This is a genomic window from Pseudoalteromonas sp. M58 (assembly GCF_042604605.1).
Taxonomy (GTDB): domain Bacteria; phylum Pseudomonadota; class Gammaproteobacteria; order Enterobacterales; family Alteromonadaceae; genus Pseudoalteromonas; species Pseudoalteromonas tetraodonis.
In genome coordinates this window covers 57,672-115,342 of record NZ_CP152390.1, presented here as the reverse complement: position 1 = coordinate 115,342, position 57,671 = coordinate 57,672, and the positions used below count along the sequence as shown (strand labels likewise).

Here is a 57,671-nt window from a genome sequence, read left to right as displayed (position 1 = left end):
CGGCGTACTTTACCATCCAAATGCATCAGCAACCGTATACGCAAGTTACTCGGAAGGATTTGAGCCGCAAAACGAAACATTAGAAAATGAAAATGATGTTAATAATGGCATGAAACTCGATGCCATTACCTCTGAGCAACGAGAAGTTGGGGTTAAATGGCAACTGTTTGATGATCGATTAATGCTTAGCGGCGCCCTATTTGATATTAGTAAAACAGGCACCTTAGTGAGCGAAAATCTGATTAACCCTATTGGTGATATAACCAGTATAACCACGCAAGCAGGTGAACAACGCCATAAAGGCTTTGAACTTTCTGCACAAGGTGCTGCTACCGATCGTTTATTTGTTATGGCATCAACCATGTATTTAGATGCTAACTATGAACGAGATGAAGAATTAGAAGGTAAGCGCCCAACCGATGCGCCAAAGTGGTCAGCCTCACTTTGGACCCGTTATGAACTCAACGACGCCATTGCTTTTAATGCCGGCGCTTTTTATGAAGGTGAACGTTTTGCCGATAATGCCAATACAGTAACAAAACAGGGATATACCCGTGTTGATGTTGGCGCAACATACGCACTTAAGGTAAGTAATACAGATATTAACCTGCGTTTAAACATTGAAAACTTATTCGATAAAAACTACCTAGCCGGTGGTGGATTAAATAACGTGACGGTAGGTGAAGGCACAAACGTGCGTTTAGCAGCGCAATTTAGCTTTTAAATACAAACTTTAAAAACCCATAGCCCACCTCAATTTGAGGTGGGCTTTTTTTTGAACTGACTTTTGAACCCACTGAATAGCCTACTCATCTCATCTATTTTTTATCCTGTTTGTTACATGCTTTAATGGTGTTAATCATTACAAAGGCTCTCTGAATATGAAACAATTGCTCACAGCACTCCTATTTACCACCAGCATGACGGTAAGCGCCAACAACAGTGAATTCACTACAAAACAGCTACAACAAGTAGATGAGGTGCGCACCACCGCCCTTAAAAGTGATTTAAGCTATCAATTACTAGAATCACTCACCACTGAAATAGGCCCGCGCCTACCAGGCACCGAAAACGATAAGAAAGCCGTTGCTTGGGCAAAAGCAAAGTTTGATGAATTGGGCTTTGATAAAGTCTGGTTAGAAGAAGCAACCTTCTCTGAATGGCGTCGCTATAGCGAAAGCGGAAAAATACTCACTCCAAGCGAGCAACCTCTGCATTTAACAGCACTGGGTAACAGCATTAGTACACCCAAAGAGGGGATCAGTGCACCTGTCGTCTTATTCGAAACCCTTGACGAATTAAAAGCTGCACCGGCGAATAGCTTAAAAGGTAAAATTGCTTATATTAATTACCGTATGAACCGTGATATTGACGGCAATGGTTATGGCCCCGCGGTAAAAGCCCGTGCTACCGGAGCAATTGAAGCAGCTAAAAAAGGCGCCGTTGCCTATATGATGCGCTCAGTTAGCACTGGCCACCATCGCTTTGCACATACCGGCGGTAGCTATTATAAAGAAGGGGTAATTAAAATACCTAACGTGACTATTGCCAATCCTGATGCTGACCAAATAGCACGATTAGTCGAATTAAACAAAGACGTGTCGGTTAATATTAATGTACAAACCGAAAACCTAGGCGAGGGCACTGGTTATAACGTCATTGGCCAATTTAATGGTACTGAAAACCCTGAGCAATATGTACTTATTGGTGGACACTTAGATTCGTGGGATTTAGGTACTGGCGCTCTGGATGATGGCGCTGGCGTTGCCTTAACCATGGCAGCAGCAAAGCATATTAGTGATGTAAAACGTCCTAAGCGCAGTATTCGCGTTGTGCTTTTTGCAGCTGAAGAACTCGGCCTTTGGGGCGCAAAAGCGTATTTTGCAAAGCATAAAAATGAGCTTAATAACATTGTGGCTGCTGCAGAGTCTGACTTTGGTGCTGATGTAGTTTATGGCTTTGAATCAAATGTAAACGCAGCTTCACTGCCAGTAGTGCGCGCGATTGCCAAAGAGCTTGCGCCATTAAATATTGAATACATTGGCCAAAATGAAGCTAAAGGCGGCCCCGATCTCATCCCATTTAAAAATGCAGTTTCTGCACCTATTTTTGAACTGGCACAAGATGGTACTGACTACTTTGATTACCACCATACAGCGGATGACACCCTTGATAAAGTGACACCCGCTAAACTTCGTCAAAACACCGCTGCTTATGCTGTATTTGCGTTAATGGCCGCCGACGCTAAAACGACCATTAAACCAAAAGCACGCACTAAAGAGTAACTGACATAATTACTTACAGTTTGCTGCTTTAACTAATACGCTCATTGTTTTAACTTAAAGAGAATTAAAACAGGGAGCGTATTTTCATGCTGCTTTTCAATACCAGTCAGTCTTTTCCTCATTTTACACAAGTACAGTGCTGCCCTAATTGCAAAAGCAACAGCTATCACTTAGTTAACCAAAGCCGCTTTTTGCGCTTTACTATTCTTCCTATAGTTCCGATAAAGTTGAGCTATAAACGCGAGTGCTATCAATGTGGACATTGTGAGCCTACAAGCATTAAAAAGTTACCCCTGTTCGAAAAGCTAAGCCTACCCAAATACTGTATTGGGTTAGTTTTATTGCTGTGGGTATTGTTATTTTTTTACCAAAAACACCTTAATGCTGAGGCGCTAAAACAAAGTTATTTAACCAACCCCAAAGCCTACGACACCTATTTAGTAAAGGCCGATAAATTCACTCATGAACCGTGGACACTGACTAATTTAAAAGTAGCGCAAGTGCTGAGCTTTGATCAGCAATTTATAACGTTTCAGGTGAGTAATTACAGCTATAAGCGCAGCAGCGCTATAACCACAGCAATGCGTGCCAGTTTATTAGTGCAAAGAGATTACTTTTCGTCTAAAACCATCACCCTACCTCGTAATGAAATAAAACGCTTATACAAGGATGACATCATATTCGACGTGCTGCGCCCCTATGCAAATAGTTTATATGGGGGGTTTGTGATGTTTCCGCCACAGCCAAAACCTTTATATAAAGGAGTAAAGCTCGATAAAAATAATCAACAAGGAATTATGTACCACAAAGATGGGCAATACGATGAAGCGCTAGAAAGCTTTACTCTTGCAGCGCAAACAGGTTCTCAATGGGGGCAACTAAATCTGGCGCAAATGTATCGCGACGGGCAAGGCACAGAGAAAAACGCCCCACAAGCTATTTATTGGTACAAAAAAGCCATTGCTCAAGGTAATAGCAAAGCTAAACACGAGCTTGAGCAATTATGTAAAAGTGCACAATGTGAATAATGTAAAGTAGCGCGATTACGCCGCGCTATTATGGGTTTTAAAGAGCTTAGTATAGGTTACATGCATAATAACAATAACCAAACCCGCAACCACACCAAGTAAGCCATCAAATACTAAAGGGGCTAGCATCTCACCTACCCCACCTAAAGTTGACTGGGCGTAATGTGTGATATCAATCTGAGTATGATGCAGTAACTCAACACCATGCACTAAAATTCCACCCCCCACTAAAAACATGGCGATTGTACCTGCAAAGGCTAAAAACTGCATAAGTCGGGGAGCTGCTGCAAGTAGGCCTTTACCCAGTAATTCTTTAAATTTATTCGCAGAGAGTTTTGATTGGTTAAGTAAATACAATCCTGCATCATCAAGTTTTACAATTCCAGCTACCAGCCCATAAACACCAATTGTCATGATGATGGCAATAACACTTAGCACCAGTGCTTGATTCATTAACGTAGCCCCAGCCACAGTCCCTAAGGTAATTACAATAATTTCAGCAGACAGAATAAAGTCAGTACGAATAGCACCTTTTACTTTTTGCCTTTCATATTCAACTAAATCTAACTTTTCATCATCATCTATCGTTTCCTCATGGTGAGGTAAAAAGCGAGCAAATACTTTTTCAGCGCCTTCAAAACATAAAAATAAACCACCCATCATCAAAAGTGGCGTAATTAGCCAAGGCAACCACACACTAATTAATAACGCAGCAGGGACTAATATCGCTTTATTTAAAAACGACCCTTTTGCCACCGCCCATACTACCGGCAGCTCTCTATCGGCAGTGACCCCTGTAACTTGCTGCGCATTGAGCGCCAAGTCATCTCCTAGTACGCCTGCCGTTTTTTTAGTCGCAACTTTACTCATGGTCGCAATATCATCAAGTAAGGTCGTTATATCATCAAGTAATGTTAAGAGGTTAGTGCCAGCCATGATATTCCCTAGCTAAAAATAAGAGCTTAAACATAACGTAAAGCCTTATTTTCACCAACGGTTAATTTAGCTTTGCTAAGCTCTTAATTAACCAAGCGACTAAATAAGTAAAACACAGCCTAATGAAACACTACGCCATTACTATTGCTTTAATAGCCCTGGTTGCATGCAATGAGCAACCCATTACAACAAACTACATGTGCGATAACACCGCTGCACAGCTAGATATTATTAGCAACAAACAGGCGACGCTCCGCTTTAATAAGCATGATTATTTATTAACTCATGAGGTGAGTGCCTCTGGTAGCAAATATATTAATACCAAGGTACTGTTTTGGAGTAAGGGCGAGCAAGCTATGCTAATAATTAACGGTAAAAAATATCAATGCACAAGCAATTAACCACTAACTAACAACATATTAAAAAACTTGCTACACTAACAAAAGTCTTAATACTGTTGATAAAGTTATGCATTCTATCGCTATAAAACATAAAATAATTTTAGCCTTTTCAGCTATTGGCCTGTTAATGCTCACCAGCTGCATATTTTTTTACTGGTCACTCCATCAAATCAGTACCACTAACTCGCGCATAGAAACGTTAGCGGTTCCGGTACAGCAAGCGAGTAAAGACCTGCGTTTATCGCTACTTTCAATTACTAAATTTAACGCCATTGCTTACAGCCAAACTAAACTTGATTTACTACTGCAAAATAAAAAGCAAGCACACGCAGAGCAAACACAGTTTTTTAATAAATTAGAGACGCTAAAAGCACAAGTTGCAAAGCAACAAAGTATGCAAACATTACTTGTTACTATTCATAATGACTTCACTAAACTAAACACTATAAGCAACGACATGCTTGCAGCAAAAGAGCAACGCTTTAAGGCGCAAAGTACCGCCGCAGCACTGACAGTTACCTTTAATGAACAGCTTCGCGATCTGAGTAACCAATTACTTGATATAGAGCTTATAAACGTAGCGGGCAACCAGCAATCGCTTTTAAATGCAGTTTTTGGCACAGCGACTCGAATTGATGATTTATTATTTACTCTAAACAATAATGTCAAAGGCATTGGGCAAGTAACCACCTCTGAAGATATCAATGCCCACCAACAGGACACTTCTTTTTTACTCGATAATATTCAATCTAATCTTAGTTATTTAGAGCAACAAGCCTCTCCTATTGCAAATAAGCTCAACGCCAATGAGTTAATAGCGGCGTTTAACGATTTAAGCAGCCTATTAAATAATCCTGATGGGCTGTATGCATTGCAGAACACTGTACTCAATAGCAAAGACAAGGTTGATCAGCGGTTTGAAAGTTTTCAACATGCCTTTATCATTATAGAAAATCAGCTAATTGAGCTTAATAAACTTGCAGACACGCGCTTTGACTCCCTGCAAGAGAGCGCTAAGTCAGCAATCAATACCGGCTCTAGCTTAGCTATTATTATTGCTTTTGTTTTAATTGTTTTGCTGGTTATTATTTCAGTGTTTACTACTAACGCCATGCTAAAACCACTTAAAAAGGTGAATAAAGAACTCGCACGTATAGCCTCAGGTGACTTTTCACAGCGTAGTAATCCTCTAAGTAAAGACGAATTTGGTACCCTACTGCATAATACCAATAAGCTTTGTGATGATTTAACTCACCTAATAAAAGGGATCAGTAACGACGCCTACGAACTCGATAATTCAGCCATTCAAACCAGTGAAAAAGGGCAACAAATGACCATCGTTGCTAAGCAACAGCTGGAACGCAGCGCACAAGCAACCTCATTAGCGCAACGTATGCTACAAAGCTCACAAGCCGTTTACGAACAAGCGCAGAGTACCTCAAATGAAATAACGAATGCCTCGCAGTTTGCAAATGATGTCAATGACATTGCAAACAACAATAGCCAAAGTATTGAATCTCTTTTAAGCCGCCTAGATAAAGCAGTTAGCAGCACCGAAGAGCTTGCACAATACACCAAACTGATTGGCGCTATTGTTGATACGATTAGCAGTATTGCAGAGCAAACCAATTTGCTAGCGCTTAATGCGGCCATTGAAGCAGCAAGAGCCGGTGAACATGGTCGAGGATTTGCCGTAGTGGCCGATGAAGTGCGTTCGCTCGCAGCACGAACACAAAGCTCCACTAGCGAAATAACCACCATGATCAACACACTACAACAACATACTCAGTCTACCCAAGCTGAAATAAATGATGGTCAACAACAAGCCAAACATTGTGTTGAAAACAGTACTGAACTAAATGCAGCCGTTGAGCGTATCAAAAGCACGTTAGTATCGGTCAATGCAATGAGCAAAGACATTGCCCATGCATCGCATGAACAACTTGCAAACAGCACTGATATCCAACAAATAATGGCTAAGGTAACCGATCATGCCACCTTAAATGCCGACAATGCGACGACCCTAGCAAGCGAAAGTGAAGATGTTAACCAACTTGCACACTCTTTAAAAGGTGCGGTAGAGCGCTTTAAGTTTTAAGTGCAAGTAATGACTTGGCTTGCATGAACTGGGTATAATACTTTTAACTTTTTGCTAAGTAACGGCCCACAATGAAATACAAAGATCTACGCGATTTTATCGATTTACTTGAAAAACGAGGCGAATTAAAACGCATCAGCCAAGAAATCGACCCGTATCTTGAGATGACCGAAATTGCCGATCGCACACTGCGTGCTAAAGGCCCCGCTTTATTATTTGAAAACCCGAAAGGGTATGACATGCCTGTTCTAGCTAACTTATTTGGTACACCTAAGCGTGTAGCAATGGGCATGGGCCAAGAAGATGTCAGTGAATTACGTGAAGTTGGTAAGTTATTGGCATTTTTAAAAGAGCCAGAGCCACCAAAAGGCATTAAAGAAGCCCTTGGACAAATTCCGGTATTTAAGCAAGTCCTTAATATGCCAGCCAAAGAAGTAAAAAAAGCGCCTTGCCAACAAGTTATTTTACAAGGTGACGATGTTGATTTAACCAAGCTTCCTATTCAGCATTGCTGGCCTGGTGATGCTGCGCCTTTAATTACTTGGGGTTTAACCGTTACCAAAGGGCCTTATAAAAAGCGTCAAAATTTAGGGATTTATCGTCAGCAGTTACTTGGCAAAAATAAAATTATTATGCGTTGGTTATCTCATCGTGGTGGCGCGCTTGATTTTCAAGAGTGGTGCAAAGAACACCCTGGTGAGCCGTATCCGGTATCAGTGGCATTAGGGGCTGATCCTGCCACAATTTTAGGGGCGGTTACTCCGGTCCCCGATACATTAAGCGAATATGCTTTTGCCGGTTTATTGCGTGGCAGTAAAACGGAAGTGGTTAAGTCTATTTCGAATGATTTACAAGTACCGGCCAGCGCAGAAATCGTGCTTGAAGGGCATATTATGCCAGGTGAAATGGCACCTGAAGGCCCTTATGGCGACCATACGGGTTACTATAATGAAGTCGATGACTTTCCCGTTATGACAGTCACTCATATTACTCATCGTAAAGACCCTATTTATCACAGTACCTTTACGGGTCGTCCGCCTGATGAGCCAGCTATTTTAGGGGTGGCTTTAAACGAAGTATTTGTGCCAATTTTACAAAAACAGTTTCCAGAAATCGTTGATTTTTATTTACCGCCAGAGGGCTGCTCGTACCGTATGGCCGTGGTTACGATGAAAAAACAATACCCCGGGCACGCCAAGCGCGTAATGATGGGGGTTTGGTCATTCCTAAGACAGTTTATGTACACTAAATTTGTTATTGTCTGCGATGATGACATTAACGCCCGAGATTGGAACGATGTAATATGGGCTATTACCACCCGTATGGATCCTGCACGCGACACCACGTTAATTGAAAACACGCCAATAGACTATTTAGACTTTGCATCGCCTGTCTCTGGCCTTGGTTCAAAAATGGGCATGGATGCAACCAACAAATGGCCTGGCGAAACAACCCGTGAGTGGGGCGAACCTATTGTTATGGATCAAGCCACTAAAGATCGCGTTGATGAACTTTGGGATAGCCTAGGTATTCTTTAACGACTTTGGTCTAGGCTATAAACTCACCCTGCGGATATGCTACTATTGCTCAAATAAAGTGCGTATCCGCTAATTTAAGGTAAAACATGCAAACATTACACGCTGACGTTGTTTCTATCAGTCCACTAACAGAATTTGTTCATAAAGTTATTTTAAAGCCGCAGCAACCCGTCACATTTGAAGCTGGCCAATATTTACAATTGGTTTTAGGTGAAAAAGATAAACGTGCGTTTTCAATTGCAAGCCGTCCTTCACAAACGGATGCTTTAGAATTACATATTGGTGCTTCAGTTGCTGACTCATATGCTATGCAATCGCTAGAGCACCTTCGTAGTGCCCACAATAATAATCAAACAGTGACTATTGAAGCGGGCTTAGGTGTTTCTCAACTACGTTTGCAGTGCGAGCGCCCCATTATTTTACTTGCTGGCGGCACAGGCTTCTCTTACGCAAAATCAATGGCCGATCACCTTGCTGAAATAAATTGTCAGCGCCCAGTGCTATTTTATTGGGGTGTTAAAGAAGAGTCTGCGCTGTATGCACACAGCGAAATGAAAGCTTGGGCAGATAGTCATAAGCACTTCGAATTTATTCCTGTGGTAGAAAATCCTACTGACAGCTGGACTGGCCATACTGGTTATGTGCATAAAGCGGTAATGGACGATATCATCTCGCTTGAACCTTACGATATTTACATGGCAGGTCGTTTTGACATGATAGGCATAGTGCGCGATGACTTTATTAGCCACGGTGCCATTCGCGAAAACATGTACGCGGATGCATTTGCTTTTATAAAATAACAGAAAATGCATCATTTTTAAGGCACCTTAGGGTGCCTTAATTGTTTTTATTGCCCGCCATTACCGCTGCGATGATTGTTATTACCTATTAAACTCATCAACATAAACAATTTCCTAAAATCCAATCTATAAACCATACTTTGTATAGAACATTCAGCGGGAGAAACCTAAATGCTAAATACAAAAGTAAAAGATTTTATGCAACACAAGTTGCCTCATATCACCCCTAATACAGAAATGACGACCGCCATTGCAGAACTACAAAAATTTAAATTGCTTGGTGCCCCAGTATTTGACGATAACAAGTTGCTAGTAGGTTTTATTTCTGAGCAAGAGCTTCTTAAACCCCTAATGCAAAGCAGTTATTTTTGTGACGGTATGGTAAAAGTATCGCAGTTGATGCAAACAGAAGTTGTGACGGTCAGCGGTGATACCAATATCATGGAATTAGCAGAACAAATGCAACCCGGTAAGCCAAAGAATTACCCTGTGGTTGATGGTGACGTTGTAGTTGGCATGATCAGCCGTGCCGATATTTTAAAAGCACTTTATGATAATTACGTTAGCTGTCAAACTCACATATAAACAAAAATGCCACTGTAAACAGTGGCATTTTTTTATAGTACAGGTGATTAACGCTGTGCGACTTTGGTTTTGAGTGCCTGTTTAGCTGCATCACTTAAATACGCAATCTCAAGTGCATTGGCTTGCGCTTTTTCCATATCAGCTTGCGATAAACCAGCTTGTGGCGCTGCAGTTGTGTATTCGTACTCAATTTCAATCCCTTCAACAGCCGGATCATCGGTATTAATGCTGGCCAAAATGCCATGATCTAAAAACTGTTTAAGCGGATGCTTAGTTAAATCATTCACTGTGCTGGTTTGAATATTACTGGTTAAGCACGATTCAATACCAATACGGTTATCACGTAAATAATCCATTAGCGTTGAGTCTTCAATCGCTTTAACGCCATGCCCTATTCTGCTTGCGCCAAGCTCGTTTAATGCTTGCCAAATACTGGCAGCACCCAATGCTTCGCCAGCATGCACGGTAACCGCTAAATATGCATCGCGTACTTGTTTAAAGTGATCAACAAACAGCTCGCCAGGGTAACCAATTTCGTCACCCGCTAAATCAACCGCGACCAAATCATTTTTAAAAGCAAGTAAAGCATCCAGCTCGTGTTGACAGGTTTTAACACCGTAAGTACGAGATAAAATACCAATTAAGTTTGCTTTAATATCAGCATCTTTTGTTGCACTTTTAATACCATCAATCACGGCTTCAACAACGCCCTGAGGATGTAAACCTTGGCTTTGTGCCATGTAGTAAGGGCTAAAACGTAGCTCTACGTAATCAAGGCCTTGCGCTTGTGCATCTTCAATGTTTTCTATCGCAATTCGTCTACAAGCATCATAATCACCCAGTACCGTGACCCCCCAATCAAGCTTTTGTAAAAATGCCATTAGGTTTGGCTCAGGATCAATAACTTGAACATGAGGAATAAGTGCCTCAACATTATCTGCTGGTAAAGCTATATTAAACTGACGACCAAGTTCTAGTATGGTTTGCGCGCGTACATTCCCATCTAAGTGACGGTGAATATCTAGCAAAGGTATTTTTCTATTAATCATAGTAGCTACTCGGTTGAATTAAAATTGCGCGAATGATACGCAGGTACAGTAATATTTCAAGTGTAGAATATTTAAAATGGCGCTTGGAGGTCTTATGTCTGCCTTTTGTACAAAAATACGTGTTACTTATCTAAGCGAGATAAATAATACCAAAGCGTTTTAAATAGCTCATCAGCTTCAATAGGCTTGGTCATGTAGCTATCCATTCCAGAGGCAATCGCTTTTTGAGCGTCTTGTTCGTGAGCGTTGGCGGATAAACCAATAATAGGTAAATCAAAAAAACCTAACTCATTACGAATCACTTTTGTTGCTTGTAAGCCATCCATATTCGGCATTTGAATATCCATTAATACTAGATCGTAGTTTTTTTCGCTAAGCATCGCAATCGCTTCTAAGCCATCATTTGCGATATCAGCAATACCGTGTTTAGTTTCTAAAATAGCACTTACAACATGTTGGTTTAATGGGTTGTCTTCCACTATAAGTAATTGATATTTTTCTAAAGAAATATTACTCACATCAATTTTTGATAAAGCATCAGCACTGTATTTGGCTTTTGGCAGCGATGAATGAACTGGTAAGCTAAAAGTAAACGTAGATCCATGCCCCTCACTGCTTTTTAAATCAATAGCCCCTCCCATCAATTCGACCAATTTTTTACAAATACTCAAACCTAAACCAGTACCACCGTACTGACGTGACGTTGAGCTATCTGCTTGAGAAAAGGGTTTAAAAAGCTGTTTTTGAGCTGCAGAGCTAATGCCAATCCCGGTATCGTTAACACTAAAATATGTCATTTTTGATGATTGCCAAATCTTTAACGTAATACAGCCCTTTGCGGTAAATTTTACTGCATTATTTAATAAATTAAGCAGAATTTGCTTTAAACGAATAGGATCGGTATTGAGAATTAAATGCGCATCGCTGTCATACTCTAATTTTAAAGAAAGCGATTTACTCTCCACCTCAAATTGCATTAAACCGACGATGTCCTCGGCTAATTGCTTGAGGTTCACAGGCTCTTGCATTAACTCAAGTTTACCGGCTTCCATTTTAGAAAAGTCGAGTACATCGTTTAACACTCTTAATAATACACTTAGAGCACCATCAGCTTGCTCTATATAGCCTTTTGCTTGCTGCCAATCCTGTTGTTGTAGCGCTAGATAGTGCATACCCTTTATGCCATTTATTGGCGTGCGTATTTCATGACTCATGTTGGCTAAAAACTGACTTTTTATAGCACTGGCTTCATCGGCCTTTTGTTTTTCTTGGCGTAGCGTGAGTGTTTGCTTTGCCACTTGTTCGCGAATCCGAATATTGGTAGCCGTCACAGAGATCAAAAATATAATCAACAACCACACAAATAACATACCCACTATTTGCGCTAGCCAGTATATGAACCACGATGATTTTAAAACGGGTTGATGCAGCTCAACGCGCCACATTCGCTGACCAATTAACAACTGATATTTTTTTAGTAACACCATAGAATGATGCTCTGCAATATAAAGTGCCTGCTGTTTTTCAGCATTATTAATATCAAAAAAACTAATCGCAATACGCTCATTAGAGTCAAACGACAGCGACTTAGAAAGTTTAGCTAAGCTAACTACGGCAACAACAAATCCTTTAAAATCGCCTTCTGTTACCACATTTCCAAAAACGGGATACATAAAAAATACACTTAATTCTTCGTTATTCGGTATCAGTGCTGTCGGTTCACTGATCACCAATTCATTAAGTACTTTAGATTTAGTGAGTGCTGTGCGTACTTGCTCGTTTGAACCTAAATCAAACCCAACAATATCTTTCATTCCCCTAAGTGGGTTTATATATTTTACGGGGTAATAGAGCTCTCGATAGGGGGCTTTTTGCCATTGCCCATTCGCTGATTTTTGTTTGATAAACGGGTTTTCGCTATCAACTTGCTCAATCCATGATTGATACTCGGCACGAGAATCATCAGTAACCGCAGGAACCCATTTAAAAGCAAGTATTTCTTCACTGTAGCTTAATTGTTTAGCTGTAAACTGCGTAAACTCACTAAAACTAACGTCTTCACTATTTGCTAAAAAACCACTTAATAAAGATAGATGCGCAATGATCTCATCTAACTTTTGATTTATAGCGCTTTGAGTCGCAAGCACTTTCGTTTCTTGCTTTTGAGTGTCTTTTTGTTTTTTTACACTCGCTGCACCATAAAAACTAATACTAATAATCGCATAAATAAGTAATGCAGGAACAATAACTTGTAGTCGATGGCGCATTTCAGAATAGTGAAATACAGCTAATAGCAATGGGGTAAAAATTAATACGCCAATGCTGTCACCTATCCACCAAGTAATAAAATTATCCAGCGCATTCGCAGCAGGAATGATCTGGTTAAATACTAATAAACTCGTGCCAGCAATAGCGCCTATAACACAGCAGACAGGACCTGCAATTACTAAGCTTTGAATACTTAATTTTAACGATGAAAGGTCTAGAGGGGCTTTTATTACTTTTTTAATTATTTGCGCGCCGAGCCATGCTTGCAAAAAAGCAGCGCCGCTGAGGCCCACTGCATGTAACAAAATTTGCCAGTTTAAAATATCTGTAACATGGTCTAAATGAATTAAATTAATCAGTAAAGAACCAGCAATAATGCCTAAGTAAGCGCGATGGCGCCATAATAAAAAACTGGCTAGTGCAATGCCTGCAGGTGGCCAAGAAGCCACGGCATAACCGTCTACTGCGAGTAATAAATTACTAAGATAACCGGTAAAAAAATAAGCGCATGCAAGACTAAAAGAGAGTGTAAACACATTTTTCATAGCCTTCGCTCCTGCGCTTTTAATTATTGATTTATAAAATATAATCCATTATTGATAGAGCACAAGCGCCTTATCTAATTGTGCGCTGTGTTTATAGCTTAGTATAGCTTGTTGTCGATACTGTGATTTGTTATCACTATTAAGCGCTTTGTCGAATACTCGTGCAGCTAAATCATAATCACCTTGGGCATTCGCTAAACACGCCAATGCTAATAATAACGCGTTATTGTGCTCATCTTTTTTCAACCGTTCTTGAATGCTTGATTGCAGCTTGTAAGCATTACTTGGCGCAGCTTCACGTAAAATGTCGGCAAGTTCAGAGTGGTGCTTAGCGTGTTTGAGCATTTTAATTAACTCGTTTTCAATACTCGCCAACTGCCCTGTTTTTGCCATTTGAGTTAAGTACGCAGTGTGCGCATGTGCTTGCAATTTCTTACCTAATTGCTGGTACTTACTGGTTAGCTCATCACTCGCTTGAGCAGCAAAATAAGCTAAAAACACCTGCTGCCACTGCTTATCGCTCAATGCATCTTTACGTAATAAGCGCGGTAAAAAGTCTTCTAATATTTTAAAGTGCTGCTGTTGCACCAACACTTCAGTGTACAGTTTAAGCTCAAGTACCGTGGCTTTTTTAGATTCAGCCGCCATCCGTATTTGCGGTTCAATAACACTGCTGTCGCCACTGGCTAACCATAGTTTAGCCACTTTTAGTTGCTGCTCAGGGCTTATTTCAAACAAGTATTCCAGCGCTTTATCGGGTTGATTATTTGCCAGTGCAGCTTTTGCTAGTAACGCCAAACGTATGTCTAAAAATTTAGCTGGCACACTGTTACTTGATAACGCGCTTTCCACTTGCGCGTAATCGTCATTAATCAAGCTCCACAGTGCTTGCTCTATAGCTGCATGCTTGCGCTCTTGGCTGCGAGCAAAAAATCCATGTTTGGTATTTCTGTAAATAGATAAACAGTAGCGTACGAGTTTGTAAGTTAAATACAAAGCTGCTGCGCTCAGTGCCGCCATAATACAAAACGAAACAATCGTACCTTCTATGGTGGTGTTATTAAATGAAATCAGTACATAGCCTTTTTCATCTAACACGAAAGGAGTGATCGCTAATACCAATACAATAGCGACAATAAAAATGATCAACCCTATCATTGTGTCCACTCCTTAACTTGCTGAGTACTTTGCAATGTCACCTCAGGGTTAAAGTTAAGCGGCTCTTTTTCAAGGTTTACTAAAGTTTTTAGTACCACTTTTGTGGCATTATCATCTTGCTTAAAGTATTCAGTAACTAAACGTTTTGTGTCGTTTAAGGCGCTAAAATAGATGCTGGCTTGCTTGCTCATTAGTGCATCTTGCGCCTGAGTAATATTGAGCTTTATGCGCTGATTAATCAGGTGGCGCTCTCTATCAGTTAATAGCGGCTCTATTAATACCCCTTCGTGATGGCGAATTGTAATAAAGCTATCAACTATTTTATTCCAGCTATTTCGGATGTTTTGTTGCCAATCACTCATATTTTCAGAGAGCGCGTTTTCATCAGTTACTGACGCTTCTTCTGGCAAATTAACCGCATTAAATACCAAGTTATCGATACGATCTCTTACACTATTTAACTGTAAGTAAATCGCCTCTGTCGCAACGGGTTTAATGCTATCGAGCGCTTGTATGTCTTGTATAATTGCTTGGCGCAACTCAAGCGTGCCTGGGTGGTCGCTTAAAAGTGAATCTAAACGTTTAAGCACTGCACTTGTGCCTTGGTAATCTTGTTCAGCCCACAATTTAAATTCAGCCATGCGTTGTAAGCTAGTCACTTCTTGTGGGTTTAATGTGTTACCACTTTGCTGCACTTTTTGCAGTGCTGCTTTTAATGCTTGCTGATTTTTTACAGAGTTTTCATTGAGCGCCATAGCAATTTGCTCTTCGCTCTTTTGTAACGCTTGCTGTAGACTGAGTTGCTCAGACTTAAGCGCTTGCAGCTCTTGCTGCAATATCTTATTTTGCTCTGTTAATGCATTAACCGCTAAATTTTGCACTTTACCGGCATTGAGCTTTTGATAAAACTCATAACCCACGCCACTGGCAACAAGTAACGAAATCACCAACGCTAAACTGCCCACCTTACTCACTTTATGGGTATTATTTTGCGTTTGATTATTGGCTTTTGCAGTGTCGTTTTTAGCGGTATTAGACGTGTTATTGGCTATTGGTTGCGCTGCTGCTTTTTCTACTTTTGACGTCGCTGACTGTTCACTCATTTTGCTACCTTGCTGATTAATGCAGGCAAACATAGCGTGGTCGCTAGCCCCTGCCGCAGTATGTATATGTGTCGAATTTATTTTTTGCTGTTGTAAATAATCGCCAATACGCTCACTGGCAACATAAAATTCGCACTGTTGTAACCATGTTAGTTGCGCCGCGGTAAGGGTATTAAAAATGGCATCAACGGCGGCATTACTAGTAATGACTATACCGTGTACATTCTGGCTTTGCCAGTGGTCTATCCAGTCAGCGGGTTGTTGCGCTACCGGCTCACGCTGATACACCACACAATTATTTAAAAAAGCACCGCGTTGTTTTAAGGTTTTTGCTATCTCAGGCCGCCCACCAATACCTTTAACCAACACGATATTACTGCCATCAACCTCAGCCAATGACTTAAGCGCCAGCAACCCCTCAGAATCATGTTGTTTTGGCAAAGCAGCACGTACACCAAATACTTCATAAATGGTGTCGGCTGTTTGTTGGCCAACACCATAAAACTGCGCTTTGGTGTTAATTGCAGGCTTAAGCGCACTCAGTGCATGTACTGCATCTTGCGAAACAAAAATAATTTTGTCGGCATTAACCAACGGGCTTAGCTCAACGCTGGTTGGGGTTAAATACGTTATTTTTAGAACAGGACATAAAGACGCTTGATAACCCGCTTGCTCAAGTTGCTGTGCAAGGGCTGCGCCTTTTCCTTCGGGCCGAGTTATCAAGATGTGTTTCATTATGCGTCTCGATATACGTCAGCAAGGATTTTATCTGCGCCTTGTGCTAAGAGTTTTTTAGCCAGCTCAACTCCTAATTTTTCCGCATCATCAACATGCCCACTAATTTCATCGCGTAAAATTTCGCTGCCATCAATCGCCCCAACTAAACCACGTAAATGCACTTGCTCACCATCAACCAATGCATAAGCACCAATCGGAACTTGGCAGCCCCCTTCTAAGTGGCGGTTCATTGCGCGCTCGGCATTAACACGAATACGAGTTTCACTGTGCTCCAGCGGAGCTAATAAGGCTTTAGTAACTTCATCATTTATACGGCATTCAATACCGACAGCACCTTGACCATTAGCAGGTAACGACACTTCTGGCTCAATAAAGTCACGAATACGTTCACCCATTTCTAAACGAATTAGCCCAGCCGCTGCGAGTATAATCGCATCGTATTGACCACTATCAAGCTTTGCTAAACGTGTATTTACATTGCCACGTAAGTCACGAATTTCTAAATCTGGACGCAACGCTCTGATTTGGCATTGGCGACGTAAACTTGAGGTGCCAACAATGGCGCCTTGCGGTAACGCATCAATATTGGCAAAATTATTTGAGACAAACGCGTCACGCGGGTCTTCACGCTCACAAATAACGTGTAACTCTAAATCATCTGGAAATTCGACTGGCACGTCTTTCATTGAATGCACTGCAATGTCTGCTCGCCCATCAAGCATGGCTTGTTCTAGTTCTTTTACAAATAAGCCTTTACCACCAATTTTAGCCAGTGGTGTATCTAAAATAATGTCACCTTGAGTCGACATAGGCACCAGCTCTACACGCACGTCATCGTGAAAATGCTCTAGCTGCGCTTTTACAAATTCAGCCTGCCACAGTGCCAATGCACTTTTACGAGTAGCAATGCGAACTAACTTTGTTTTTTCAGTCATAAAATATCCATTAATAATTACTGGGGTCTGTTGACCTTCCAGGATTAAAACCTGTTCTATCTGAGGGCGATTTAATCAGCTAAAATTCTAAATTCTTTTTGCGCAATGAGTAAACCTCGCTCATCAACCACATCAACGCGCCAATTCCCTAACTGGGAATCCATAATATTTTTAGTTGAGTAAGTTCGGTAGCGCGGAGAAGTAACTTTGAGCGACACTTCCGCCATCACTTCGCCTTCAAATAACCAAATATGCTTTACCTGCTGACCTTGTAAGTTTTTAAGCTCACTAAAAAATGACAATGATTCTTCAAATTGGCTTAAACGCACATCGGCGGCAAATACATTGGTTGGTTCACGATTACTCACACTGCGCGTCAATACGGCGCGGCTAATAGTAGCGGTATCTATTTTGGCACCAATGGCCACACTCGCAACTTGTGCTGATTCAGCAAATACTTTTTGCTCAGCCGGTTTTTCACTGGCCGTTTCGGTTTCAGGCGTTTGGTTATCTGTTGCAGCCATGTCTGCTTCTTCAGGCTCAGCAGTGAGCGTTGGCTCTACTTCTTGCTCAATAATACTTTGTTGAACTTTAGGCTCTGATGTTACTTTTTCGGTTATAGGAGCTGGTTTTTGCTCATCTGGGGAAAGGATTTTAGGTGCTGCAATTGCGACACTGCTCAGCGGCTCCTCATCAGCATCTGTTGCGTTTTCACTCTCTGCTGATGCTGCAGTATCATTGCTTAGCGACACAATTGCTGTTTGTTGCTCAGTAAAATCGAGCTGCTCATTAGGATGCGGCGCCCCTTGATCAGCATTCACAGCGCTAGACAGGCCGTAAATAACCGCTGCAGAGGTCATGATCACCAACATAGAAATACTCACAATCCGACGCCAATGCCACTCATAGCTCACGCTGGGTTCGCTAACCTGTGGTTCACGTTTTACATTTGCTGTTATTACTATTTTTTGACTCATTTTGACCCTCAGCGGCTCCTAAACTAACTTAAGCGAGAAATTAACCATTGGCGCACAGCTTGTAACTCTTGTGTACAAACCTGATGCCCCATAGGGTATTCTTGCCAACTCACATCCATGTTATGCGTTGATAATACTTCAAACGCACTTCTACCCGCGCTATGCGGTACAACGTCATCTTGGCTCCCATGAGCCATAAATATATTTAGCTGTGTTTGCTTTGCTTCATCAGCCAATTTATGTGGCACACACATATAGGTTGATAGTGCCATAACGCCAGCAAGCTTTTGCTCTAAACGCGGGGCTAAATGTAGCGATATGACGCCACCTTGTGAAAATCCCGCTAAAATAATTTTGTTCGCCGGTATGCCGTTAGCAATTTCTTGCGTTATTAATTGCTCAACTTTTGCTGCAGATTCCCTAACCCCCTGTTCATCTGCACGTTTGTCTAAATCCATCGATTTAATGTCATACCATGAGCGCATCTGCATACCGCCGTTAATAGTAACAGCCTGCATAGGCGCATGCGGAAAGATAAAACGCACACCTAGTTCACTGGGTAAATCGAGCTGTGGCGCTACTGGGGCAAAACCGTCACCAGAATCACCCAAACCATGTAGCCAAATAACCGTGGCTTTATGCGTTCCCTGAGCTGGGTATTGAACAAACTCTAAACTCATAGCGATGATTGCCACTTAATTTCTTGACCCGCTTGACGTGTTGACGCTTCATTGATGAAACTCCAAAACTCTGCGCCTGAGCGGTTATCAATCCATTGACCATCACGCATTTCAAAATGGTGACCGTTAAATTTTGTTGCCACCCACACTTGATGCAACGGTGCTTGCTTATTAATCACAATTTTACTGCGATCTGGAAAAATAATTTCTAAAATACCTTGAGCCGATTCATAATCTAAATCTGCTTCACAATCATCAACTTGTTCTTCAATTGTGAACATAAGAGCTTCTGCTAACTGGTGATATTCGTGATCAGTCATCGTTAATTTCCTTTGCAGGCAAGACGCCTAAATAATGGGTGCATGTTTGTACAGCTAGTGTAACAGGAATAAAATCATCCGCGAATAGCTGCATTTTTTAGATATTCTGTTACTCTGCGATTATAAAGCCAGCAACCGTATTAATCTAATGAAAGCGACATATACCTTACAATTAAAACAACTATTAATCAGCACCGTTTTGTTGTGTGCGTTAGCTGGCTGTGGTCAAAGCGGCCCGCTGTACTTACCAGAGCAGCCTACTGAACAAAATCAGCCAACAGACACCCCCAACAAGCAAACACCTATTGAGCAAAAACAGGAGCAGTAAATGGATTTTTTTAATTATAAAAACAACCAACTATTTGCTGAAGATGTCAGCGTAGCAACGATTGCACAGCACTATGGTACACCGTGTTATGTGTATTCAAGAGCGACGTTTGAACGCCATTATTTAGCGTTTGCCAATGCAGCTCAAGATCATAAAAGCCTAGTGTGCTACGCCGTTAAAGCAAATTCAAATATTGCAGTATTAAATATACTGGCGCGACTTGGTGCGGGTTTTGACATTGTTTCAAAAGGCGAGCTCGCGCGGGTCATCAAAGCGGGAGGCGCAGCCAATAAAGTGGTGTTTTCTGGGGTTGCTAAAACCGCTGACGAAATTGCTTATGCGTTAGAATTAGGTATTAAATGTTTTAACGTTGAATCAATCTCAGAGCTTGAGCGCATTTCAGAAGTAGCGTGTGAGCTTAATCTAGACGCGCCAATTTCTATTCGTGTTAATCCTGATATTGATGCTAAAACACACCCGTATATTTCTACTGGCCTAAAAGAAAACAAATTTGGCATTGGTATCGAAACCGCGTTAAGTGTGTACCAACATGCTGCGTCGTTACCTAGCTTAAATATAGTTGGGGTTGATTGTCACATTGGCTCACAGCTGACACAAACCAAACCGTTTTTAGAGGCGCTTGATAAACTACTGGCATTAATTGATGAGTTAAAAAATGCAGGTATTGAGTTAAGCCATTTAGATATTGGTGGAGGCCTTGGAGTAACCTACGACGACGAACAGCCTCCCCACCCGAGTGAGTATGCAGCACAAGTAACACAGCGCCTTACTAATTATCGCCACCTTGAACTGATTTTTGAACCAGGGCGAGCTATTGCCGCCAACGCTGGGATTTTAGTGACTCAGGTTGAGTTTATTAAGCAAAATCAAGACAAGTACTTTGCGATTGTTGATGCGGGTATGAATGACATGTTGCGCCCATCACTTTATCAAGCGTGGCAAAAAATTATTCCTGTCTCGGTGCGTGATGACGAAACACCTACCCACAACTATGATGTGGTTGGGCCGGTGTGTGAAACCGGTGACTTTTTAGGTAAAGACCGCCCTCTAGCACTCAAACAAGGTGACTTATTAGTGCAGCGAAGCGCTGGAGCATACGGCTTTACAATGAGTTCAAATTATAACTCACGCCCACGGGTTGCCGAAATAATGGTAGATGGTGAGCAACATCATCTTATTCGCGAACGCGAAACCATCGAGAGCCTGTACCAAGGTGAGAAAATTTTACCATAAACGTTTTTGTTACCTAGCTGCTCTGTGGCATGATTAGCGCAGAGCAAAACCGAATTAGAGCGCTATGTTAGTTAATTTTTCCAAAATGCACGGCTTAGGTAACGACTTTGTTGTGATTGATAATATTACACAAAACGTTTTTTTATCCCGTGATCAAATCAAAAAGCTGGCCGATCGCCATTTCGGCATTGGGTTTGACCAATTACTGATGGTTGAAGCCCCTTACTCACCCGATCTCGATTTTCACTATCGGATTTTTAATGCCGACGGCCACGAAGTAGAACAATGTGGTAACGGCGCCCGCTGCTTTGCCCGCTTTGTGCGCATGAAAGGCTTAACCAATAAACATAAAATTAGCGTTTCAACTAAATCGGGTAACCTCACCCTGTATATTGAAAAAGACGGCCAAGTAACGGTTAACATGGGACACCCTAATTTTGAGCCGAGTAAAATCCCGCTCAAAGCAACCAAACGTGAGCTAACTTACATTATTCGCGCAGAAGAACATACCGTTTTTAGTGGTGCTGTTTCTATGGGTAACCCGCATTGCGTCATGGAAGTAGACGACATTGAAACGGCACAAGTGAGTACCCTTGGCCCGTTGCTTGAAAATCATGAACGTTTTCCACAGCGCGCAAATATTGGCTTTATGCAGGTTATTTCTCAAGAACACATTAAACTCAGAGTGTGGGAACGTGGTGTAAGCGAAACACTTGCTTGTGGTACCGGTGCGTGTGCCGCTATGGTGATTGGCTTTATTCAAAACAAGCTCACCAGCACAGTGCAAGTTGATTTACCAGGCGGTAGCTTACAAGTTCGCTGGAGTGGCGAAGGCCACCCAGTGCGTATGACAGGCCCCGCTGAACATGTATTTGATGGACAAGTTGCACTATGAGTGAATTAACTAAACAGCAAGTAATAGATTACTTACAACAGCACCCTAATTTTTTAATAAATCAACCTGCGCTATTAGCGCAACTTGAGTTACAACAGCAAGTTCAGGGTGCGACTTCGTTAGTACATATTCAGCAACGTCAACTACGTGAACATAATACTCAGTTAAAACATCAAATCGAGACGATGACCAAGCATGCCACGCAAAATGAACTCGTGTACCGCTTGTTCAGTCAATGCCATCGTCAGCTTTGGAGCAATTATGACTTTAATACTTTGGCAAGTAACTTACGCAACATTATTTGCATGAGCCCGACTATTAATGAGTGCAAACTCGTAAGATACGACAGCGCGTTTGAGGGCTTAGTAAAGCACAGATTGTCAGATAGTAATCATTATTTAGGGCGGGTAAATCAGCAAGAGCGCGACTTACTCTTTAACGAGGATACCCAATCGACCGCCCTGTATTTAATTGGTGAACCGAGTAACCCCTACGCAATTTTGGCTTTTGGCAGCCACGATGAGAACCACTTTGAGCCCTCACAAGATAACTTATTTGTGTTAGATTTTGTACGCTCATTACAAATACGGTTACTGGAACTGGCATGAGCGACGACACGCCAAATATTAGCGACTTAAGCGATAGCTGGCGTACACCCATTACATTATTTAGTGATTACTTAAAATTTGAACGCCAGTATTCAGCGCACACCGTCAATCAATATGTTAGCCAATTAGGTTTTGCCGCCTTGTATTTTAATAAGCTATGCGACAATTGGTTTGCCGTACAAAGTGAGCACATTCGCCGTTACAGCATGGCGCTGCGCGCTAAGCAACTGAGCGGCAGAACAATCAGCTTAAAGCTAAGCTGCATTCGAAGTTTATATAAGTTTTTAAAAGCAAAAAATATTACTGAGCAACCGCATTACCATAACCCCGCGCAAGGGATAAAAGGCCCTAAATTTGCCAAGCCTTTACCTAAAAATCTTGATGTTGACCAAATGGCACGTTTACTCGAAATACCCGATGACGATCCACTTGCCATTCGAGATAAAGCCATGATGGAACTCATGTATTCATCAGGTCTGCGCATTAGCGAGTTAGTTGGTGCTAACATGCAGGATATAAACGCCCGTAATGGTGAAATACTGGTACGTGGTAAAGGTGCAAAAGAACGGCTAATACCGGTTGGCTCTAAGGCCCTTGAGGCATTAAAGAAATGGCTCGCGGTTCGGCCGCTATTTATGGGCGCAGACGAACACGCGGTATTTTTAAGTAGTAAAAAAAACCGTATCTCTGTGCGCCAAGTCCGTTTGCGAATGCAAGAATGGGGCATTAAACAAGGTATAAGCTCACAAGTGCATCCGCATAAATTACGCCACTCATTTGCGTCGCATATTTTAGAATCGTCTGGCGATTTACGAGCAGTACAGGAGCTATTAGGCCACAGTAGTTTATCTGCAACCCAAGTTTATACTCATTTAGATTTTCAGCACTTGGCTAAGGTGTACGACAACACCCATCCACGTGCTAAAAAACGAACCGATTAGGGTAATAACCATGATCCGATTTAATCGCGCAATTTCTCCTTTTTCTGTACTAAGCTTTGACTTAGACGACACCTTATACGACAACCGCCCAATCATAACCGCAGCCGTTCAGGCGCAAATTGATTATTTAAATGCGCTGCCAGGCTATAAAAAACAGGGGCCACAGTTTTGGCAACAATGCCGTGAGCGAGTTGTTCAACACCAACCTGAACTCATTGATAACGTCACTCAGTGGCGTAAACATACCCTACGCTTAGTTTTGTCTGAGCTTGGTTTTAAAAACGATGAAGTAGAGCATCATGCACACAGTGCTTATCAAGCATTTGCTGATGCGCGCAGTAATATTGAAGTGAGCGAAGACGTACTAACATTGCTCGATAAACTAAGCCAGCACTACAAATTAATTGCCATTACTAACGGTAATGTAGAGGTTGAGCGTTTTAATTTAAAAGATAAGTTTGAACTGGTGCTACAAGCTGGCTTGCACGGTAAAGCTAAACCACATACGACCTTATTTGATCAAGCTGCAACACATTTGCGTATTAACAACAGTGAAATTTTACACATAGGTGACAGCCTTGATAGCGATGTGCAAGGTGCTAATAACGCTGGCTGCCAGTCTGTGTGGTTAAATAATCAAGCACAAGCCTATGCCTACAAAGGACTTGCTGATATTGAAATAACCAACATTCATGCGTTAACCCACTTAATTGGTAAATAAACTATGCTTGTTTTATTGGCTCAATTGAATATAAATCAATCATAAGATAGGTTAGGGGTAATTACTTAACAATATCTTATAATAACAAGGACAGCGTATGACGCTCACAAACTACTTAACAACGCTCGCGAATGAGCCTAAAAGCATTGGTTTTGCTGATACTATGGCCGTTATTGATGAGCATTATACTTTTACAGCGTGCAGTTTTAGTAACCATGGGTTATTGAGCTCTGCGAGTGAAAATAACGGTTCATGCAAAATTTTTGCGTTTGCTAAGCTCAATGGTCTTAGTAAGCAAAATACATTAGATTGTTTTGGGGCATTTTATCGCGAAGACGTACTAAACAACCCAGATGCAGACGACCATATGAATATTCGCACCTTTATGTTAGCGCCTGAAGCCACCCCATTTTTAGGTATTACCTTTGATGGTACGCCATTAACAGCAAAAAAATAACGCTCCAATCAGCGTTATTTAGCCACTATTAGCGGTTTTTCCATAAAGTAACGAGTGCCATTAAGTGGGTAATTATCAAGTTGATATTTAACTTGGTAACCCCGTTTTTCATAAAAAGGCTTGGCTTGAAAGTCTAAGGTGTCAAGCTGAGCCTGAACGGCACCCATTTCAATTGCTGCATTTTCAAGTGATGTTAATAACGAATCAGCCAAGCCATTGCCTCGTGCAGATTCATCGCACCATAACCAGCTTATTAGCAACCAGTTACCAAACACATGACCGCTTATGCCTGCAACTAACTCACCTTGTTTATCGAGATATTTAAAGCCAAGAGGTTGACGCTGTGCGTCGAAGTGCTGAGCATTAAACTCAAGCATGTGCGCGCGCAGTGCTTGATTTAATTGCTCAGAATTATCGGGATGTAATAGGTACATTGGATGATTCCAAATAAACCTATATTAGCAAATACCTGATATTAAAACAGGTTGTTTTGCCCAAAGGGCACTTCGAGCATATTACTGGAAATTTTTTCCGGTTGACCACACATTTCATCATAAGCACTGGTGTGCCTTAGCATCATTTGTGCATAGGCGATATCTTCAAAGCGTTTTTGAATATGTAATGGGCTTAGTGCCTTCACGAATTCACCATTACTTTCTTGTACATAGTATTCAACATTATTAATGACAACAGACACTTGGTACAAGGCCATTTCCAGTGAATGAACAACCACTTTTTGTAATGGCTGATGCTTTTTTAGTTCTGAAAATTGAATACCCATAGTAACCTACCTACTGTTAAATTAACTGTCCAAGTAATCAATACGCAGCTTTGCTATAATCGCGATCAATATTTTTTAATTACAAGGCATTATGGATACAAAAATTAGACTTGCTAAATACATTGCTCATGCCGGTATTTGCTCACGAAAACAAGCGTCGCGCTTGATTGATGAAGGCGTTGTCATCGTTAATAATCGCCCCGCTAATCATATTGATCATGTGGACGAAAACGACCGTGTTATCGTTAATGGTCACGCCATTAAAGGCCCAGCCGATTTAGTGTACTTTGCCTATCACAAACCGGTAGGGATTGACTGTAAACTCAATCATCACGACCCCAGCAGCCTTATTCATCACCTGCCTCAACTTACCCGTGTTTACCCTATTGGCCGCCTTGATAAAGATTCTCGTGGTTTAATTATCTTGACCAACGACGGAGACTTTTGTAATCAACTGATTCATCCAGACTTTCATCAACCCAAACGCTACTTAGTCACTGTGAATAAACCATTAGACGCGCATTTTTGTGAAAAAATGGCAGCAGGCGTCCCCGTTGATAAGCAAATAACACGACCTTGTGAAGTAGTTAAAATAACGAATAATCAATTTAGTATTGTTTTAAAACAAGGGCTCAACAGGCAAATACGTAAAATGGCGCATTACTGTGGCTACACAGTCATTGATTTATACCGCGTACAGATCAGTGAATTACTATTAGATAATTTAAACCTCCCAGAAAACCACTTTATAAAAATTAACAAAAACGATATTTTAAGCCAATAAGCTCACACTAATCCCCTCCCTTTAGCGTGATTAAAAACAAAAAATAAACTTGCAAAAATAGATTACAAGCGTAGTCTTAAATGAAAGATTACACTTGTAGGCAATAAAATGATCGAATTATCAAAAGCAGAATTTGAAGTGCTGGATGCACTCTGGATTAACTACCCCGCCACAGCCAGCCAAATTATTGAGCGTTTAAGTGACGATAAACAATGGCACGAAAAAACCATTAAAACCTTATTGGGTCGTTTAGTAAAAAAAGGCGCGCTTAGCTTTGAAAAAGACGGCCGCCAATATATTTATACGCCATGTATTGCCCGTGCTGATTATACTTTAAAAGAGAGTAAGAACTTCATAGAGCGCTTTTTTAGTGGTCGTATTGCCCCTTTGGTAAGTGGCTTCGCTAAATCGGAGCAACTCTCTCAGCAAGATATAAACGAGCTTAAAAAAGTCATTGATGACTGGGAAAAGAATCAAAAGTAAGGAGTTAGCATGGCGATTCAAATAGGATTTAATTGGCTCATTGAGCAGCAGCTATTATTAAGTCTGTTGTTTGCAGGGTTTGTTTTACTTGAGCGCTTTGGCTTAAAAACCCTTGGTTCACGCTTTGTGTATAAATTAGCTTGGTTAATACCTGTATCAGTTCTGTTGGCTAATTTACCTAGTGCAATTAAGCCACTGCAAAATAGCGGCATTAGTTACTATTTAATTACACCTAATCAGGTACTTACAAACAGCTTGAGTGTTAGTTTAGCGCTACTGTATGTCATTATTACCACGGTCTTATTAATTGCCGCTGTTGTTACCCATACCCGATTTGTTAAAGGCCTACAGCTCACTGAATTAGCGAACTTTAAGCAGGTAATAACCGGAGTAAAAACTTATACCAGTGCTCAGGTGGCTACGCCCATGGTCATTGGTGTTTTTAATAGCAAACTGGTATTGCCGCACAATTATAATACTCAGTTTGATAATACTACTCTGGCGCTTATTCTAGAGCACGAAAACGTGCATATAAAGCGCAAAGACAACCTTATAAATGTGCTGCTATTACTGGCTACAATTTTATTGTGGTTTAACCCTCTGGCTTGGATGGCTTACGCAAGCTGTAGACGTTTGCAGGAGCTAACTTGTGATGAACGGGTACTAAGCAATAAAACCACACAGCAACAAATTTTATACAGCAAAGCCTTAATAAACTGCGCTGCCAATGCGCCAGCGGGTCTGATGGCTTATTCACACTACGGAGATAAAAAAACCATGTTACAACGACTTACTAATATCAAACATAACGGCGCACATTCGCGCCTAGCAAAAGGAAGCGTGTTACTTATCGCTGCGAGCTTGCTCAGTGGCTTAGCTGTAGCAAAGCAACCTGAAGCATCAGCTAAAAAAGAAACATCTATTGCTCCCGTAATGCGAATCGAACCGCTTTACCCAAAACAAGCGGCGGAACAAGGCATTAGCGGTTCAGTGGTATTAAAATACGACATAACCCCAGCAGGCAAAACAGCTAACATTACTGTTGTAAAAGCTGAACCAGAAGCAGTCTTTAACAAAGAAGCAAAAAGAGCACTGATGCAATGGCAATATACACCTTCATCAATGGGACAACAAAACGTACTAATACAACTTGATTTTGCACTCAACAGTACAGTTACAAAAAGTGATTTAATAGAGCGAGTTAACATATCGCATTAATGGGAATAAGTGTTTAAGACTATAAAGCAAGCACCCTTTTAGGCTGCTTGCTTTGTGGTTTTTGCTTATTCTCGTTATAAACTGACGGCGATCATGCCAATAGCGGTGCCTATTCCCACCAGCCAAGTGATCGAGCGAATAATATCGAGGTTTAAATAATAAAAAGTACAAAATAAAATACGCGCTACAATGTGCGTCATCGCTAAAGTTTCGGTTACGGCATTAACATTGTTTGTGCCTAATACAGCAGCCAAAGCAACGGCAAAAACCGCTAACGATTCAAAACAGTTTTGATGAGCAGCCAGCGCCCGTGCTCCGAGTCCTGTAAGTTGTGTTTGTTGTTGCCGTGGATGTTTATTATCGTAACCACCGAGCTTATTCATTTCTATAATAGCTGGGACTCTCGCAACATAAGGCATGATCACTGCAATTAAGGCGCAAACCAATAAAATCGTCATTATAATTCTCAAGTTATTATTTATGACCCAAAATAACACAGCAAATAGAAAAAAGCCGCCAAATATAAATAACCTGAGCTCTGGCGGCTAGCAGTAACATCCCTCACACTATAGCCGATTTAAGCAGTGCGTCACTGTGGCAAATTGTCGCAGGTGATGAATATTCATTATGCCTTTTTGATGGTCGCTTTAATGCCAGAGTACTGCTAAATTAGCTCTCCACTTTTTTGTATGTTGTTTAAGATGATTTGGATTTTACTCACTATTTTTGCCGCATTTATGCAGTCATGGCGTAATGCGCTGCAAAGCAAATTAAGCGCTCATGTCAGCGTTGCTGGCGTTACTCTAGCCCGCTTTATTGTCGCAAGCCCTATTGCAGGGCTGTATTTATATGCGCTTTATTATTACCAAGATGCGCCTCTCCCTTCATTTAATCCTTTATTTATTAGCTATATTATTGGAGCCAGCATAGTGCAAATTATTGCCACAGGGCTCATGGTGAAGTTGTTTAAAATGAACAATTTTGCAGTAGGCGCGGGCCTTGCTAAAAGCGAAGCGCTAATGGCGGCGATATTAGGATTACTATTTTTTGGTTCGGCGCTTTCATTTTTAGGTTGGATTGGTGTATTTATTGGCGCACTCGCTGTATTGCTATTAAGCGGCATTGCGAATGTGAAACATTTTAGCTTAAAAACCGCCTTAACAGGGCTTGCTTGCGGTACTTCGTTTGCGTTGTCATCGTCATGGATCCGCGAAGCAAGTTTAAGCTCGGGTATAGCTTTTCCTTATGCACCCGCGTGGGTTTTGTTACTGATTATTAGCTTGCAAACACTGATGTTATGTATATACATTGCTTTAAAAGAGCGCCATACCTTTAAAATGATGTATCAATATAAGAAAATGACAAGTGCAGTGAGTGTATTTAGCTGCTTAGGTTCCGTAGGCTGGTTTAGTGCCATGAGCTTACAACATGTCGCCTATGTAAAAACGCTCGGTCAAATAGAAGTATTTTTTACCATGTTAATCTCTATTTTATGGCTAAAGCAGCCGCTAAAGCGCCAAGATAGTGCGGGGCTAGTGCTGATTGCAGTGGCTGCCATATTGGTTATGCTGCCAAGTAGTTAAAACAAGCGCAGGTATAAACCTGCGCTTGTTTAATCTAACAATTAATGACTAATTTTTAAGGTGATGACACCACAAATAATCATTAATACACCAGCAATACGGCCAAAAGTGGCTGCATCACCATAAAATAATATGCCAACTAAAAACGTACCTGCTGCGCCAATCCCCGTCCATACCGCATAAGAAGTCCCCATAGAGATTTGCTTTTGCGCTAACCAAAGCATAAAGCCACTTGCGACCATAAACGCGATTGCAATTGCAATGCCTTGCCAACGGGTATCTGGGTTTTGTGAAATTTTTAGGCCTATTGGCCAACCAATTTCAAGTAACCCTGCAATTATTAAGTACATCCACGCCATTAAACATCTCTCTTTTTCAATATCACTTCATATAAATCACTGCGGCGGTCTTTTAAGTTACGCACGGTACCTTCACTGTGAAGTATTTTTAACTTGTCCATATCTAAGTCGCTAAATAATAGCATTTCGGTATTGGTGGTGGCCTCATTTAGTGTGGCATCGTGTGGAAATGAAAAGTCAGACGGTGTAAGAACAGCAGATTGCGAGTACTGTACATCTAAACTTTCTACTTCGGGTAAATTACCCACCGAACCTGCGATAACCACATAACACTCGTTTTCAATAGCGCGCGCTTGTGCACAGTGGCGAACACGTAAATAACTATTTTTGGTGTCGGTCCAAAATGGCACAAATAAAATATCAAGCCCTTGGGTTGCTAAAATACGCGACAACTCTGGAAACTCAACATCGTAACAAATTTGAATCCCTACGCGACCGGCATCGGTTTCAAATACCGCTATTTTATCACCGCCTTGAATCACCCAATCATTATGTTCATGCGGGGTGATATGAATTTTACGTTGCTCATCTATTTTGCCACTGCGGTGGCACAGGTAACTCACGTTATAAATTTTATCACCCTCGGCAAGCGGCATAGAGCCGGTGATAATATTCGCGTTGTACTCAATTGCCATGCGCGACATCGCGTTTTTAAAAGTCTCAGTGTATTCAGCTAAATAACGAATGGCTTCGGTTTGATTACTTTGCTCAGTTAACCCCATCAGTGGCGCGTTAAAGAACTCCGGAAATAAAATAAAGTCGCTTTTATAATCAGACACCGTATCAACAAAGTATTCAACTTGCTTAAGCATTTCTTCAACCGACTCAACACAGCGCATTTGCCACTGCACAGCCCCAACACGTACAATTGATTTAGTCGACTCAATAACGGTATCGGTTGGCTCAAACATAATGTTATTCCACTCAAGTAACGTGGCATAACCTACTGATTCTTGATCCTCTGGAAGGTACTTTTTAAGTAAACGCTTTACCTGAAAATCGTTAGCTAATTGAAAGCTCAATATTGGATCGTATATCTCTTTTTGATCCACCTTGGCAATGTATTCCATTGGCGTCATATCGTCGCTGTGATTGTAATAACGCGGAATGCGGCCACCCGCTAAAATAGCGCGTAAGTTATATTGGCGACATAATTCTTTACGGGCATCATAAAGACGACGCCCTAAACGCATGCCTCGGTACTGCTCACTAATAGCAACATCTAAACCATATAGCGCGTCACCTGTAGTATCACTAAATACACGGTCATGGCCATCAGCAATATCTTCATAGGTGTGCGGGTTTGAAAAACGTGCATAATCCACTTGTACACTCAGCGCTAAACCCACCAGCACGCCATCATCAACAATACCAATTTGCCCTTCAGGGAACTGATCTATAAGTCTAAAAATTGTATGGCTTGGCCATGCGCCGCCTAAATCAGGGTACGCTTCGTCCATCAAGGTTTTAATTTGTGGGTATTGTTCTCTGCTTAAATTACAAATTTCAAGATGGGTTTTTTCTGCCGACATATACAACTCCTTTAGGCACGTAAAAATCAAAAAAGCTGAACAAATGCTCAGCTTAATTAGGTTTATGCGTTATGGTTCGCGCTAGGCGCTACTTTAAACTGCGATAAAAAAGGGTGGTTACACGCTCTTTTGGTAACCAGTTTGCATATTCAAGGCCAAGTTCTGATAATGGATCGGCTTTGAGGACTTGCTCTAAACTGGCATCGTTTTGCATAGCATTAAGCATAACATCTTTCGCTTTTTGTACCAGCTTACGATACGTCATTAGCCCTGAACGGTCGCTTATCGGGCCATGCCCTGGAATAACGGTTGTTTTTTCATCAATTTGTTTGATCACATCATCAACCGCCGCTAAAACACCATCAACACTACCGCCACTATCTACATCAACAAAAGGTAAGCTTCCAAAGTTAAAATATATATCGCCCATGTGCACTATGTTGTCGTTACTAAAAAAGATAACCGAGTCGCCATCTGTGTGTGCATTTGAGTAGTGCACAACATGCGCATGCTCATTGTTAAAGTGCAGTTTTAAATCATGGCCAAAACTAATACGCGGTAAGTAATCAGAACCCTCACCATGTTTTTCTTTTAAGCGTTTGTGCACATTGTCGTGAGCAATCACATGTGCGCCCGCTTTGGCAAAGTTTTCGTTACCCCCAGTATGGTCACCATGATGATGGGTATTAATTACAAACTCGGCACTGCCTGGCTTTAAGTCGCTAATGGTTTTTTTTATATCGTCGGAAAGCTTGGCAAACTGATCGTCAATAATATAAATGCCATCATCCCCCACGCTTGCGGCAATGTTACCGCCTTGACCAAATAACACGTAAACATGTTCACTTAATTGTGTAGCCGTAACAGGGTTTTCATCCGCAAATGCATGATTGCTTAACAGTAAACTGGTGATTAATGCCGGTAGTAATTTTTTCATTTTTGTTTTCCTATAATTGCTTTATCTGGGTTATAAAACGTTATTACTACTTATTTAGCTCACTTTGCATCCAAGGCTAGTCGTTCATTGGTGCAATTTCAATTTGATGCATTAATGCTTGCGGTAATAATGGCGTGTGCTTACCTTTTACATATTCATCAAAGCCAGCTCGATAAAACTCAGAAAGTGGGTGCCCTGATTGCCCACCCGGAATCGTTAAAATAGCATTTTTTAAGTGCCCAGGCTGAACAATAAAACGCTGTGATGCGCCAAAACTACGTTTTTGCACCGCTGGCATATAACTGTCACCAAACCCGGGCGCTGTTGGCATGTTAAGTAACTTACTTAGTATGGGCATTTGTTTAGCAAACGGGTGCTCAATCGCTAATTCGTTTACTTTTCCCCACTGCCAGTTTTGTATGTTATTACCAAACCTTGATGTTAACTGCGTGAGTGTTTGCTCAAAGGCACCCTGTAATTGCTGCTCCCAATTAGTAAACTGCGGATTAACCCAACTTGTTGGCTGAGCCTTTATTAACTGCCAAACAGCAGGCTCTAAATCACGTTTCACATATTTTAATGTGCCATCTCGCTGGTTGAGTGTTGTCTCAATACTGCTAAATAAAATATTTATCAGTTCATCACGATACGTCTTTACTAAGGTATACCCTATTGATTGCGGGCAAGCGCATTGCTGCCAGTTTTCGAGGGCATTTATATGATCTTTATAGCGCGCGGGCTGCTTTTTTAACTGCTCAAGCAGTAAGGCATGCCAAGGCATTAAAAACCGTGCTTGGTTATCTAACTGCAACTGATAAAAATCACTTTCATTAAAGCGTTGTTTTTCAAATAACCTATCGCGAATTTGCGTTGCACGGGCTCCAAGCGCATAGCCGCCATTACCAAAACGGACGTTATCATCAGCAGATACCACTCGAGAATTACCTGTCCATAATCGCCCGTTTTCAGGATTTTTAATAAAAGGTCGATCGATTTCGTTTTGCTGCCAAAGCGCGGAGTAATCTTCTTCTTTTACGGCTAATTCACTGGGTGTTGTTCGCGCAGGTATGCCGCCCATATTTTTCCATGCTGCATTTCCTTGGTCATCGACCACCAGCAGGTTTTGCACAGGAATGCCTACGTCACTTGCAATATCAAGCGCATCATCAACACTCTGTGCTTGCTCAAGCTGTAATAGCTGCATATTAACGGCGTATGGTTGATGTGCAGCCCAGCTCAGTGCATAAGGCTTTTCATTAATGTATTTTACCGGACCGTATTCACTGAGCGTAAGAGAGTAACTTTCTACTTTGCCACTGGGTAATGCAATAGGCTCATCTACTTGCCACATTTTGCTATCGCTATTAAGCGCAATCCAATCGGCGGTATCTAAATACCCGTTGGTAAACCCCCATGCAACGTTGTTATTTGTGCCTACTACAATCGCCGGCGCTCCCGGAAGCGAGACACCCGTTACCTGCATGGGTTTATTATTTAATGAATAGTTTAATTGGGCTCGATACCAAATAACCGGCACAGCCATTGATAAATGCATATCATCAGAGAGCATCGCAGCCTGAGTGTTGGTTAAATTTGAGGTGACCGCCCAATTATTACTACCCACTTCTAAGTTAGCGGTAATGGGTTTAATCGCGGTGATTGGTTGCGATAAAAGCTCGGGGATTGGGTTATTCAAAAGAGCGAGCTGACTGCCATCCAATGCGGCTTGATATTGGCTAGGCTGAGTTAAAAAACTTACCATTTCAGCACCGTACTGCTGCTCTATTTGAATTAAAGCTTGGTCGCGCTCAAATGTAGATGACTGTAAATCAAGGTACATGCTAAAAATAACTAATAAACTGTCTTCACTTTGCCAAGGCTTTTGCTCGGCCCCTGTGATTAAATATTCAAAACTTGGGTACCCTACTTGTGCAAGGCCTTCATTTACACCTTGGGCATAACTGCGTAGCAGCTGTTTGTCGGCCTTCGGGAGGGTTTTTAAAATAGCTTGGCTGCGTTTACGTAATTGGTGAAAACGCATTTTTTTATCAAGCCCAAGCGCGGCTTCACCAAATAGTTCGCTTAGCTCACCGGCCGCATTACGACGTAATAAATCCATTTGAAAAAAGCGGTCTTGCCCATGCGCATACCCTAAGCCATAGGCAGCGTCATGACGAGTAGTTGCAGTAATAACGGCTTGGCCAAGCGTATCACGAGCGACTTTAACGGGCTGTGTTACCGCATCGCTTCGGCCTTTACCATCAAGGGCTGGCAAACTTAAGGTCAAAACGCCGTAAACAATTGCAGTACTGGCGAGTGCTAAAACCACAACAACCAATAGCAACCGTTTGATTACTTTAAACATAAACATACCCTTTAACTATTTCAATAAACTATTATTAGCATATATTCATAATCGTTCTATTAAAAACGCTACGAAAAGCGGGTAAAGGGTGAAATAAACATCAAAATCCACGATAATACACAGTTCATGTATTGTGCAGACCTAGTTGAGATAAAAATGACTGAAAAAACATTTATTAAAGGTAAAGACCGCGATTTAGAATCGTCTATCTCTACCATGCAAAACAAGCTAAAAGCGCTAAATATTAATATTGAAGAAGCGCTGTGGCTTAACCCTGTAGCAAACTGTTATTCAGTTCATATAAAAGATAGCGACTGCGGTGTGATGTTTACTAATGGTAAAGGTGCCACTGATAAAGCCTCTATTGCCTCTGCGCTAGGTGAATATTTTGAGCGTTTAAGCTGTAACTACTTTTTTGCTGATTTTTACTTAGGCGAAGAATTTGCCAATGATGACTTTACTCATTATCCAAACGAGAAATGGTTTAAAGTTGAAAACGATGAAATACCACAGGGTATTATGGATGAGAGCTTATGGGATTATTTTGACCCAGAGCGTGAATTAACCGCATCACACCTTTATGACTTTAACTCTGGCAATTTCGAACGTGGTATTTGTTCTGTACCGTACACTCGTCAGCGCGACAACCAAGACATTTACATTCCGGTGAATGTGATTGGTAATATTTTTGTTTCTAATGGTATGAGTGCCGGTAATACTAAATTTGAAGCCCGTGTTCAGGGATTATCTGAAGTATTTGAGCGCGCTATTAAAAACCGCATTATTGCCGAAGGTATCAGCTTGCCAATCGTGCCTGAAGAGGTGGTAAAACAATACCCTAAAATTCATGAAGCTTGTGAAGAGCTGCGTAGCCATGGCTTCCATTTACGCATTGCGGATGCATCACTAGGCGGTAAATACCCAGTAATGAGTGTCACGCTTATAAACCCTGTTGATGGGTCAGTATTTGCTTCTTTTGGTGCCCACCCTTCATTTGAAGTAGCGCTAGAGCGTACCGTTACTGAATTACTGCAAGGTCGTCGCCTAGATCAACTAGACGTATTCCAACCTGCTACATTTGATAACGACGAAGTCGCTACTCCTGAGAACATTGAACTGCACTTTATTGATTCAAGCGGTTTAATTTCACATGACTTTTTCCGCTCTGAAGCAGATTTTGAATTTGTACATTGGGACTTTAGTGGTTCAACTGAGCAAGAATACAACTTCTGTACTGATTTAATTCATAGCATGGGTCACGATATCTATATTATGGATTACACCCACTTAAACGTGTATGCATGTCGTATTTTAGTTCCTGGTATGTCAGACATTTATCCAGTAGATGAGTTAATTTGGCGCAACAATAATGAAGGCGCTAAATTCCGTGAAGACTTCTTATCGCTTGATCAGTACGATAGCGAACAATGGATGGAAATTTACGACAACCTCGAAGAAGCAGGCCACAGCGATATTATTCGCGCAGCTGAATTCATTGGCTTAGCAACCGACGCCGATACACCTTGGCACACACTACGCATTGGTGAGCTTAAAGCACATTTATGCTTAGCGGCGGGTAATGAAGAAGCTATTGACTGGGTTGATTGGATTTTGCATACCGGCCAAGTAAACGACGAAGCGATGCGTCACTTTCGTTGCTTAAAAGCAATCCTTGAAATTAAATATGATGACGAGCGCGAATATGCAAGTTATCAAGATGCATTAGGTTTAATGTTTGGTAGCGACAATGTCACGCTTGCTATTGAAATTGCTGAAGGTCGTAAATTATTTAACGGCTTAACTTTCCCAGGCTTATCGCTTGAGGGTTTTAAAAAGCATGCAGCACTTCTTGATGGTTACCGCAAATTACACGTTGCAAAGCAACAGCATTGGGCGCGCGAAGTTAGCGACTCATAACCACACCTAAACTACTAATTATAAAAATAAAATGGCGCATTTTTAACTGCGCCATTTTTATTTCTTCGATAAATTGACTATAGTTAGCCTGTCTTGATTAACAACTTAATTACATTCTATGTCCCCGCAGCGCAAAAACAAACGCACCCGAATTAATAACGCTAAGCTGACTTTTTTATTATCGCTGGTGTTGATAATCACTATCAGCTTGGTGCTTGATCACGTCAATTATCACCGTGAGAAAGATGCTTATCGATTACGCACTCTGTCGCAGGTAAGTACCTATAGAGCACAACTTGAAGCTGTATTAGTGTCTAATATTCAACTCATTCGTGGCTTAGCTATTGCTGTTGCCGCTGAGCCAAACTTAGATCAAACTCGCTTTGAACAAATTGCAGCCCCACTTTTTGAAACCTCAAATGAGCTACGTAACATTGGCGCGGCGCCAGGCATGGTAATAAAAATGACCCATCCGCTTAAAGGTAACGAAAAAGCGATAGGTCTTAATTTTTTGGAAAATAAAGCACAGCGCGAAGATGCCATTAAAGCAAGAGACACGAATACGATCGTGATGGCAGGTCCACTTCAGCTTATCCAAGGCAGCGAAGCCTTGATTGCGCGCGTACCAGTATACTTGCCAGAAAATAACGCCTTTTGGGGATTGCTCTCAGTGGTACTCGATATAGAAAAAGTTTATGAAAACTCGGGGATTATTGAACTACAGCAAAATTATAATATAGCAATACAAGGACGTAATGGATTAGGTAAGCAAGGTGAGTTTTTTTCGGTGGCCCCTCTATTACTGATCAAGACCCTCTAGAATTTACTTTAAACTTTCAAGGAGGTGTTTGGCAGCTTTATGTTATACCCAAGCAAGGCTGGCAACCAGTGAGTTCTTCGATCTGGCCTTTACGGTTCATTATTTTAACCGTGTTAGGCTTGCTCATTTCTGCCTTTTTGTTTTATCTAAAAATACTCAACCGTGAACAAGAAAGCGAAAGAATGCTTGAGGTGATGAGTAATTTAGCACAAGTCGGTGCATGGTCGTTTAACTTAGAAAAAAAACACGTGTTTTGGTCAGATATGACTAAAAAAATATTTGAATACCCATTAGATGAGCAACCAAAATGGTCAGAAAATTTAAACTATTTTAAAGAAGGTGAAAGTAGAGAAAAAATCGCTAAACTGGTTGAAAGAGCAATTAAGCATGGTGAAAGTTACGAAACTGAGCTTGAAGTGATCAATGCAAATGGTCAGCCTGTATGGGCACTTGTTCACGGTGAAGCTGAACATAAAAATGGCCGTTGTGTAAGAATATTTGGTTCATTACAAAATATTGATGCCCGTAAAAAAGTAGAATTAGAAAATCGCAAAATTGCTCGTTTTAACGAAACCTTGGCCTCCTTAACGGTGAGTGATGAAATATTAAATGGCAAACTAAGCCAATCTAAAGAATTAATCACGCAGTCTATTTGCCAAGCCCTTGAGGTAAACTGCGCCAGTATAAAATTGTTTAATCAACAAAGAACCCAGCTAATTCAATTTGCGAGTTTTAATCGTTCAGGTAGCGAAAATAATATTCCGTGGCTGCAAGAAACTATTCCTGACTTTTTTACCGCAATAGAACGAAAAGCGATATTTTGTGTTGATGATGCTCAACAACATCCCTACTTAGCCCCTATCAAAGAAAGCTACCTTCAACCGTTTTCAGTCAAGGCGATGCTGTGTGTTCTTATTCCTGCAAGCAGTGGCTCTATTGGAATAGTTTGTGCTGAGCAAGATATAGTTAGAACATGGAGCCATAATGAAGAAAGCTTTTTAATTGCTGTAGGGGCTTTAATTGGCAGCCTTTACTCTAGCCAACAACGTATAGAAACAGAGGCACAACTAGTCAAGGCAAAAGAAGCCGCAGAACAAGCTGTGATTGCAAAAAGTGAGTTTTTAGCCAGTATGAGCCATGAAATTCGCACACCCATGAATGGGGTGTTGGGAATGCTTAATATTGTTAAAGCAACCCAATTAGATCAACAACAAAAGCATCATATTAAACTTGCGCAATCATCTGCAGAGTCATTATTAGGAATTATTAATGATATTTTAGACTTTTCTAAAATAGAGGCTGGCAAGTTAGACATTGAAAATATTCAATTTAATTTACCTCGCTTACTGGGTGAAGTGGTTGAGTCATTTGCATTAAAAGCCGAACAAAATAACACCACGTTAATTTTGGATGCAACACATATCACTAGCAGCGAATTTATTAGCGATCCGAATAGATTACGTCAAATTTTAAGTAACTTAATTGGTAATGCCGTTAAATTCACCCAAAACGGTGAAATATTGGTAACCGCTAAAATAGCCCACACACTTGACGCCACAGTTTTAGAATGTGCAATCGCTGACTCAGGTATAGGAATCAGCGCAGAGAAACAGCCCCATTTATTTGACTCATTTACTCAAGCAGACACATCAACCACACGCCAATATGGTGGCACAGGCCTGGGTCTTGCTATTGTAAAGCAGCTTTGTGAGCTCATGGGTGGCGAAGTGAATGTGAGCAGTACACCAAATAAAGGCAGTACATTTTCCTTTTTTATAAAGATAATCCCTCAATTAGTTCAACAGCACGAAGCATATCAAGCAATTAAAAATAAGCGTATTTGGGTTATTGATGATTGCTTACTCAATACCACTATTGCCAAAAAACAATTAACTCGCTGGGGGGGCAAGGTCAGCACGATTTGCGATTACCTGTCTATCAGTGACTACATTAATAGCCATGAAGATACCCCACCAAACATTGTGCTCGTTGACAGTGCTTTATTTGAACCATTATACGAAGCTCAAGCACTCGCACTTAAGCAGTTTTTAATAAAAAGTAACAGCCATTTAATTATTATGGCTCCCATGAGTTATACAAATAAAAACGCGACCTTACCATTAACCGAAGAAACCCTCGTATTTAAACCACTCACCCCTTTTGATTTACAAAATGCGCTGACTGCAAAAAGCACTATCGAGCAAACACACGTTGATACACAACTAAAGTCGCTTGCTGCCACTGAGGTTATGACAGATACACTGGCGGCGCATGTTTTATTAGTAGAAGATAATAAAATTAACCAAGTTGTTACCGCTGCTTTTTTAAAACAGTTGAACGTGACATTTGAGATTGCTGAAAATGGTGCTGAGGCAGTTGAAAAGTTGAATCAAAACCCAGCTAACACTTATCAATTAATATTAATGGATTGCCAAATGCCTACGATGGATGGCTACCAAGCAACTATTGCCATCAGAGAAGGCAAAGCAGGCAAGGTAAATAAAAACATAACAATAATAGCGCTTACCGCAAATGCAATGCAGGGTGATAAAGACAAATGTTTGGCCACTGGTATGGATGACTATTTAACTAAACCCCTCAATGCCACAACTCTTCATTCTAAGCTCCAGCAATGGCTTACAAGCAAATAACAGTGTAAGCTAAAAATAGAATTTATTAGGTGAAATAAGGTATGCAATTGCAATTATCAATGGAGCAACAACGCGTTATTGGTTGTTTATTAGAAAAACAAAGCACAACACCTGAGCACTACCCTTTATCGTTAAATGCATTAACAAATGCCTGTAATCAAAAATCGAATCGCGCGCCAGTTGTTAATTATACAGAAGAGCAAGTTCAAACAACCGTTGATGAATTAATCAGTCTGCGATTAGTCACTGTAAATGAAGGGCTGTCTGGGCGAGTTAATAAATACGATCATCGTTTTTGTAATACTGAGTTTAGTCACCTGCAATTTGATCAACAGCAAAGGGCGATTATTTGTTTATTATTATTGCGAGGCGCACAAACACCTGGCGAATTAAAAACACGCAGTAGCCGCCTTGCCGACTTTGCTCGTATTGATGATGTTGAAAAGTCACTTGAACAACTAATTCGAAGCAATCATGTTAAAAAGCTGCCGCGCGAATCAGGTAAACGGGATTGTCGATATATTCATTTATTTGCAGATCAATCATCTGTGAACGAGGCTTCACTTGAGGCACAAACACACACTGATGATATAAAAAACACTGAGCTAAATGACTTACTTGCAGAAATTGATGAGCTAAAAGTCCAGCTTAAACAAATAAAAGCTCACTTAGGGCTTTAATTCATAAATATGAAATCACATAATAGTTGCTCTATGTAGAGCGTAAAAATTATTTAACTAAAGGAGCGGGCCATGCGCGCCGAGATTATGGCTGAAATGAAAGTTCAGCCTTCGATTGATGTAAACGCTGAAATTAAACGCCGAGTGGATTTTATTAAAGCACGTTTAAAAGCGGCATATTCAACCTCTCTTGTACTAGGGATCAGTGGTGGTGTAGATTCATCGACCTGTGGCCGTTTGTGTCAACTTGCTATTGATGAGCTAAACCAAGAACACCCTGACACTCATTATCAATTTATTGCTGTACGCCTACCTTATGGCGTTCAAGCTGATGAAAGTGAAGCGCAAATGGCGGTTGATTTCATTAAGCCGAGCACCCGCATGACAGTAAACATTAAACCCGCAACCGATGCTCTGCATGAGCAGACAATGGCAACTCTCGCGGGTACCGAACAAACACTCCCTTCGCAAGATAAAATCGATTTTATTAAAGGTAATGTCAAAGCACGTCAACGCATGATTGCGCAATATGAAATAGCCGGCTTTTGCCAAGGCTTAGTGGTCGGTACCGATCATAGTGCTGAAAATATTACTGGTTTTTACACTAAATTTGGTGATGGTGCATGCGATTTGGCTCCTTTATTTGGCCTATCAAAACGCCAAGTTCGCGCATTAGCAACCACATTGGGTGCGCCTGCGCTTTTAGTTGAGAAAGCACCAACAGCGGATTTAGAAAGTGATAGACCAGGACTAACAGACGAAGAAGCACTTGGCTTAAGTTATGAAGAAATTGATGACTTTTTAGAAGGTAAAGCAGTTTCAAGTCATGTAGAAGAAACGCTAATTGCAATTTACCAGCGCACGCAACATAAGCGCCAGCCTATTCCAACAATATACGATGCTTTTTAAATCAATATTATAAGCGTGATTTAACTGATCGAGCCGCTTGTATTTTACGTAAACATGACGTGAAAATAAGTGGCTTAAATTTTTAAAAGTTAACCTTAACGCTTGCCAACAGAGAGTTTTATATTTTATGACACCCCCTATTTTGATTACTGGTGCAGCACAACGTATAGGGCTTGCGCTGGCAAAGCACTTTATAGCCCAAGGGCAAGCGGTCATTATTACTTATCGGACCCGTCATGAGGCTGTTGATTCGTTGGAACAACAAGGGGTTACCTGTCTTTATGCTGACTTTAGTACTGATGAGGGCATTAATACTTTTATTACGTTGCTTAAATCACACACTGACTCACTCAGGGCGGTTATTCATAATGCATCAAGCTGGGACTGTGAAGCTAACAACCCTCACTTTGAGCAGCTGTTTGACAATATGATGCGCATTCATGCAAAAACACCGTACTTGGTAAACTTACATTGCGCAGATTTACTATTAAATTATCAGGCGTCGCATGCTAAACCCGCTGACATTATTCATTTGACTGATTATGTAGTGGAAACAGGCAGCCCAAAACATCTTGCTTATGCGGCCAGTAAAGCCGCACTGGATAACTTAACTAAATCATTTAGTGCTAAATATGCACCTAACATAAAAGTGAATTCAGTCGCACCATCATTAATTATTTTTAACCAACATGATGATGAGCAGTATCGCGCTAAAACTTTAAAAAAATCATTAATGGGTATCGAACCTGGATGCCAAGAAATTATCAATAGTATAGACCTACTACTGAACAGCCATTACATCACAGGGCGTGCTTTACCTGTTGATGGTGGTCGCCATCTTAAGTAAGTCCTAATAAAACTGAGAAACTTATGCATAACGAATTAAAAGAAAGCTATCAAAAAATTATAACTGCTGTAGGTGAAGACGCTGAACGTGAAGGGTTACTTGATACCCCAAAACGCGCTGCAAAAGCGATGGAGTACCTTACTCAAGGATATCGTCAAACGCTTAACGAAATCACTAACAATGCGGTATTCACCTCTGACGCTGACGACATGGTATTGATACAAGACATCGAGCTTTACTCTATGTGTGAACATCATTTACTCCCTTTTATTGGCCGCTGTCATATTGCTTATATTCCTGATGGCAAAGTATTAGGCTTATCTAAGTTTGCGCGTATTGTTGATATGTTTTCGCGTCGTTTTCAAATTCAAGAACAGCTTACCCATCAAATTGCAAAAGCGGTTGAGGAAGTAACCGGTGCAAAAGGTGTGGGTGTAATTGTTGAAGCAAAACACATGTGTATGATGATGCGTGGTGTAGAAAAGCAGAACTCAAGCATGCGTACCTCGGTAATGCTAGGAAACTTTAGAGCCGATCCGAAAACACGTAATGAGTTTTTACAGCTGATCAAAGGATAATGTATGGCAAACGCAATTATTAATGTAACTAACTTACGGCTACGCACATTTATTGGTTTTAATCCTGATGAGCGTGAAAAAAAACAAGATGTGGTCATTAACCTTGAAATTCACTACCCTGCTGATCAAGCTTGTGAAACAGATGAAGTAGACCAAGCACTTAACTACAAAGTGATTACTAAAGAGGTAATTAGCTTAGTGGAGCAAGGACACTTTTTATTGTTAGAAAAACTAGTTGCTGAAATTCTTGCTGTTTGCCACTCACACCCAAGTGTTAATTATGCTAAGGCTCGAGTAGATAAACCTCATGCGTTGCGCTTTGCCGATTCGGTTTCTTTAACCCTCGACTGGCACAAATAATCCAACGGCAAGGGCTATTACCGCTAAATAACGCAACCCCTTGCCGAGCATTACCAGCACTAAAAATGTAGTAAAGCGAACTTTAAACACGCCGCCAATAACGGTTAGTGGATCGCCAACGATGGGCAGCCAAGCAAACAACAGGCTATAAACACCATATTTATTAAACTGCTGTTGTGCTTTTTTAAGCCCTTTTTCAGATACTGGAAACCATTTTTTATCTTTAAAACGCAATGCCTGCGTCCCTAACCAATAGTTAACACAACTGCCAAGTACATTACCCAAGGTTGCTGCAAACCAAATCAGCCATAAGTTAGTATTGCCTTGCATGATCATGCCACCCATCAATACTTCAGACGAGCTAGGTAATAACGTGGCAGATATAAATGCTGTAAAAAATAATGTTATATAGAGCATTTTTCCCTAATGGCTAAAAACTAAACCCAGCAATTAGCTGGGTTTGAACGATTTTTTAACTTAAAACCAATTCACCGAATAATAAAAACAGTTATTTTATCAAATTTAAGCTAAGGGGATAATTAAACTCTTTGCCATCGTTGGCTTTCACGCTTGCGATAACCACCATCACAAATGAAAAAATAGCCACCATAGGTAACAGTAGTAAACCAACCGCTGCAAAAATTAGTAAAAAACAAACAAAATAAGCTATTGCCATAGTAATTTGAAAATTAAGGGCTTTTTTTCCATGTATATCAACAATTGGCATTTCATCTTTTTTAATTAACCAGATAATAAGAGGGCCGAGTACCGACCCAAATGGCACAATAAACCCCGCTAATGCACTTAAATGACATAGCATTGCCCATGTGCGGTCATCTTTATTGACGACTTTAATCTCTTGATTTTGTTCCATTACACTCTCCCTTCTCGTTTTTATTTTGCGCTAAAATAATATTCACACCTATTAGCCACCTTAATGTAAATGCTTATTTATCCAATGCAAAGCATTTGTGTATATTTAAAAATAAAAAAGCGCAGCAAATAGCTGCGCTTATTGATATTGCCAGACCAGTTACTTATTCACACCCGCTAAATCAAGCATAAAAGCATAATTTAATGCAGTATCTTCTAAGCGTTTGAAGCGACCTGATGCACCTCCGTGCCCTGCTTCCATATCGATTTTAAACAGTAGCTTGTTATCATCTGTTTTGTAATCTCGCAGCTTAGCCACCCACTTTGCAGGCTCAAAATATTGTACCTGTGAATCATGTAAGCCAGTAGTAACTAACATATTTGGGTAATCTTGCTTACTGACCTGATCATAAGGTGAATACGATAACATATACTCATAGTATTCTTTCTCGTTAGGGTTACCCCACTCACCGTATTCGTTGGTTGTAAGTGGAATACTTGCATCAAGCATCGTGGTCACTACATCAACAAATGGAACCGCAGCCACCATACCTTTATACAACTCAGGAGCTTGGTTTGCCACTGCGCCCATTAACAAGCCACCCGCACTGCCACCTTGAGCAAATATTTTATCTTTTGCACCATACTTTTGCTCAACCAATGCCTTGGTAACATCTACAAAGTCGTTAAAGGTGTTCTTTTTAGTCAGTAGTTTACCGTCCTCATACCAAGGGCGACCTAGCATTTGTGAACCGCGAATATGCGCAATGGCAAATACAAAACCCCGATCGAGCAAACTTAAGCGAGCGCTAGAAAAGGTAGGATCCATGGTCGCGCCATACGAGCCATAACCATATTGTAGCAGCGGATTAGTTCCCTCTTTTTTAAACATGTCTTTGCGATAGACTAGGCTTACCGGTACTTTAATACCATCTCGTGCAGTGACAAAAATTCGCTCTGATGCGTAGTTATCTGCACTAAAATCACCGAGTACTTTTTGTTGTTTAAGTAATGTTTTATTGCCAGTAGCTAAATTAACATCATACGATGAAGCGGGTGTTGTCATACTGGTATAATACACACGTAATGTATCGCTATTTAAATCATTGTTACCGTAGGTGCTAATTGTATAAGCACTGTCGTTAAAGCTAAGCGGTATCTCTTTACCCGTGGTTAAGTTACGAGCAATAATAGTCGACTGACCCATTTCACGCTGCTGATACACTAAGTAATCGTTAAATAAGTCGATGCCTTCTAATTTTATATTATCGCGAGCGGGGATCACCGTTTGCCAATTAGCTTTATCGCCAGCTTTATCAATATCTACTTTCATTAACTGAAAGTTGACTGCGTTTAAATTAGTGACAATGTAGTAAGTATTACCCAGCTTAGAAATTCCATACTCCAGATCCGCTTCACGTTCAATCAAGCGTTTTGGCATAGCTTTAACATCATCAGCACTTAAAACCGATACACCTGACGCAGTTGTACTGCTGTGCCAGATATAAATTTCTGAATCGTCTTTGCTTTTGCTAATACCCATGTAATAACTGGTATCTGTTTCTTCATAAACGAGTTCATCTTCAGCCTGTGGGGTACCGAGCGTATGACGATAAACTTGGTAACCTAGTAAAGTTTGTAAATCTTTTTTTATGTAATAAAGCGTTTTGTTGTCGTTTGCCCAAACAACACTGCCATTCGTACCTTTAAGCGTATCTTCGAGTAATTTACCAGTGCTTAAGTCTTTTATTTTTATATTATAAATACGACGACTTACGGTATCTTCACCATATGCCATTAAATTGCCGTTTGGACTTACATCTAAACCACTTACGGCATAATAATCATGTTCCTTAGCTAGCTCGTTTACATCTAAAATAACCTGCTGGTCAGTGCCTGCAAAATCACTACTACGTACATAAGTTGCGTATTCGTTATCACCGCGAGTTTGTGATGAATAATAATAGTCACCGTTTTTAACTGGCACTGAATCATCGTCTTTTTGAATTCGCCCTTTTAGCTCTTCAAATAACCTAGTTTGTAACGTTTTTGTATGCGCAAGCATTGCATCTGTATAAGCATTTTCAGCCTCAAGGTAACTAAGTACCTCAGGATCTTTTCGCTCATCATCACGCATCCAGTAATAATCATCGATGCGAGTGTCGCCATGGATTGTCATTTCATATGGCACTTTCTTCGCAATCGGCGGCATGACTTCGGTTTGAGCAGCTACATTTTCAACCTTTGCTGATTGCTCAACATCAGGGGCTTTATTACATCCCCCTAAAATAGCTAAGGATATAAAAGTAAGAACAAATGGGGTGTGTTTCATTGATTGGAATCTCTGTAGTTTTTATTTTTATTAAATATACCTAATATTTAATAGCACGGAGATTTAGTTTGTGAAGCTATGTAAAAAGAGAGCCTAGAAATTCTTTTTATATGTTTATGACTTCAGTTATCCTAACAATAACGAAGTAGCATTATATAGCCTCTTCATGCTGCTAATTAATAAGGATAAAAATGAACAACGACGTAATTAACATTTTAACAATGGCTAAAGTCATTCAAACAGCGGTTGCACCCGTTTTTTTAATTACTGGTATTGCAGCAACGCTCGGGGTTTTATCTAATCGCTTGGCGCGAATTACAGACAGAGCCAGACAGTTAGAGCGAAAATTAAAAGTTAGCACCGATGAAGAATTTAACTTGTCTCTGACTACAGAGCTTAGAGCACTCCTTAAGCGCTCTCGCTGCATACACATTGCATTTAGTTTAAGTGTATTAAGTGCACTATTAGTTTGCGCCGTGGTTATGCTGTTATTTTTATCTCACATACAGTCAATTAATTTAGGTGTCACTATTGGCAGCTGTTTTGTTGGTGCAATGGCATTACTGATATGTGCATTTATGTCATTACTCGGTGAGGTGTTTTTGGCAACGCGCAGTATGCGTCGAGGGATGATTTTCGCAGATATAGATATAAACGAATAATAAAAAACCCCGAGTCAATCGTGCTACTCGGGGTTTTACTTATTTAAAACAGATTACTGTGCAGTGTAAATAGTTTCTAACACTTCTATTTTAGCTTCTTTAATCAAACCAGATTCTTTTAGCTGCTTTGATGCAACTAAAATATCTTGACCATCATTTACAGCTAAAACAGCAATTTTAGTGCCTGGGAATAAAGATACGACCTTCAAACCTGCAGCCGAAGCAACATCGCTTGCACTCATACCATCTTTTAAAAGAATAGTAATATTACCTGATAGTGACGTTAGGTTATTAGTAAAAATATTACGAACTAATGTTCCTTTTGTGACCACATCAGACGATTTATCTACGCTTACTACTGTCATCTCACCTTTTTGCATAACGACATGCTCTTCTGAAGCAACACTCGAAGGCACTAAACGTAAGTTCTTTTCAATTTTGTAAGAACCAAAATCCGCTTTATCAAACTTTAATTTAGCTACTTGTTTCTTAGGAAGCTGAAGCTCTTTATCTGAGCTAGTGTTTGCTGTTGCCCCAAACGAAATACACGCAGCAGCACCCAATACGATTAATTGTTTAATTTTCATCTTTATAATCCTTACTCTTGACCTGCGTGACCAAATGCACGAAGAGATACACCTTCAAGTACACTTGCTGAGTTATTATTACTAATACCAGTAACACCTAGAGAATTATTTGAGCCTCGACTAAATGCAAAGCTATCTGCGCTTGTATCTAACAAACGAACAGTCCAAGTACCTTTCGTAGACTCTCCGTAGAAAGCATTTGAAAGCATCACAGCGTCTTTAAGTACATAACCTACACTCCAGCTATTCGTGAAGCTATATGCAGGGTAAAACAAAGCTTGTTTAGATGAAAGTAATACACTTCGAGTACCCGCTGGCGAAGTAACCTCAATAGCTAAATCATTACCAGCAGATGTTTGAGTACCATCAGCTAGGCCGAAGCCCATTTCAGGGTTGCTTACATCAAATTTAAATTGCATTGCCTCAATGTTTAATTCTTCTGTAACTACAATTTCTTGCGTTAAACCTGTAGCACTGTTATCAGGAATTTCTAATGCTAGTGCACTCTCAGAAACGGCTGAACCAACACCATTCCAATCCGTGATTACTTGCTCACCTAATGAAGCGTCATAAGACTTAGCCATTGCAACCGCTGCACCTGCATCTACACGCCCAAAGCCATATAAGTTATTAAAGCTATAACCAGCGGCATTTTCAACCCAACCATCATGTGCAACAAACTCACCATCTGCGGTAGTTAATTTTACAGGGGCATTTTCAGCGTCAATTAATGTACTTGTTGACGCTAATATATGACGCACATCACGCCAAGTTAGTTCAGGATTAGCCGAAAGAATAAGTGATACTACACCTGATGCATTTGGCGCAGCAGACGATGTACCGTTAAATGTAGATGTATAGTTACAACTTGCGTTATCTTCATTACCAGGATAGTTAAATGGGAACTGGCTTATGGCAAACTCTTCTCCATATCTCTGAGTAAAGCTTGCAACAGCACCACTATTAAAGCCTGAGTAACCGTTGATACATGTCATCTGATCCGTTGTTACCATTGCAGGTGCCCAACGACCATATTCACCAGCTGGCGCTGAAACCATTAAGTTAGCACCTGCTGTTGAGTAGCTAGTGTGCTTACCATTTGCATTTACAGCAGCAACACTTAGATAGTAAGGATGGCCTTGGCTTGGCTCAAACGCACCGTTATAACACGTTAAACCTAAGTCATTAGCTCCATTATCTTCACATAGTGAGCCTTCATCACCGCCATCAACAAAAGAGTTACCACTCGATTTCATATTAAGTGCCCCCTTACCATCTCGCAGGTTTAGGTTTGGGTATGACTCAATAGCTTCATCTAATTCTGAATATGCAATAAATGTTGGGAAAGTTATGCCATAACTACGGTTAAACGCAGAAATATTTTCTGTTGTGCTAATGCCGCTTCCAGGGAAACCATGCACCATTAACTCAGTTTGTGGGATTTTAGCACCACCAAGATAATTCATACCAATTAAACCAGCATCAGGAGCAACGCCACGGCCACCTTTACCATTCCAACCTTTTGCAGCAATCAAACCAGCAACACTTGTACCATGATCACCACTGTTTGACATACTAGTAGGATCTGTACGGTCAGTCGCATCAGCATTTAGGTTTAAAGAGCGGTTTGGTAATACATTATCGATTAAATCTTCATGGCGGATTTCCATACCCGAATCGATCACAACTGCCGTTGCACCTGCCCCAGTAACACCTTGAGCATAAGCATCAACAACATTCATATCTTCACCAGCTACAAGCTCTGTCGCTTCTGATTGAGCAAAGCTAGCGTTGACATCGGCTTGTGCTTCTTCTTCTGTATCGCCAAATAAACTAACGTACAAATCAATTAAGCCTTGTTTCATCTCATCACTAAGCGAGTAAGCTTTCTGACCTGTATTGTTTAGGTGCCACTGCTGATTTGCAAGAGGATCTCCAATAATTCCTGAGATATTAATTTTCGCAGAGGCCGTTTTACCGTTTGCAGTTACTGTGTAATCAATAACCGCATCTTCACCAGAAACAGGCACATATGTAAACGAAGTACCCTCTACTGTTAACATACCATGGCTAAACTTAAAGACACCATCTTGCGCGGTAATTGCCTCGCCATTTTCAGTAAAACTAAAAGTAAGTGCGTCACCATCATTATCACTTGCTTTAAAGTCTGCAGTAACTGGAACCCATTGTTTTAAATCAGTAACGACAACATCACTCGCTTTTGGTGCTACATCAGTAACAACTGGAACTGTATTGTTATTATCATTATCGCTTCCACCACACCCTGATAGCGAAATTACTATCGCTGCAGACAACGCTGACAGCTTAAAAATATTATTTTTCATAAATGCTCTTCATTGGTTATTTTTATGACACCTGAATGTACACAATCAAACAACAAGCAGCAACACTGCATTTACAAACATTCACAATAAACCGTAAAATAATATCAGCCCGATTAAAATCCCGTTAATAATATCAAAGTAATAATCTATGCTTTCCCTTGAACTAAAGCCTAAGCTAATATACAAAGATAATTAAAGAACCCTCAAAGGAGTAGAGTAAAGTGAAATTGAAGCAAGTATTTATCGGGGCATTACTATCTACATGCGCACTTAGTGTATCTGCAAATTCTGCATTTAAAGAGCCGAGTGATGCAATTGAGTATCGCCAAGCTGCATTTTCTATGATTTCAGTTCAAATAGGCGATATGGGTGCCATGCTTAAGGGTAAAATTCCTTTTGATGCAGAGCAATTCAAACAGCGTGCAAATAACGCGGCGGCATTATCTAAAATGCCTTGGGAGGCCTTTTACGCAGGCACTGAAAAAGGCGATACATCAGCACTTCCTGCGGTATGGTCTGAAAACGATACTTTTATGAAAAAAGCGACAGCGTTTCAGCAATATGCTGATGAACTTGCTGTAGCAGCTCAAACAGGTGACAAAGCGGTCATTGGTAAAGCATTTGGTGCATGGGCTAAAGGCTGTAAAGATTGCCATAAGCAATTCAAAGACTAATAAATTCTGTGTATTAAACAATAAAAATGGCGCTGTATTAGCGCCATTTTTTTAACTAAGCAGATAACTTAAAGGCTCACTTCCCCAAGTACTCATTAATAAAATCAGTAATAGTAACAATAAAAACCATGCAATCCATGGTGACTTTGTCTCAGGCTCTGAGCTTTGTGTTGGCAGTGCTTTATTGCCGGTGATCATTGCTTTTACTAAAGGCTTGCCTTTAATTTTGTAAGCAATAATAGCCACAACATGCAAAATAATCGCATAAAATAAAATATCAAAATTGATATGGTGCAGCCAGTTGGCAAAATCAATCGTATCACTCGATACATACTGCGCTAACGGGCCATCAGTTAAAATGCCATCACTGCTCATTAAACCACTAACCAGTTGCGTAATAATCAGTATAAAAAATAATAACACCATATAACTACCTGGTGCAGAATGGCCCACATCATTTATTTTTTTGCCACTAAAAGAAGCAAGCACCGACTTAGGAGAATGCAGTAATGCCGATATTCTTGCCGTTTTACTGCCTATAAGACCCCATATAATCCGCGTTGAGATAAGCGCTAAAGTAAAAAAGCCAACCACAAAATGTAGCTCTATCATGCCCTCTTCAGCACTAAAATAAAGCGCAGCAATACTCAATACTAATAACCAATGAAAGCTTCTTAAAAAGCCATCCCACACTTTTACCTTGAACATTGCACCTTCCCTAAAAAACAGTATCATCTAAAACGCTAACTATTTTAGCATCTTAATATTAAGGTATCCTAATGAGTCTTTCTACCAGTGCGCAGAGTAAAACACATGCAGTCCATTAAAAAACCGATACTAAAAGGCTTTTTAGATATGCTGCCATTATGTTTAGCCGTTATTCCTTGGGGGATTTTATGTGGCTCGTTGGCAATACAAAATGGCTTTACCCCTTTTGAAACTCAAGCCATGTCGCTACTGGTATTTGCAGGCTCGGCGCAGCTGGTTGCAATTGAGCTCATTGCTGGTAATACCCCTCTATTAACCATTTTATTTACCACGTTTATTATTAGCTCTCGCCATTTTTTATATGGCTTGGCGGTTCGTCACAAAGTGATTGAGCAACCCATGCGTTGGCGCCTTCCAGTCAGCTTTGTCTTAACTGATGAACTATTTGCTTTTTCGCATCACCCTCGCGCCTACCAGACTCAAACGCGCCTAATTTACGCGCTCAGCGCAGGCTTTAGCTTTTACATTGCTTGGAATATTTGGACACTTATCGGTATTGTAGCCGGCACTATGCTCCCTGATCTAACCAATTTAGGACTCGACTTTGCGATTGCTGCAACCTTTATTGCTTTGGTTATCCCAGGAGTTAAAAATTTAGCCACTCTTGTCACGGTCATTGTTGCAGGGATCTGTGCTACTTTATTAAAAAGCACAGGCTTTGAGCTGTGGTTAGTATGCTCAGCACTATTAGCAATGAGTGCAGGTTACGCTGTAACTAGAATAGTAAAAAATAAGGACGCTAAATCATGATGACGACTATTTTACTTATGGCATGTATTACCTTTTTTACCCGTTATTTATTCTTACACCGCGCGCTACCATTTAAAGTAGGGCCTAAAATGCAGCAGTTTTTGAGCTTCAGTGCACCTGCGGTTCTAACAGCGATTTGGGTGCCGATTGTATTTATAAATGATGGTGGCATTAATCTAAATTGGCAAAACCCTTATTTAAGCGCAGCGATTGTAGCCATTATAGTTGCTTACAAAACACATAATATTTACCTAACCACACTTGCTGGTATGGGGTTATTTTTGATTTTAAATTAACAGTAACGCCATAGCAGTGTTCACTATTTCGACTTTGTTAATCACCAAGCAAAGGTTAGACTATGCCAAATAAACAAATAATAGCTTAATAATATGCACCCATTTCATCAACTAAGTGCTACTAGCCTGCAAGGCCAACCTATCGATTTTAAAGAGTTTGTAGGTAAAGTTGTGTTAATAGTAAATACCGCAAGTGAGTGTGGATTCACCTATCAATACGAGTCATTGCAAGCATTACACGAAAAGTATGCCAGCCAAGGTTTAGTCATTATAGGTTTCCCGTGTAACCAATTTGGCCAGCAAGAACCTGGAGACGCGAATCAAATAGCGCAAGGTTGTTTAATCAATTACGGAGTTAGTTTTTTAATCGCAGAAAAAGTGAACGTTAATGGTCAGCATACACATTCGGTTTTTCGCTATTTAAAATCTGTATTGCCGGGGTTTTTGACACGAAAAATTAAGTGGAACTTCACAAAGTTTTTGATTAATGCAGATGGCTCACCGATTAAGCGCTACGCGCCCTTTACTAAACCTGAAAAACTAGAAAAAGTAATTGAAAAAGCATTGCTCGCAGCTAAAGTTTGAGGCTTAAAAATTATAAAGAGGCATAAAGCCTCTTTATTACCAACCCACAGAGCTTTAAATACTACCTAAGTAGCAGTTAAAAGCTAATATGTCGGCACTGATTTGTACTAGCGACAACCTAATCAATATAATCGTTTAAGTCATCTTCACCTAGGTTTTTACGCAAGCGTTTTTGCTCAAGGTAATCCTCTAACTTTCTTTTCACCTTTTGCTTTTTCTTGTCGTGTTGATTACGCCCGACCATTTCGTATTCGTCTTCAACAAAATCATCATCTAGCGCATCGTAACTAAATGTCTTACCCACAACCCACTCCATAAAGTGTTTGAGACCAATTACGGATTCTTGTATCGCGATAATTGGTGAAATTAAAATGTTCAACGCAAATTCATTGTACAAATTTACGTCAAAATAAAGCCACATCGCTATCCTAAATAGTCTCTGTGTCAGTATTGTGAATAAATAGCGCTAAATTTGAATTGTGGAAAGTGAGAGTTTTTTATCGTATCGATAAATTTTATTTATTAGCATTTGATTATTGGTTATTTTGACCAAATTTTAGCTTTTTCAATGACTTTACTTTCAACTTCAAAGCACCTTAAAAATCACAAGCCACTGTTTTTAAACACTAAAAACTATTGGCACCAAACTTGTTATAAGTTAATTATCATCAGCAAAAAACAGAGAATAAACATGAAAGAATTAATATTAGTTAGCGCAATTATGTGCGCCCCCGTCGCCATGGCTCATAACGATAACAGCTCTTCAATTACATTTAGTAACGACGAATGTAAAGTTGAGTTTAAAAACGATGTACGTATAAAGCCAAGTGAATTAGAAATTTTTAAAGCCAACAATCAACGTATGACTTTTACCACTCAAGGTGAGTTGTCGATCAATGGCGAGCAAGTAGCATTAAATAGCGCTCAGCGCCAAGCACTGACCAACTACACAGATAATTTACGTGCGCAATTACCTGAAGTAGCCAACATTGCACTTGATGGCGTTAAAATTGCGGGCGTTGCATTAGAAGAAGTCGCCAATGCATTTAATATTGATGGCCTCGATAACATTGCTACCTTAATGGACGATATTCAACAAGAAGTAGAGGGTACCTTTTACCAACAAGGTACATTTGTCATGGGCCAGCAAAGCTTCACTCAGTTTGGTGAAAACTTTGAACAGCAGTTTGAACAACAAATAGAAACTGCCGTTGAGTCGGCCGTAATGCAATCAATGGGCAGTATTTTAGTAGCATTAGGCTCTGAGCTAATGGGTTCAGGTGGCGACATGCAAGCCTTTGAAGAGCGCATGGAAAATATGGGCGCACAAATAGAAGAAAAAGTAGAGCTCCATGCAAAAAAACTTGAACAGCGTGCAAATACACTGTGTGGTGACTTTGTTGAAATCGCACAACAAGAAACTCAACTTGCTGCGCAAGTGCCTGCATTAAAAGGCTATGAGTTATTTACTATAAAACAGCACTAACTGCTCAGCATTTTAATTAATCTCCCTTTGCGGCATTTGCTTTTAAGCTATGCCGCATTTTGCGTTTTTTACCCCCACCAGTCCCATTTAACTCAAATAATAGACTGTTGAGCGGATCTGCTCTTGCTGTGCAGAGGCATTTTGTGGCTTCATAGTAAAATACAAACCAAAGTATAATCTTCACTTCGCTCTAGATCACTTAGAATGCCGTCCGAGCTGATGATTGTAAGCCCAAATTGCAAACATAATTAAACCCATCTTTTTAGATTTATATTCATGAGATGGTACGTTCCCCAGTTAGAAGCGTTTTAAAACGCAACTAACTCCAAAGTGCCTAGTAACCTAGGCACTTTTTTTATAATTTAAAAACCTCGCAACACTATTTTTATCGTTTATTTACTGCTCTTATCTGATAAATAATTAACCACCTATAAATAACATGTTAAATCTTTGAACAAAGTAAAGTTAAGCCCAACCAATACAAAATAATTTAATCTGAATAAATATTCAAAAAACTCTTTTTATAAACAGTTTAAACTCAAAAAAAACCGAAAAGACCCCATATAAAAGCGACATAGCAATGAGCCCACATGAATAATTATACAAAAAATAATAAACCAGTAGTTGAACGACAAATTAATAAAGCGATTTCGGATTAAAAAAACTAATACTTCACCAGCAATTTTTATCGCTTTATTTTTAACCAACCTACGGGCAAAATGCACACGTTTTCAACAGACACAACCTTGGAGCGAATACAATGAACCCAATTAATACATTAAACCAAACAGCCACAACTCACGTTGCAGTTAAACCAACTAATCGCAAAGCGAGAATGTTAGCTAAACTTAACCGTTACGGAAAAAAATTAGCACTTGGCGGTGCAATTCAATACAAATAATCACCCAACCATGATTTTTGTATTGTTGCAGCAAACACCCAACCACTAAATGAAGTTTCTTCTTTAGCTCCATCTGTTTGCTGCCAGCTCCCTCCTCATAGCTAAAAATCATCTTTAATTTTCATAATTTACAAAAAAAACCGCATTTACGCTCACTTTTTAATCAAACGATCTTTTTGCTATTTACACAGGCAACTCACCTAAGTATTATCCTGCATCACGACGTGGAGAGATGGCAGAGTGGTCGAATGCACCGGTCTTGAAAACCGGCAGGGGTTTATAGCCCCTCTAGGGTTCAAATCCCTATCTCTCCACCACTTATTTGTATTAATTGGTTTTTTCCGATTGATAACACGCTGAATAATGCGTCGGAGAGGTGTCCGAGTGGCCGAAGGAGCTCCCCTGCTAAGGGAGTATAGAGTTTGTAGCTCTATCGAGGGTTCGAATCCCTCCCTCTCCACCATTACTGATTACAAGCCACTTAATTGTGGTTTTTTTGTGCCTAAATTTTAACTCCTTTAAGAAATAGGGAGGGTGAGCACCCTCGACAGGGTTCGATAAAATGTCTGGAACATTTTAGGCCGCTGCAAGCGTCGCGCAGCGATTAATTACAGGGATGTAAGTAAGTCTATCCCTCCCTCTCCACCATTACTGATTACAAGCCACTTAATTGTGGTTTTTTTATGCCTAAATTTTAACTCCGTTAAGAAATAGGGAGGGTGAGCACTCTCGACAGGGTTCGATAAAATGTCTGGAACATTTTAGGCCGCTGCAAGCGTCGCGCAGCGATTAATTACAGGGATGTAAGTAAGTCTATCCCTCTCTCTCCACCATTACTGATTACAAGCCACTTAATTGTAGTTTTTTTGTGCCTAAATTTTAATAGCCTCTATTAATTTGCACTTTGTATTACGCAGTCGCGAGCGTATGCTAATAAATTAAACAAATTGTATGGTGTCACAACTTAGTGCATTATAAATGGTACTTTAAACCAGCTTAGGTTTAACCATGGCAAAGCTAATATTACTACTGTGTTGTTTGGGTGCCTGTGCTGCTAGCATGGCAAATGAAGTGACGGTTTATAAATGTACCATTAAAGGAGTGCCTACTTTTAGTCAAACTCCTTGCGCTGAAGACGCTCAAGTGATCACGCTTAGAAACGTCAACATCATGCAAACAAATACGCCACAATCTGAAAACACGCCTGTTGCCGATACTTCTGTTGACGATTATCTAGCGGTGCAACAAATAGAGCGTGATATTGTGCAGCTTGAGCTTAAGATTAAACAATACCAACAAGAATACGCACAAAAAAAACAGCAAATCGATTACATGACCCAAGATAAAGCAAATCGCTTAGGGGCCAGCTCAATTGCGAATGCCATTACCACTGAAACGGCGGCACTTAAGCAGCGATTTGACCCACAAATCAAGCAAGCACAACAACAAATAGAAGCACTCACTCAAAAAAAACAGCAGCTTAGTCAGCAACCTTAAGTATGTGCTTCACAACATCAATAAATGTTTGTATCTCTGACTTTGTATTATATATGTGAGGTGAAACACGGATGCCGAGTTTACGCACATCAACACTTATTTTTGCAGTCTCTAATGCTGTTAATACACTTTGCTGATGCTCAGAAAACTGCAAAATAGCGGTGCCACTACATTGCTCTTTAGCGCTAGGTGACATTAAAAAAGCGCCCAATTGCTGCTGAATTAACTCAAGTAACATCAAGTTGTGCGATCTCACTTGTTCAACGCCAAATTCAACAATATATTCAATACTATGAGCGGCAATGATAAAAGGAAGTACCGAGGGCGTACCGCCCCAAAATCTAAGTGTTTTAGCGTTATATTGAAAATGCGAAATATCAAACTCGAATGGGTTTTGATGTGAAAACCAGCCAACATCTTTTGGCTCACATTGTGTTATTTGCTTTGGATTTACCCATAAATA

Annotated in this window: 57 protein-coding genes, 2 tRNA genes and 1 pseudogene (2 of these 60 cut by a window edge); 36 read left to right on the top strand and 24 right to left on the bottom strand. The window is 40.5% G+C overall.

The features are described 5' to 3' along the window. From AAGD16_RS00580 to AAGD16_RS00570, 3 genes are all read left to right on the top strand, one after another. Positions 1-724, top strand: partial view of a TonB-dependent siderophore receptor gene (locus AAGD16_RS00580; RefSeq protein WP_377112993.1) — the end only. Its footprint begins 1,352 nt before the window's first position; the window shows 724 of its 2,076 coding nt (coding positions 1,353-2,076); its start codon lies off the left edge, out of view; its stop codon occupies positions 722-724. Positions 725-881: 157 nt separating this feature from the next. Next, the gene (locus AAGD16_RS00575) at positions 882-2,285 is read left to right on the top strand and encodes a M20/M25/M40 family metallo-hydrolase (protein ID WP_377112990.1); all 1,404 of its coding nucleotides are present in this window, start codon (positions 882-884) and stop codon (positions 2,283-2,285) included. Between the two features lie 86 nt (positions 2,286-2,371). After that, positions 2,372-3,313, top strand: a complete 942-nt coding sequence (locus tag AAGD16_RS00570) for a tetratricopeptide repeat protein (RefSeq protein ID WP_013463743.1) — start codon at positions 2,372-2,374, stop codon at positions 3,311-3,313. A 15-nt stretch (positions 3,314-3,328) separates the two neighbouring features. Here AAGD16_RS00570 and AAGD16_RS00565 read toward each other — a convergent pair whose 3' ends face one another. Beyond that, positions 3,329-4,249, bottom strand: coding sequence for a DUF808 domain-containing protein (locus tag AAGD16_RS00565; protein WP_036957149.1), 921 nt, complete (start codon positions 4,247-4,249; stop codon positions 3,329-3,331). 122 nt (positions 4,250-4,371) lie between these two features. Here AAGD16_RS00565 and AAGD16_RS00560 point away from each other — a divergent pair, with 122 nt between their 5' ends. The 5 genes from AAGD16_RS00560 (at position 4,372) to AAGD16_RS00540 (ending at position 9,671) form a co-directional block, all read left to right on the top strand. Continuing rightward, entirely contained in the window at positions 4,372-4,650 is a 279-nt protein-coding gene (locus tag AAGD16_RS00560; protein WP_013463741.1) for an MliC family protein, read from the top strand. A gap of 67 nt (positions 4,651-4,717) precedes the next feature. Then, entirely contained in the window at positions 4,718-6,748 is a 2,031-nt protein-coding gene (locus tag AAGD16_RS00555; protein ID WP_036957146.1) for a methyl-accepting chemotaxis protein, read from the top strand. 71 nt (positions 6,749-6,819) lie between these two features. Next, positions 6,820-8,286 carry a 4-hydroxy-3-polyprenylbenzoate decarboxylase gene (ubiD, locus tag AAGD16_RS00550; protein WP_013463739.1) on the top strand — a complete coding sequence of 489 codons (1,467 nt, stop codon included), beginning with the start codon at positions 6,820-6,822 and terminating at the stop codon, positions 8,284-8,286. A gap of 86 nt (positions 8,287-8,372) precedes the next feature. Further along, complete coding sequence (fre, locus tag AAGD16_RS00545; RefSeq protein WP_013463738.1) at positions 8,373-9,086, top strand: NAD(P)H-flavin reductase; 714 nt, start codon at positions 8,373-8,375, stop codon at positions 9,084-9,086. 171 nt (positions 9,087-9,257) lie between these two features. Beyond that, positions 9,258-9,671 (top strand): CBS domain-containing protein, encoded by a 414-nt coding sequence (locus AAGD16_RS00540; protein ID WP_013463737.1) that lies wholly within the window; start codon positions 9,258-9,260, stop codon positions 9,669-9,671. Between the two features lie 47 nt (positions 9,672-9,718). On the opposite strand, the gene add is transcribed toward AAGD16_RS00540, so the two are convergent. The 8 genes from add to cyaY all read right to left on the bottom strand — a co-directional run bounded on the left by add (position 9,719) and on the right by cyaY (position 19,444). Beyond that, entirely contained in the window at positions 9,719-10,720 is a 1,002-nt protein-coding gene (gene add, locus AAGD16_RS00535; protein ID WP_377112983.1) for an adenosine deaminase, read from the bottom strand. 122 nt (positions 10,721-10,842) lie between these two features. Then, positions 10,843-13,533 (bottom strand): ATP-binding protein, encoded by a 2,691-nt coding sequence (locus AAGD16_RS00530; RefSeq protein WP_377112980.1) that lies wholly within the window; start codon positions 13,531-13,533, stop codon positions 10,843-10,845. Between the two features lie 48 nt (positions 13,534-13,581). Continuing rightward, entirely contained in the window at positions 13,582-14,691 is a 1,110-nt protein-coding gene (locus AAGD16_RS00525; protein ID WP_024601986.1) for a heme biosynthesis HemY N-terminal domain-containing protein, read from the bottom strand. Beyond that, positions 14,688-16,529, bottom strand: a complete 1,842-nt coding sequence (locus tag AAGD16_RS00520; RefSeq protein ID WP_377112977.1) for a uroporphyrinogen-III C-methyltransferase — start codon at positions 16,527-16,529, stop codon at positions 14,688-14,690. Before AAGD16_RS00520 ends, AAGD16_RS00525 begins: the two co-directional genes overlap by 4 nt. Next, positions 16,529-17,467 (bottom strand): hydroxymethylbilane synthase, encoded by a 939-nt coding sequence (gene hemC / locus AAGD16_RS00515; RefSeq protein WP_013463732.1) that lies wholly within the window; start codon positions 17,465-17,467, stop codon positions 16,529-16,531. The genes AAGD16_RS00520 and hemC overlap by 1 nt, the downstream gene beginning before the upstream one ends. A gap of 71 nt (positions 17,468-17,538) precedes the next feature. Continuing rightward, on the bottom strand, positions 17,539-18,444 hold the full coding sequence (locus tag AAGD16_RS00510; protein ID WP_377112973.1) for a DUF2914 domain-containing protein: 906 nt from the start codon (positions 18,442-18,444) through the stop codon (positions 17,539-17,541). Between the two features lie 23 nt (positions 18,445-18,467). Continuing rightward, a complete protein-coding gene (locus AAGD16_RS00505) occupies positions 18,468-19,124 on the bottom strand; it encodes an alpha/beta hydrolase (protein ID WP_036980847.1) in 657 nt (218 codons plus the stop codon). After that, the gene (gene cyaY, locus AAGD16_RS00500; protein ID WP_013463729.1) at positions 19,121-19,444 is read right to left on the bottom strand and encodes an iron donor protein CyaY; all 324 of its coding nucleotides are present in this window, start codon (positions 19,442-19,444) and stop codon (positions 19,121-19,123) included. Before cyaY ends, AAGD16_RS00505 begins: the two co-directional genes overlap by 4 nt. Positions 19,445-19,592: 148 nt before the next feature. On the opposite strand from cyaY, the gene AAGD16_RS00495 reads away from it, so the two are divergent. The 7 genes from AAGD16_RS00495 to AAGD16_RS00465 all read left to right on the top strand — a co-directional run bounded on the left by AAGD16_RS00495 (position 19,593) and on the right by AAGD16_RS00465 (position 24,648). Continuing rightward, on the top strand, positions 19,593-19,772 hold the full coding sequence (locus AAGD16_RS00495; RefSeq protein WP_013463728.1) for a lipoprotein: 180 nt from the start codon (positions 19,593-19,595) through the stop codon (positions 19,770-19,772). Continuing rightward, positions 19,773-21,026, top strand: a complete 1,254-nt coding sequence (gene lysA / locus AAGD16_RS00490; RefSeq protein ID WP_377112969.1) for a diaminopimelate decarboxylase — start codon at positions 19,773-19,775, stop codon at positions 21,024-21,026. A gap of 64 nt (positions 21,027-21,090) precedes the next feature. Next, positions 21,091-21,921: a diaminopimelate epimerase gene (gene dapF, locus AAGD16_RS00485; RefSeq protein WP_013463726.1), complete on the top strand. Its 831-nt coding sequence runs from the start codon at positions 21,091-21,093 to the stop codon at positions 21,919-21,921. After that, positions 21,918-22,529 (top strand): DUF484 family protein, encoded by a 612-nt coding sequence (locus tag AAGD16_RS00480; protein ID WP_377112966.1) that lies wholly within the window; start codon positions 21,918-21,920, stop codon positions 22,527-22,529. Before dapF ends, AAGD16_RS00480 begins: the two co-directional genes overlap by 4 nt. After that, entirely contained in the window at positions 22,526-23,470 is a 945-nt protein-coding gene (locus AAGD16_RS00475) for a tyrosine recombinase XerC (RefSeq protein WP_013463724.1), read from the top strand. Before AAGD16_RS00480 ends, AAGD16_RS00475 begins: the two co-directional genes overlap by 4 nt. A 10-nt stretch (positions 23,471-23,480) precedes the next feature. Then, a complete protein-coding gene (locus AAGD16_RS00470) occupies positions 23,481-24,191 on the top strand; it encodes an HAD-IA family hydrolase (RefSeq protein WP_377112961.1) in 711 nt (236 codons plus the stop codon). A 97-nt stretch (positions 24,192-24,288) separates the two neighbouring features. Beyond that, entirely contained in the window at positions 24,289-24,648 is a 360-nt protein-coding gene (locus AAGD16_RS00465; protein ID WP_033103666.1) for a HopJ type III effector protein, read from the top strand. A 14-nt stretch (positions 24,649-24,662) separates the two neighbouring features. Here the strand turns inward: AAGD16_RS00465 and AAGD16_RS00460 are convergent, their stop codons facing one another. Both AAGD16_RS00460 and AAGD16_RS00455 read right to left on the bottom strand, forming a co-directional pair. Beyond that, a complete protein-coding gene (locus tag AAGD16_RS00460) occupies positions 24,663-25,082 on the bottom strand; it encodes an N-acetyltransferase (RefSeq protein ID WP_033103665.1) in 420 nt (139 codons plus the stop codon). A gap of 41 nt (positions 25,083-25,123) precedes the next feature. After that, positions 25,124-25,429 (bottom strand): DUF6482 family protein, encoded by a 306-nt coding sequence (locus tag AAGD16_RS00455; RefSeq protein ID WP_013463720.1) that lies wholly within the window; start codon positions 25,427-25,429, stop codon positions 25,124-25,126. Between the two features lie 91 nt (positions 25,430-25,520). Here AAGD16_RS00455 and AAGD16_RS00450 point away from each other — a divergent pair, with 91 nt between their 5' ends. The 3 genes from AAGD16_RS00450 (at position 25,521) to AAGD16_RS00440 (ending at position 27,914) form a co-directional block, all read left to right on the top strand. After that, entirely contained in the window at positions 25,521-26,213 is a 693-nt protein-coding gene (locus AAGD16_RS00450) for a pseudouridine synthase (RefSeq protein WP_377112957.1), read from the top strand. Between the two features lie 108 nt (positions 26,214-26,321). Beyond that, positions 26,322-26,696: a BlaI/MecI/CopY family transcriptional regulator gene (locus AAGD16_RS00445; protein WP_016900222.1), complete on the top strand. Its 375-nt coding sequence runs from the start codon at positions 26,322-26,324 to the stop codon at positions 26,694-26,696. A 9-nt stretch (positions 26,697-26,705) separates the two neighbouring features. Further along, positions 26,706-27,914, top strand: a complete 1,209-nt coding sequence (locus AAGD16_RS00440; protein ID WP_377112954.1) for a TonB family protein — start codon at positions 26,706-26,708, stop codon at positions 27,912-27,914. 74 nt (positions 27,915-27,988) lie between these two features. Here the strand turns inward: AAGD16_RS00440 and AAGD16_RS00435 are convergent, their stop codons facing one another. Further along, positions 27,989-28,372 (bottom strand): MAPEG family protein, encoded by a 384-nt coding sequence (locus AAGD16_RS00435; RefSeq protein ID WP_377112951.1) that lies wholly within the window; start codon positions 28,370-28,372, stop codon positions 27,989-27,991. A 243-nt stretch (positions 28,373-28,615) separates the two neighbouring features. On the opposite strand from AAGD16_RS00435, the gene AAGD16_RS00430 reads away from it, so the two are divergent. Next, a complete protein-coding gene (locus AAGD16_RS00430; protein WP_013463714.1) occupies positions 28,616-29,497 on the top strand; it encodes a DMT family transporter in 882 nt (293 codons plus the stop codon). 41 nt (positions 29,498-29,538) lie between these two features. On the opposite strand, the gene AAGD16_RS00425 is transcribed toward AAGD16_RS00430, so the two are convergent. The 4 genes from AAGD16_RS00425 to AAGD16_RS00410 form a co-directional block, all read right to left on the bottom strand. Continuing rightward, positions 29,539-29,856, bottom strand: a complete 318-nt coding sequence (locus AAGD16_RS00425; RefSeq protein ID WP_016900225.1) for a multidrug efflux SMR transporter — start codon at positions 29,854-29,856, stop codon at positions 29,539-29,541. Next, the gene (locus AAGD16_RS00420) at positions 29,856-31,388 is read right to left on the bottom strand and encodes a bifunctional GNAT family N-acetyltransferase/carbon-nitrogen hydrolase family protein (RefSeq protein ID WP_016900226.1); all 1,533 of its coding nucleotides are present in this window, start codon (positions 31,386-31,388) and stop codon (positions 29,856-29,858) included. Before AAGD16_RS00420 ends, AAGD16_RS00425 begins: the two co-directional genes overlap by 1 nt. Before the next feature lie 88 nt (positions 31,389-31,476). Then, a complete protein-coding gene (locus AAGD16_RS00415; protein WP_033103662.1) occupies positions 31,477-32,325 on the bottom strand; it encodes an MBL fold metallo-hydrolase in 849 nt (282 codons plus the stop codon). Between the two features lie 76 nt (positions 32,326-32,401). Continuing rightward, positions 32,402-34,690 carry a penicillin acylase family protein gene (locus tag AAGD16_RS00410; RefSeq protein ID WP_377112946.1) on the bottom strand — a complete coding sequence of 763 codons (2,289 nt, stop codon included), beginning with the start codon at positions 34,688-34,690 and terminating at the stop codon, positions 32,402-32,404. Between the two features lie 156 nt (positions 34,691-34,846). Between AAGD16_RS00410 and ycaO the strand changes: the two genes are divergently transcribed. The 7 genes and pseudogenes from ycaO to folX all read left to right on the top strand — a co-directional run bounded on the left by ycaO (position 34,847) and on the right by folX (position 43,452). Continuing rightward, positions 34,847-36,607, top strand: coding sequence for a 30S ribosomal protein S12 methylthiotransferase accessory factor YcaO (gene ycaO / locus AAGD16_RS00405; protein WP_013463710.1), 1,761 nt, complete (start codon positions 34,847-34,849; stop codon positions 36,605-36,607). A 118-nt stretch (positions 36,608-36,725) separates the two neighbouring features. Next, positions 36,726-40,078: pseudogene (locus AAGD16_RS00400) on the top strand (ATP-binding protein). 47 nt (positions 40,079-40,125) lie between these two features. Continuing rightward, a complete protein-coding gene (locus tag AAGD16_RS00395; protein ID WP_377114741.1) occupies positions 40,126-40,758 on the top strand; it encodes a YceH family protein in 633 nt (210 codons plus the stop codon). 72 nt (positions 40,759-40,830) lie between these two features. Next, positions 40,831-41,667: an ammonia-dependent NAD(+) synthetase gene (gene nadE, locus AAGD16_RS00390; RefSeq protein ID WP_013463707.1), complete on the top strand. Its 837-nt coding sequence runs from the start codon at positions 40,831-40,833 to the stop codon at positions 41,665-41,667. A 127-nt stretch (positions 41,668-41,794) separates the two neighbouring features. Next, positions 41,795-42,514 (top strand): dihydromonapterin reductase, encoded by a 720-nt coding sequence (gene folM, locus AAGD16_RS00385; protein ID WP_013463706.1) that lies wholly within the window; start codon positions 41,795-41,797, stop codon positions 42,512-42,514. A gap of 23 nt (positions 42,515-42,537) precedes the next feature. Next, positions 42,538-43,092, top strand: a complete 555-nt coding sequence (gene folE, locus AAGD16_RS00380) for a GTP cyclohydrolase I FolE (RefSeq protein ID WP_008108996.1) — start codon at positions 42,538-42,540, stop codon at positions 43,090-43,092. Between the two features lie 3 nt (positions 43,093-43,095). After that, complete coding sequence (gene folX / locus AAGD16_RS00375; RefSeq protein WP_013463705.1) at positions 43,096-43,452, top strand: dihydroneopterin triphosphate 2'-epimerase; 357 nt, start codon at positions 43,096-43,098, stop codon at positions 43,450-43,452. Here folX and AAGD16_RS00370 read toward each other — a convergent pair. The 3 genes from AAGD16_RS00370 to AAGD16_RS00360 all read right to left on the bottom strand — a co-directional run bounded on the left by AAGD16_RS00370 (position 43,429) and on the right by AAGD16_RS00360 (position 46,657). Then, complete coding sequence (locus tag AAGD16_RS00370; RefSeq protein WP_377112939.1) at positions 43,429-43,869, bottom strand: YqaA family protein; 441 nt, start codon at positions 43,867-43,869, stop codon at positions 43,429-43,431. The genes folX and AAGD16_RS00370 overlap by 24 nt on opposite strands. Before the next feature lie 91 nt (positions 43,870-43,960). Next, positions 43,961-44,326 carry a DUF4870 domain-containing protein gene (locus tag AAGD16_RS00365; protein WP_010392586.1) on the bottom strand — a complete coding sequence of 122 codons (366 nt, stop codon included), beginning with the start codon at positions 44,324-44,326 and terminating at the stop codon, positions 43,961-43,963. A 159-nt stretch (positions 44,327-44,485) separates the two neighbouring features. Continuing rightward, entirely contained in the window at positions 44,486-46,657 is a 2,172-nt protein-coding gene (locus tag AAGD16_RS00360; RefSeq protein ID WP_138686361.1) for a S9 family peptidase, read from the bottom strand. A 191-nt stretch (positions 46,658-46,848) separates the two neighbouring features. On the opposite strand from AAGD16_RS00360, the gene AAGD16_RS00355 reads away from it, so the two are divergent. Beyond that, complete coding sequence (locus AAGD16_RS00355) at positions 46,849-47,319, top strand: DUF2721 domain-containing protein (protein WP_013463702.1); 471 nt, start codon at positions 46,849-46,851, stop codon at positions 47,317-47,319. Positions 47,320-47,372: 53 nt separating this feature from the next. On the opposite strand, the gene AAGD16_RS00350 is transcribed toward AAGD16_RS00355, so the two are convergent. Both AAGD16_RS00350 and AAGD16_RS00345 read right to left on the bottom strand, forming a co-directional pair. Continuing rightward, complete coding sequence (locus AAGD16_RS00350; RefSeq protein WP_013463701.1) at positions 47,373-47,906, bottom strand: hypothetical protein; 534 nt, start codon at positions 47,904-47,906, stop codon at positions 47,373-47,375. Positions 47,907-47,917: 11 nt separating this feature from the next. Continuing rightward, positions 47,918-50,251 carry a S8 family serine peptidase gene (locus AAGD16_RS00345; RefSeq protein WP_013463700.1) on the bottom strand — a complete coding sequence of 778 codons (2,334 nt, stop codon included), beginning with the start codon at positions 50,249-50,251 and terminating at the stop codon, positions 47,918-47,920. Positions 50,252-50,472: 221 nt separating this feature from the next. On the opposite strand from AAGD16_RS00345, the gene AAGD16_RS00340 reads away from it, so the two are divergent. Then, a complete protein-coding gene (locus AAGD16_RS00340; RefSeq protein WP_013463699.1) occupies positions 50,473-50,925 on the top strand; it encodes a cytochrome c in 453 nt (150 codons plus the stop codon). 51 nt (positions 50,926-50,976) lie between these two features. On the opposite strand, the gene AAGD16_RS00335 is transcribed toward AAGD16_RS00340, so the two are convergent. Beyond that, complete coding sequence (locus tag AAGD16_RS00335; protein ID WP_013463698.1) at positions 50,977-51,633, bottom strand: cytochrome b/b6 domain-containing protein; 657 nt, start codon at positions 51,631-51,633, stop codon at positions 50,977-50,979. Between the two features lie 105 nt (positions 51,634-51,738). Between AAGD16_RS00335 and AAGD16_RS00330 the strand changes: the two genes are divergently transcribed. The 3 genes from AAGD16_RS00330 (at position 51,739) to AAGD16_RS00320 (ending at position 53,324) form a co-directional block, all read left to right on the top strand. Next, entirely contained in the window at positions 51,739-52,443 is a 705-nt protein-coding gene (locus tag AAGD16_RS00330) for an AzlC family ABC transporter permease (protein WP_028834880.1), read from the top strand. Continuing rightward, positions 52,440-52,739, top strand: coding sequence for an AzlD domain-containing protein (locus AAGD16_RS00325; RefSeq protein ID WP_016900234.1), 300 nt, complete (start codon positions 52,440-52,442; stop codon positions 52,737-52,739). Before AAGD16_RS00330 ends, AAGD16_RS00325 begins: the two co-directional genes overlap by 4 nt. Before the next feature lie 93 nt (positions 52,740-52,832). Next, a complete protein-coding gene (locus tag AAGD16_RS00320) occupies positions 52,833-53,324 on the top strand; it encodes a glutathione peroxidase (RefSeq protein WP_013463695.1) in 492 nt (163 codons plus the stop codon). 118 nt (positions 53,325-53,442) lie between these two features. On the opposite strand, the gene AAGD16_RS00315 is transcribed toward AAGD16_RS00320, so the two are convergent. Further along, positions 53,443-53,628 carry a PA3496 family putative envelope integrity protein gene (locus AAGD16_RS00315; RefSeq protein ID WP_008108975.1) on the bottom strand — a complete coding sequence of 62 codons (186 nt, stop codon included), beginning with the start codon at positions 53,626-53,628 and terminating at the stop codon, positions 53,443-53,445. Positions 53,629-54,015: 387 nt separating this feature from the next. Between AAGD16_RS00315 and AAGD16_RS00310 the strand changes: the two genes are divergently transcribed. The 5 genes from AAGD16_RS00310 to AAGD16_RS00290 all read left to right on the top strand — a co-directional run bounded on the left by AAGD16_RS00310 (position 54,016) and on the right by AAGD16_RS00290 (position 57,208). Then, positions 54,016-54,810 carry a YggN family protein gene (locus tag AAGD16_RS00310; RefSeq protein WP_377112930.1) on the top strand — a complete coding sequence of 265 codons (795 nt, stop codon included), beginning with the start codon at positions 54,016-54,018 and terminating at the stop codon, positions 54,808-54,810. Positions 54,811-55,570: 760 nt separating this feature from the next. Further along, positions 55,571-55,711, top strand: coding sequence for a hypothetical protein (locus AAGD16_RS00305; protein ID WP_008113257.1), 141 nt, complete (start codon positions 55,571-55,573; stop codon positions 55,709-55,711). Positions 55,712-55,937: 226 nt separating this feature from the next. Continuing rightward, a tRNA-Ser gene (locus tag AAGD16_RS00300) sits at positions 55,938-56,028 on the top strand. Between the two features lie 53 nt (positions 56,029-56,081). Further along, a tRNA-Ser gene (locus tag AAGD16_RS00295) sits at positions 56,082-56,174 on the top strand. Positions 56,175-56,719: 545 nt separating this feature from the next. Continuing rightward, positions 56,720-57,208 carry a DUF4124 domain-containing protein gene (locus AAGD16_RS00290; protein ID WP_013463692.1) on the top strand — a complete coding sequence of 163 codons (489 nt, stop codon included), beginning with the start codon at positions 56,720-56,722 and terminating at the stop codon, positions 57,206-57,208. On the opposite strand, the gene AAGD16_RS00285 is transcribed toward AAGD16_RS00290, so the two are convergent. Further along, positions 57,192-57,671, bottom strand: partial view of an aminotransferase class V-fold PLP-dependent enzyme gene (locus tag AAGD16_RS00285; RefSeq protein ID WP_377112925.1) — the end only. It continues 645 nt past the right edge of the window; 480 of the gene's 1,125 nt are visible here — the last part of the coding sequence; its start codon lies beyond the right edge, outside the window — the gene reads right to left on this strand; it ends in the stop codon at positions 57,192-57,194. The two genes, AAGD16_RS00290 and AAGD16_RS00285, sit on opposite strands and share 17 nt — an antisense overlap.

What these genes read in the sequence shown, in the direction of transcription:
- AAGD16_RS00565 (WP_036957149.1), bottom strand. Translation starts at nt 4,249, where the DNA reads ATGGCTGGCACTAACCTCTTAACATTACTTGATGATATAACGACCTTA.
- AAGD16_RS00555 (WP_036957146.1), top strand. Translation starts at nt 4,718, where the DNA reads ATGCATTCTATCGCTATAAAACATAAAATAATTTTAGCCTTTTCAGCT.
- AAGD16_RS00495 (WP_013463728.1), top strand. Translation starts at nt 19,593, where the DNA reads ATGAAAGCGACATATACCTTACAATTAAAACAACTATTAATCAGCACC.
- add (WP_377112983.1), bottom strand. Translation starts at nt 10,720, where the DNA reads ATGATTAATAGAAAAATACCTTTGCTAGATATTCACCGTCACTTAGAT.
- AAGD16_RS00290 (WP_013463692.1), top strand. Translation starts at nt 56,720, where the DNA reads ATGGCAAAGCTAATATTACTACTGTGTTGTTTGGGTGCCTGTGCTGCT.
- AAGD16_RS00415 (WP_033103662.1), bottom strand. Translation starts at nt 32,325, where the DNA reads ATGAAAAAATTACTACCGGCATTAATCACCAGTTTACTGTTAAGCAAT.
- AAGD16_RS00525 (WP_024601986.1), bottom strand. Translation starts at nt 14,691, where the DNA reads ATGATAGGGTTGATCATTTTTATTGTCGCTATTGTATTGGTATTAGCG.
- AAGD16_RS00505 (WP_036980847.1), bottom strand. Translation starts at nt 19,124, where the DNA reads ATGAGTTTAGAGTTTGTTCAATACCCAGCTCAGGGAACGCATAAAGCC.
- AAGD16_RS00540 (WP_013463737.1), top strand. Translation starts at nt 9,258, where the DNA reads ATGCTAAATACAAAAGTAAAAGATTTTATGCAACACAAGTTGCCTCAT.
- AAGD16_RS00475 (WP_013463724.1), top strand. Translation starts at nt 22,526, where the DNA reads ATGAGCGACGACACGCCAAATATTAGCGACTTAAGCGATAGCTGGCGT.
- AAGD16_RS00345 (WP_013463700.1), bottom strand. Translation starts at nt 50,251, where the DNA reads ATGAAAAATAATATTTTTAAGCTGTCAGCGTTGTCTGCAGCGATAGTA.
- hemC (WP_013463732.1), bottom strand. Translation starts at nt 17,467, where the DNA reads ATGACTGAAAAAACAAAGTTAGTTCGCATTGCTACTCGTAAAAGTGCA.
- cyaY (WP_013463729.1), bottom strand. Translation starts at nt 19,444, where the DNA reads ATGACTGATCACGAATATCACCAGTTAGCAGAAGCTCTTATGTTCACA.
- fre (WP_013463738.1), top strand. Translation starts at nt 8,373, where the DNA reads ATGCAAACATTACACGCTGACGTTGTTTCTATCAGTCCACTAACAGAA.
- AAGD16_RS00570 (WP_013463743.1), top strand. Translation starts at nt 2,372, where the DNA reads ATGCTGCTTTTCAATACCAGTCAGTCTTTTCCTCATTTTACACAAGTA.
- AAGD16_RS00445 (WP_016900222.1), top strand. Translation starts at nt 26,322, where the DNA reads ATGATCGAATTATCAAAAGCAGAATTTGAAGTGCTGGATGCACTCTGG.
- AAGD16_RS00410 (WP_377112946.1), bottom strand. Translation starts at nt 34,690, where the DNA reads ATGTTTAAAGTAATCAAACGGTTGCTATTGGTTGTTGTGGTTTTAGCA.
- AAGD16_RS00530 (WP_377112980.1), bottom strand. Translation starts at nt 13,533, where the DNA reads ATGAAAAATGTGTTTACACTCTCTTTTAGTCTTGCATGCGCTTATTTT.
- folM (WP_013463706.1), top strand. Translation starts at nt 41,795, where the DNA reads ATGACACCCCCTATTTTGATTACTGGTGCAGCACAACGTATAGGGCTT.
- AAGD16_RS00420 (WP_016900226.1), bottom strand. Translation starts at nt 31,388, where the DNA reads ATGTCGGCAGAAAAAACCCATCTTGAAATTTGTAATTTAAGCAGAGAA.
- ubiD (WP_013463739.1), top strand. Translation starts at nt 6,820, where the DNA reads ATGAAATACAAAGATCTACGCGATTTTATCGATTTACTTGAAAAACGA.
- AAGD16_RS00335 (WP_013463698.1), bottom strand. Translation starts at nt 51,633, where the DNA reads ATGTTCAAGGTAAAAGTGTGGGATGGCTTTTTAAGAAGCTTTCATTGG.
- AAGD16_RS00575 (WP_377112990.1), top strand. Translation starts at nt 882, where the DNA reads ATGAAACAATTGCTCACAGCACTCCTATTTACCACCAGCATGACGGTA.
- AAGD16_RS00350 (WP_013463701.1), bottom strand. Translation starts at nt 47,906, where the DNA reads ATGAAAATTAAACAATTAATCGTATTGGGTGCTGCTGCGTGTATTTCG.
- AAGD16_RS00455 (WP_013463720.1), bottom strand. Translation starts at nt 25,429, where the DNA reads ATGGGTATTCAATTTTCAGAACTAAAAAAGCATCAGCCATTACAAAAA.
- AAGD16_RS00365 (WP_010392586.1), bottom strand. Translation starts at nt 44,326, where the DNA reads ATGGAACAAAATCAAGAGATTAAAGTCGTCAATAAAGATGACCGCACA.
- folX (WP_013463705.1), top strand. Translation starts at nt 43,096, where the DNA reads ATGGCAAACGCAATTATTAATGTAACTAACTTACGGCTACGCACATTT.
- AAGD16_RS00360 (WP_138686361.1), bottom strand. Translation starts at nt 46,657, where the DNA reads ATGAAACACACCCCATTTGTTCTTACTTTTATATCCTTAGCTATTTTA.
- AAGD16_RS00305 (WP_008113257.1), top strand. Translation starts at nt 55,571, where the DNA reads ATGAACCCAATTAATACATTAAACCAAACAGCCACAACTCACGTTGCA.
- AAGD16_RS00435 (WP_377112951.1), bottom strand. Translation starts at nt 28,372, where the DNA reads ATGACGATTTTATTGGTTTGCGCCTTAATTGCAGTGATCATGCCTTAT.
- lysA (WP_377112969.1), top strand. Translation starts at nt 19,773, where the DNA reads ATGGATTTTTTTAATTATAAAAACAACCAACTATTTGCTGAAGATGTC.
- AAGD16_RS00320 (WP_013463695.1), top strand. Translation starts at nt 52,833, where the DNA reads ATGCACCCATTTCATCAACTAAGTGCTACTAGCCTGCAAGGCCAACCT.
- AAGD16_RS00330 (WP_028834880.1), top strand. Translation starts at nt 51,739, where the DNA reads ATGCAGTCCATTAAAAAACCGATACTAAAAGGCTTTTTAGATATGCTG.
- AAGD16_RS00470 (WP_377112961.1), top strand. Translation starts at nt 23,481, where the DNA reads ATGATCCGATTTAATCGCGCAATTTCTCCTTTTTCTGTACTAAGCTTT.
- folE (WP_008108996.1), top strand. Translation starts at nt 42,538, where the DNA reads ATGCATAACGAATTAAAAGAAAGCTATCAAAAAATTATAACTGCTGTA.
- AAGD16_RS00450 (WP_377112957.1), top strand. Translation starts at nt 25,521, where the DNA reads ATGGATACAAAAATTAGACTTGCTAAATACATTGCTCATGCCGGTATT.
- AAGD16_RS00560 (WP_013463741.1), top strand. Translation starts at nt 4,372, where the DNA reads ATGAAACACTACGCCATTACTATTGCTTTAATAGCCCTGGTTGCATGC.
- AAGD16_RS00430 (WP_013463714.1), top strand. Translation starts at nt 28,616, where the DNA reads ATGATTTGGATTTTACTCACTATTTTTGCCGCATTTATGCAGTCATGG.
- AAGD16_RS00480 (WP_377112966.1), top strand. Translation starts at nt 21,918, where the DNA reads ATGAGTGAATTAACTAAACAGCAAGTAATAGATTACTTACAACAGCAC.
- AAGD16_RS00520 (WP_377112977.1), bottom strand. Translation starts at nt 16,529, where the DNA reads ATGAAACACATCTTGATAACTCGGCCCGAAGGAAAAGGCGCAGCCCTT.
- AAGD16_RS00440 (WP_377112954.1), top strand. Translation starts at nt 26,706, where the DNA reads ATGGCGATTCAAATAGGATTTAATTGGCTCATTGAGCAGCAGCTATTA.
- AAGD16_RS00310 (WP_377112930.1), top strand. Translation starts at nt 54,016, where the DNA reads ATGAAAGAATTAATATTAGTTAGCGCAATTATGTGCGCCCCCGTCGCC.
- AAGD16_RS00355 (WP_013463702.1), top strand. Translation starts at nt 46,849, where the DNA reads ATGAACAACGACGTAATTAACATTTTAACAATGGCTAAAGTCATTCAA.
- AAGD16_RS00425 (WP_016900225.1), bottom strand. Translation starts at nt 29,856, where the DNA reads ATGGCGTGGATGTACTTAATAATTGCAGGGTTACTTGAAATTGGTTGG.
- ycaO (WP_013463710.1), top strand. Translation starts at nt 34,847, where the DNA reads ATGACTGAAAAAACATTTATTAAAGGTAAAGACCGCGATTTAGAATCG.
- AAGD16_RS00460 (WP_033103665.1), bottom strand. Translation starts at nt 25,082, where the DNA reads ATGTACCTATTACATCCCGATAATTCTGAGCAATTAAATCAAGCACTG.
- AAGD16_RS00325 (WP_016900234.1), top strand. Translation starts at nt 52,440, where the DNA reads ATGATGACGACTATTTTACTTATGGCATGTATTACCTTTTTTACCCGT.
- AAGD16_RS00370 (WP_377112939.1), bottom strand. Translation starts at nt 43,869, where the DNA reads ATGCTCTATATAACATTATTTTTTACAGCATTTATATCTGCCACGTTA.
- nadE (WP_013463707.1), top strand. Translation starts at nt 40,831, where the DNA reads ATGCGCGCCGAGATTATGGCTGAAATGAAAGTTCAGCCTTCGATTGAT.
- dapF (WP_013463726.1), top strand. Translation starts at nt 21,091, where the DNA reads ATGTTAGTTAATTTTTCCAAAATGCACGGCTTAGGTAACGACTTTGTT.
- AAGD16_RS00465 (WP_033103666.1), top strand. Translation starts at nt 24,289, where the DNA reads ATGACGCTCACAAACTACTTAACAACGCTCGCGAATGAGCCTAAAAGC.
- AAGD16_RS00510 (WP_377112973.1), bottom strand. Translation starts at nt 18,444, where the DNA reads ATGAGTCAAAAAATAGTAATAACAGCAAATGTAAAACGTGAACCACAG.